The sequence below is a fragment of the Hymenobacter metallilatus genome (assembly GCF_003944705.1).
GTDB classification, from domain to species: Bacteria; Bacteroidota; Bacteroidia; order Cytophagales; family Hymenobacteraceae; genus Hymenobacter; species Hymenobacter metallilatus.
Window position 1 is genome coordinate 403,066 of sequence record NZ_RWIS01000001.1, and the last position, 55,302, is coordinate 458,367.

Here is a 55,302-nt window from a genome sequence, read left to right on the forward strand (position 1 = left end):
GAGCTTACCCACGAGCTGCGGCAGCTGTACGGTGCTTCCCATGTGGTAGCAGCCGACGTGCGCGTACCTAAAGATGCCGAAACGGCTCAGGCTGGCCCCTTCGAGCAGCTGGATGTGCTGGACAAAAACCGCCTGGAAGAAGTAATCCGCCAGTACAAGCCCCGGCAGGTGTATCACCTGGCGGCCTTGCTCTCGGCCACGGCCGAGAAAAATCCCAAGTTTGGCTGGCAGCTGAACATGGATGGGCTGTTTCACGTGCTGGATGCGGCCGTTGACCTGGGCGTACAGCAGGTATACTGGCCCAGCAGCATTGCCGTGTTCGGGCCCGACACCCCGCGCCAACACACGCCCCAGCTCACCGTTATGAATCCTAATACGGTGTATGGCATCAGCAAGCTGGCCGGGGAGCAGTGGTGCGAGTGGTACTTCCGCAAGCATGGCCTGGATGTGCGCAGCCTGCGCTACCCCGGCCTCATCGGCTACAAGAGCCTGCCCGGTGGTGGCACCACCGACTACGCCGTGGACATCTACCACAAAGCTGTAGCCGGGGAGAGCTATGAGTGCTTTCTGAAGGAAGACACCTACCTGCCCATGATGTACATGCCCGATGCGCTGAAGGCCACCCTGGACCTGATGCACGCCCCGGCCGACAACATCACGGTGCGCAGCAGCTACAACCTGGGGGCCATGAGCTTCTCCCCCGAAGAAATTACCCGCAGCATTCAGCGTCACTACCCCGATTTCCGGGTAAGCTACCAGCCCGACCAGCGCCAGCAGATTGCCGACTCCTGGCCCGCCAGCATCGACGACACCCAGGCCCGCCAGGACTGGAACTGGCAGCCCCAGTTCACGCTGGATAAAATGACCGACGACATGCTGCTCCACCTGAAGGAAGCCGTGGTACTGAAGTAGAACCGTAAGTTACTGAGCCGGGGCAGTATGTTCGGATTTGTAGTAGGACTGGCTGTAAACGCCGCCGTTGTGGCGGGGCTATATTGGTTCGGACGCACTATCATCCGGCGCTACTATGGTACTCTGCGGGCGGCCAACCCATTTCAGGCCGGCTGGGCGCAGCTGCTAGACCAATATGAAAGTTCGCACGGGGTGTTGCGTATGGTACCGTTTTCTGCCCGCATCGGGGGGATATGGTATAACGATATACTTCATATTGGCTTCGACGCGCAGGATGTGGTCATCCGCAACAACATGGGCTTTTCTTCGCTCGTCAGAATCCCGTACAGCCATATTGAGCTGCTCCAGCCGCCGGAGTCGTTTCAGGCTACGCGCTTGAGCGAAACCGAATACACACCAGGCTTATTTCAGGTTGGTATGGTTGAAGTTGGGTTAGATGCGTATTGGACAGCGCAATTCCTGCAACGTATAGCTGCTGCCTCGTCTACGTCCTGAATTAGTTGACTGTTTGAATTTTCACACGCCCCACCTCATCCGGTGGGGCGTTTTGGTTGCTGATAAAGCCGTAGCGCGAAGCGTTTACTTCATGTACATAAAGTAGCCTGGAGTATGGCTGCAGGTGAAACGCGAAGCAAAGGCACCCCGCCACTCTTGGGCGCGTATCGTTGTAGCGCCAGCTTCCGTAATACCCAGCAGCCTCCCCGGTAATACGCTGCACTAACTTCTTATGATTGTGAATCACACGCCCGCCGGCTGGCAGATTATCTACCAGCAGGCTCACGCCCTGCTGGCGGCCCAGCTCCTGCACCAGTGGCCCGCCTTGCTGCCCCCCGACTACTGGGTGGGCTTGCTGGCCGCCGCCGCCCAGCACGACGACGAGCAGGCCGACTGGACCGGCCACTACGGCCTGACGCCGGCGGGGGCCCCGGCCAACTTTACCATGAAAGAATTTTCTCTGGAGCAGGCTACCCGCCTCATGCGGGCCGCCCGCTTTCAGGGCCGCTGGCGCAGTTTGCTTACCAGTATGCACCTAAGTACCCTCTACGAAAGCCTGCGGGGCCAAAAGCCGGAAACCGATGCCTTCCTGGATGAGCAGCGGGCCAAGCAGAAAACCTGGCGGCGGGAGCTCAAGCTTACAAAATCAGCCGCCGACCAGGCCTACACCCTCCTGCACTGGTGCGACCGGCTCAGCCTCATTCTCTGCCGCCAGGAGTTACCCGAAATGGGCCGTGCCCTGGAAATTTACCACGGCCCCGACGGCCGCCGCTACGAGGTGCTGTGTTCCGCCGAGGGCGGGCCGGTGCACGTGCGACCCTGGCCCTTCCGCGAAGCCCGGTTTAAGGTGAGCGTAGAGGCTTCGGTGCTGCGCCAGCTGCAGTTTGCCACCGACGCCGAGCTGGCCGAGGCGCTGCGCGAAGCCCCTATTGAAACCCAGCAGTGGGAACTGGCAAAGGAGTAGCCCTAGCCACTCTGCTCTCAGCAGCAGGGCGCTGGGCGTACCCTATACTCTACAGCTTCTCAACCGGCCTGGGGTTTTGCATAAGGCCGGCGGGTACGTTGCTGAAGGCCGAAATATGGCCCAGCTTGCGCCCGTCTTTTCCGTCGGTGCGGTCGGTGGCCAGCATAATACCGTTGTACTGCTGGTAGCCCGTCCAGCGGCGCCGGAAAGCGGGCTGTGCATCAGTAGCCTTGGGGAAATAAGCCCACTCTTCCATCAGGTTGGTTTTCGGATTGATATAGACCTCGTATTTGTTATCGGGCGTTACGCCTACGTTCTTGAAGGTCATATTCAGCACCTCCGCGGGCGTGCCGTCCATGAGTTTGCCGGGGCCTTTGTAGGTGAGGGTTACGCCCGAGTCCTTGAGCTTAAAGGGCATGAGCAGCCACCAGGAGTTATTTACCCATACCGGATACATTCTGCCCAGCAGCTTCTGCCCTTCGGGCGTAGCCGAAATATCCCTGCCGCTGCGGTATGCTTTGCCCTGCTTGCTGCTCAGGTTGTACACGGCCACTGTACTGTCTTTCTGCCAGCGAAAGTCGTTGGTTTGCTTGTCCCAGAGCTGGTAGGAGCCATCCAGAAAATCCCAGCCCAGCAGGCGGGTCTGTTGCCAGGCCGGGTAGCCCCCCATGGCCTGCATCACCCGGTCGGCCAGCGCAATGGCCCGGGCATCGGACCCGGCTTGGTCGAAGCCCGCCGCAGCGGGATAGGAGCCCTTCCCGACTTTGGCCACCGGGTGTTTAGCCACCGTTTGGCAAAGCGCCAGCTCCGGCAAAGCCAGCAGAACAGTAATCAGAAATACACGCATCGGCAGAACAAAAAAAACGAAACGAAACCGCAAGACACCACCAGCCCCACAGGCTGGCTTGCTCTACGGAAAGCACGGAAAATTGATCAACTCCACCAAACGCCCGCTGGCTTCGCCCCGTACTACCGGCTACGCATCCCCTCTGTACCTGCTCCTTCATGGCTACGCACTATAAGTTTTCCGACGTCCTGAGCATCCTCAAAACCACGGCCAGCGAGTTCATGGTGAACAACTCCTTTCGCCACGCTGCGGCCCTCTCCTACTACACCATCTTCTCGCTGCCTCCGCTGCTTATCATCGTTATTACGGCGGCCAGCGCGGTGTTCGGCACTGAGGCCATTACCGGTGAGGTATTCACGCAGATGAAGGGCTTGGTAGGGACTGATGCGGCCAAATTCATGCAGGATAGCATCAATGAGTTCAACAAGCAGGAACGGAGTGGATTTGCCGCCGTTATCGGGGTCGGAACCCTGATTTTTGCTGCCACCACGTTTTTTGTAACGCTCCAGGAAAGTATCAACGACATCTGGAACCTGAAGGTGAAGCCCCGCAATGGCGTCTGGCAGTTTGTGCGCGACCGGCTCCTGTCCTTTGGGCTGATATTAAGCGTGGCCCTGTTGCTGCTTATCTCCTTTGTTATCAGCGCCCTGCTAAGTGTATTTACTGGCTACCTGCAGCGGCTCATGCCCGAAATAACGGTGGTTCTGCTTCGCCTCATCGATGTCAGCTTGTCCCTCTTCATTACCAGCCTGCTGTTTGCCCTCATCTACCGGTTTCTGCCCGATGCCGTTATTCGGTGGCGGGATGTGGGGGTGGGCGCATTTATCACGGCCGCCCTGTTCATGATTGGCAAGTATCTTATTGCCTTCTACATTGCGCAGGCCAATCCAGGCTCCACGTTTGGGGCAGCCGGCTCAGCCATTATTCTGCTGGTATGGGTAAACTATTCGGCACTCATCATCTTTTTCGGGGCCGAATTCACCCAGGAATTTGCCGATGCCTTTGGCCAGAAGGTACAGCCTAAAGCCCACGCCGTACGCATTGAAACCCGCGAAGTACCGGAAGGCGAAACCAAGGAGGAAATAACCACTGGCCGCCCCCGGGCCCAGGGTCGCTGGAGAAGCTAACTCCCAGCCTACCTATCACGCACAAGCGCCTGCTTCCTCTGGAGAAAACAGGCGCTTGTGCGTGCTGGGCAGACTGAAAGCTGCTAGAAAGCAATACCGAAGGTAGCTCCTGCCCGGATGCCAAAACCATCAAAAGGCCCCGGATCAAAATTATCCGACCCCGTGGAGGAGCTTTTCATCGTAACGGAGCCCCCATTGTACGAAGGGCCTAAAAACAGATCCAGCGCGAAACGCTCCTTGAAAATCCACTGACGGCCTACCACTATACCCCCGCCAAACGTGTTCAGAGAGGCTTCTTCGGTTTGAGTGGTCGTATAGGCATTACCATTGGAATCGTACGTAACATCCTCGTAGGTATCCTTGAGCGTCAGGTTTTGATAGCGCAGAAATGGCCCCACATAAAACCCTTCCGGAGCCGTTGAACGCTCCGACAGATAAAAGCGGTACTCTGGCGTAAGAGCAAAGCCGGATACTTTGGTGCTGTTGCCATCTATTTTCCAGCTGGTGAACAAGGCACCCAGTTGCAGGCTGCTATTGTCGGTCAGCTTATGCTCGTAAAAGAACGAGCCGGTTTTCACCAGAGGGCTAAAAATATTGACTTTCACTACGTTATTCTGCGCCAGGGCAGAAGTAGCGGAGGCAGCTACAAGCGTAGCAGCGAGTAGGATTTTTTTCATAGGGTATGAAGAGAGAAATATTGGGAGCAAAGGTATGAGCCAACGGGCGGGACAGTGGAGGCCTCACATGCTGGTTACAGAGTTGCTAGAAAGCAATACCGAAGGTAACGGCCCCCCGGATGCCGTAGTTATTGCCTTCGTAAAAGCCCAGGAAGCTATCCTTGTCCACGTTCGGGTCGTTGGATGTAACACCGGAAACCATGTAGGACGGCCCCAGCAGGGCGTCCAGGGAAAACCGCTGCTTGAAAATCCAATGGCGGCCAACAACTACCCCGCCGCCGAAGGCATTCAACGATGCGTCGGCGTTGCGGTAGGTGACAGTATTTGTAATAGGGTCGTAGCTGGAGTACTGTCCCGACTGGTTGAGGTGCTGGTAGCGCAGAAAGGGCGCCACGTAAAAGCCTTCCATGGCCGGATGCTTTTCCGACAGGTAGAACCGGTATTCCGGGATAATACCAAACCCCGACGTTTTACGCCCTTCGTAGGAGCTACCGAAATCATAGCCATCCTCCCGGTAGTTGGCCGTGAGCGAAATGCCCAGCTGAAAGCTGCTCGATTCCGTGAGCTTATGCTCGTAGGATAGGGCGGCCGTGTTTACAATGGGCTGAAAAATATCCAGCTTGAGCACATTGGACTGGGCCTGCACCCGGCCAAAGGCCAGCAGCGGGGCCGCTACCAGCAGAGTACGTGTAAGAAACGAAGGCATAGGGGAATGAGAACTAAAACGGATGATAAAAGCTGGGCGGCGAAAAGCAGCCAATAGCAAGAGTATAGAGCCGTTAAGATGGTTGCTAGGTCACCGCAAACTTCTATAAAATAGTTTGAATATCCAGTACACTATTAAAGATTGTTAGCCGGCCAGCCGCGCTGTTTGTTCGCACTGCCCAGCCACCTATCTTTAGGCTATGAAAAACTGGATTATTCGTGTTGTATTGTTGCTGAGTGTAAGTAGCACTGCTTTCCGGGGCCTGGCCCAAACTGCGGCAGCTGATAGTGTCTCGGAGCAGAAGATGGTGCAGCGTATTTCGGCCAGCATGTGTACGCAGCTGCAGCAGGAAAACAAGAAGAAGGCCCTGGCCAGCCTTACCAAGGAGGAGGCCACCCAGCTGTTCAGCAAGCTGCTGATGGCCAGCGCCGCCAACGAGCCCGAGCTACTGGCCCGCTTCACCCAAGACCCCACCAATGCCCGAGCTTATGGAGAGAAGCTGGGCCGGAAAATTGGCCTGCAAATGGGGCAGGAGTGTGAAGTCAGCCGGCCCCTGTTTGCGGCAATGAGCGGCCAGGGCAGCGCCCAGTTCAAACCCGCCGGCACCGATGAAACCAAGCTGGTGAATAGCCTGGCCACAGAATTCTGCGCCAGCATTACGCCCCGCCAGAAGGAGCTGAAAGCACTGCCCCAGGAAAAGCGGCTGAAAGTGGTATCGGAGCAGCTGGAAACCAGCTTCAAGGCCCACGCCAGCGAGATTGAGCAGGTCTATGGCCCTAACGCTATGAGCGACAGTGACAAACTGCGTAGCCTGGGCTCCAAGGTAGGCTACCAGTCGGCGCAGCAGTGCCCGGTTATTATGCAGGTACTCATGGACGCCAAGTAACCCCACAGTCCGTCATCACACGCGCCACGGCCCGCCACTCTGTATGAATGGCGGGCCGTGGCGCGTGTGGTGACGGCGCAAAACCCGGGCTAGGCTTCCTGGGGCTTTTCCTTAACGGCCAGCTGCCCGCAGGCCGCGTCAATGTCTTTACCCCGGGAGCGGCGCACATTGGTTTGCACCCCCCTATCGGCCAGATACTTATGAAAAGCCAGTAGCTTATCGTCAGCCGTGTTTACATAATCGGCGTTTTCGATGGGGTTGTACTCGATGAGGTTCACCTTGCACGGTATCCACTTCGAAATCTGGAACAGCTCTTCGGCATCCTGCAGCGTGTCGTTAAAGCTCTCGAACACGATGTACTCGTAAGTGACTTTGCGCCCTGTTACCTGGTGATAGTGCTTGAGCGCATCTTTCAGCGAAGCCAGGGAGTTGGCCTCGTTGATGGGCATAATTTCGTTGCGCTTGGCGTCGTTGGGGGCGTGCAGCGAAAGGGCCAGGTTGGCCTTCACCCCGTCGTCGGCCAGCTTTTTGATCATCTTGGCAATGCCGGCGGTGCTCACCGTAATGCGGCGCGGGGCCATGTTCAGGCCATCGGGGGCGGTGATGCGCTCAATGCTTTTCACCACGTTGGCATAATTGAGCAGCGGCTCACCCATGCCCATGTACACGATGTTGGTGAGCGGGGTGCCGTACTGGGCCTCACACTGCTCCCGGATGCGTACCACCTGGTCGTAGATTTCAGCCGCCTCCAGGTTGCGCTTACGCTCCATGTAGCCAGTGGCGCAGAACTTACAGGTAAGCGAGCAGCCCACCTGCGAGCTGATGCAAGCCGTCATGCGCGTGTCATGCGGGATGAGCACACCTTCCACGATGTTGCCATCGTACAGGCGGAAAGCCGACTTAATGGTCCCGTCGTTGCTGAGCTGCGAGTTCTGCACCTGTACGCCATTGATAACGAAGTGCCGGGCCAGCAGCTCGCGCGTACTCAGGCTGATGTTGTTCATTTCCTCGAAGGAGCCGGCCGTATTCTTCCACAGCCACTCCAGCACCTGCTTGGCGCGGAAGGGCTTTTCGCCGTGCTCTACCATAAAGGCCTTAAGCTCGTCGGGGCTGAGTTTACGGATGTCGCGCTTGGAAACTACGGGCAAATCAATCATCATACTGCAAAGATACAACACCAGCCGCCGAAGCCCTACGCTTCTGGCCAGGAACGTGCCTCAACCCGCTGATAATGAAAAAAGTGCCGATTGATGCACCGGTTTTCGTGCAATGGCCATTCAATGAGCTGGCTGTTACGGTGCCGCTGTTATCCTGAGCGCAGCGAAGGACCTTATCCTATTGAAGGGCAAACGCGGCAACGGAATAAGGTCCTTCGCTGCGCTCAGGATGACAGTTTTTTTCTCAACTTACCCTATCACCGCCACACTACTCCCCCCGCAGGTGGGCGGCGTACTCCTCCGGTAGCGGCAGGAGCTTGCGGGTAGTATAATCGAAGCAGAGCATACCGGTTTTGGCGCGGGCAATTTCGCGGCCGTGCTGATTGTGCACCCAGTACACCACATCGAAGCCGTATTTACTGAGGTCGGCGGCCCCCAGTTGGATGCGAAGCGTGTCGCCGTAAAACCCTTCGCCCTTGTACTCTATGGCCACATCGGCCATAATGTGACCCTGGCCGGTGGTGGGGTTGTACTCGGGGTAACCCAGGTGCTGCAGCAGCTGAACCCGGGCCTCGTGCAGCAGGCCCAGCAAGGCGTGGTTGCCCAGGTGGTTGCCGTAGTTAAGGTCGGTGATGCGCACGGGCATCTCCACAGTCAGCAGAAAGGTATCGGGTAGGGAAATCCGGATGCGAGCCATAGGCCGGCAAGGTACGCACGGGGGTGAAGTAGAGCCCCAACACCTCGGGTTTTAGCCCGGATTGCCGTATATTGGGCTACGGCATTCACTCCATTCTGGGTACTGGCTGCCGATTCCGGTTTTTTCGCTCCTGTCTATGATTTCGATGCCCCACGTGGAAGTGCGTGCTACCGCCGATGGTTCCAGCACCCTGTTCGTGCCTGCTCTCAATGAGCACTACCACAGCACCCACGGCGCGCTGCAGGAAGCCCGGCACGTATATCTGGCCGCCGGCCTGGAGCACGCGCTGGCGGCGGCCACAGAACCCGTGTGGGTGCTGGAAATAGGCTTTGGCACGGGCCTCAACGCCTTGCTTACCCTGGAGCGCGCCACCACCGCCGGGCAGCCGGTGTTTTACGATACCATCGAGAAGTACCCCTTGCCCTGGTCAGTGGTAGGGCAGCTGGGCACCGAAAACTACTTCCACCACCCTGAGCTACTTGACTATCAGCAGCAGCTGCACGCCTCTACCTGGGGGCGGCCGGTAGCCCTTACTCCCCAGTTTGTGCTGCTGAAGCTGGCGGGCGAGCTGCAAACCACTCTTCTGCCCAACGACACGTACCACGTCATCTACTTCGACGCCTTTGCTCCGGAAAAGCAGCCTGATATGTGGACCGACGAGGTATTCCGGCAGCTGTACGCGGCTACGGCTCCGGGTGGCTGCCTGGTGAGCTACTGCGCCAAGGGCTCGTTTAAGCGAAGCCTGCTGGCGGCCGGCTGGCTGGTGGAGAAAATCCCCGGCCCGCCCGGCAAGCGGGAAATGACCCGCGCCTGGAAACGAGGATAAGCGGGTTACCTATAACCATGTACCTGTATGCCCATCCGAAAGCCCATATCCGTCATAGCGTGCCCGAAGTGTAACTGGCAGCCCAGTGGTCAAGCGGAGTGGCAGTGCAGCTGCGGCCACATCTGGGACACGTTTGCCACGGCCGGCAAGTGCCCGGTTTGCCAGCAGCAGTGGCAGGATACGCAATGCCTGGGCTGTTTCTGTACTTCCGCCCATGCCGCGTGGTACCGTAACATAGCGGCAACGGATACCCTGTACGTATTCAACCCTAACTGAGCGAAACGGCATTTCCGCGCCTTCCTGCGTAAGTTGCTTCAGTTATGAGTCGCAAACTACTGGAAACTGAAGGGCCGGCCTGGGTGCAGCGGGGCATTATTACGGAGCAGCAGCGCGAGCAGCTGCTGGCCCTGTACCCCACCGATACCACTGCTATTGGCCTGTTGCCCCTGCTGGGCAGCCTGCTGGTGGGCCTGAGTGCGCTGAGCGTGGTAGCCGCCAACTGGCAGGGGCTGCCGGAGCTGGTGCGGCTGGGGTTGCTGCTGGGCGCTTTGTGCGCCGCCTATGCCGGGGGCGAGTATTTCCGGCGGCGAGGCAACCTGAGCCTGGGCATGGCGCTGGTGGCGCTGGGTCTTATCCTGTTCGGAGCCAGCATTGTACTCACCAGTCAGCTCTACCAGCTTATTGGTTACGACCTGACGGGGCTGCTGGCCTGGGCCGTAGCCGGTATGGGCCTGACGTGGCTCTACCGCAGCCGCCTGCTGTTTCTGCTTACGGCCGTTATCAGCGGTATTGTACAGGGTTATAACACCGGGCAGCTGGGCGCGTTCAGCTACCTCACGGCCCTGGGCACGGCGCTGGGCCTGGGCTACTACTGGTGGCGCCGGCCCGATGCCCTGCTGGGTGGGGTGCTGGCTACCGGGCTGCTGTGGCAGGCAGCCCTGCTCATCAACTTTTTGCACGTCAAAATTACCTGGTTCATTATTCCGGCCATGCTGGTGTACACGCTGGGCGACTGGCAGCCCGACCGGCCGGCGGGCCGGGCCCTGCAGGGGCCGCCGCTGGTGGCCGCGTTTTTGTTTACGCTGGGGCTGGCGCTGTTCGGGGAGTCCGATGTATATGCCGGGCAGCTGCGGGCTCCCTTGGTGCCCTATCTGGTGGCCTTGGCGGCCGTGGCCGTACTGTCGGGGGTGGGCAAGCAGCAACGGGGTCGCCTCGGCAGCCTCACCGATTGGCTGTTGCTGCTGCCAGGGTTCTACTTCACTGGGGGGCTCCCGCTGGCCGTAGCAACGCTGCTGGTACTGTATGCCTACTCGGGAGCCGTGCTGCTGCGGGCCCATCAGGAGCAGAACCAGGACCGGGTGACGCTGAGCACCGTGCTATTTATCCTGACCACGGCTGTGGCGTATTTCAAGCTGACCTGGGGTTTCATGGATAAGTCGTTGTTTTTCCTGCTAGGGGGGCTACTGCTGTTCGGGCTGAGCTGGCTGCTACGCCGCCGGGCTGCCCGCACGTTTTCCGGTTCTTCCACTCCTCGCCCATGACCATTGAAGCAACATCTGCCCCGGTCCGGCCCGCTATGGTGGAGCCCCGGCAGCGCCGCTGGCTGCAGTGGCTGGTAGCAGCGCAGGTGCTGTTTGTGCTGGGAGTAGCCGTGGCCGGCTATGCTACGGCCGCCCTGGGCCGTACTCTCTGGCTCAGTACCCAGCCCGTGGACCCGCGCGACCTGCTGTACGGCGACTACCTGAACCTGCGCTACCAGATTAATGAGCTACCGGGCGGGCTGTGGCGGGGCAGCACCCCGCCCCGGCGGCAGCAGGCAGCCTACGTGCTGCTGACTCCCCGCCCCAATGGCACCTTCGAAGCCATCGGCATTTTTCCGGAGCGCCCCGCCACCAGTGGGCAGCAGGCAGTACTACGGGGCTCGGTGCAGGCCATCTGGCGGCGGGGGCTACGCCTGCGCTACGGCCTGGAGCGGTATTACGTGCCCGAAACCATGAGCCGCAAGCTCAGCCGCCGGCAGCCCCTGCGGGTACAGATCAGCGTGGCGCCCTGGGGGCAGGCCCGTATCACCGGCCTCGATACCACGGCTCGGCGCTAGCCTCAACCGTACTGGCAGACACGTAGTTTTTCCGCGGGCTTATAGTATCTTGCCGCTAGTACCCCGCTCTGATCCTACTGCTTACTACCCTATTGCGTGTTGTTTTATTCACCTACCCCTTTACTGTATGAAAGTCACTCTGTCGTCCTTGTCCGAGGTATTGGCGGCTCAACGCCGTGCTTCCCACCCTGTCAACCCACGTAAGAAGGCCAGCCACCGCCCTGCTGCGGCTACTGCCGCTCCGCTGCCCGACAACACAACCGCTGTAAAATAACGCGCCGCCTGCTATTCCGGATAGCAGGCGGCGTTTACTATGCACCCTACGTCAAGGAGCAGGCAACAAAGCAGCATGATGATGTTACTGGACGGGCGCCAACAGTGCTTTATCGGTGGGGGTAAGATCAACCAGGGCATATTTTCTGGTGTCGGTGATGTTCATTTCATCCAGCGCATCCACCATGCTTTGGTAAGCTGCTTTATCAGAAGCCTTGATAAGCACAGTACCCGGAGTAGCCTGCCGGAAAGCCAGCAGAACGCGGCGCAGACCATCGACGGCAAATGAGGTAGTGTGTAGCTTGGCCGGCTCACTGGCGGTATTTACGCCGTAGAAGTAATGCACCTGATGCTTCTCTCCCAGTAGCACCGTCAGGGCTTTGGAGGCGGGCACCGGCGACGTATCGGGGCCTTTGGCTGGCATGGCCACTTCCATTACTGTGGGTTTGCTGAAGGTAGTAGTCAGCATGAAAAAGGTCAGCAGCAGAAAAGCCAGGTCTACCATCGGGGTCATATCGAGGCGGAAGGCATGTTTTTTGGCGCGGGGCTTGGTACCACGGGCGGCGGGGGCGGCAGTCTGGAGGTCGGCCATAACGGAACTGGGGTTAGGTGAATACGGTTGCATCCAGGCAACGCCCCAGGTACACGCCCTAGTGTAGTGCGCCGGCATTATCTAACCTGGGCCAACAGCTGCTTATCCGTGGCCGTCATATCTACCAGCCCGTAGCGGCGGGTATCCGTAATGCGCATTTCGTCCAGCACATCCACCATACCTCGATAGGAGGCCTCATCGGAGGTTTTGATAAGAACAAAGGGGCAGGACTCTTTGCGAAAAGCCAGCAGAACCTGCCGCAACCCCTCACTGCCAAGCGTGGTTTCGTGGAGCGGGTCGTTGGTGAAGGCAGGACTCATACCCCAGTAATAAAATACCCGGTTATTAGCTCCTACCAGCACGGTAAGCGCATTGCCGCAACACCTACTTACTAACTCGTCCGTTGGCTTTGGCTTTACGGGCATGGTCAGCTCCATGAGGGTAGGCTTGGCAGCGGTAGTAACCAGCATAAAAAACGTCACCAGCAAAAAACCAATGCCTGCCATGGGCGTCATATCGGGCTGCAAACTACGGCGAGTGGGGCCGGTACGGAAGGATAATTTCACCTGCTTTAGGGGGGTGTCAAGGCTAGCTGATGATACTCTATGATTTAATATATTAAAACCACCACACCTGCTCCGGCGTGAGGCAGGCGTGCAGCGGCACATCACCCGCCCAGGCATCCTGGATACGCGCAACCGGCGGCTCCAGACTCACGCCAATGCGCAGGATATCGGGCCGGCAATCGGCCAGAAACCGGTCGTAGAAGCCTTTGCCGTAGCCCACGCGCTGGCCGGTTTCATCGAAGGCCAACAGCGGAATCAGCACGGCATCCAGCTGCGCGGGCTGCACTTCGGCGGCACCCACCGGCTCCGGAATGCCCCAGCGGTTTGTTGCCAGCGCTGTTTCAGGCGTAAGGTGGAAGTGGCGGAGCGAGTGGCCATCGGGCTGAACCACGGGCACGGCCAGCTGCAGGAGTGGCTGCTGCGCCCACAGCCCCCGGATCAGGGGCCAGGTATCGGGCTCGTGCTGCTGCGGAATGGGCAGAAACAGGTGCAGCCACCGCCACGCCGGCACCGGCAGCCCTGCCTGTAACTGCGCCCACAGCGCGGCGCTGCGCCGGGCCACTTCGGCTTCGGGCAGGGCGCGGCGGCGGGCCAGGGCTTCGCGGCGGAGGTTGGCTTTGGTCATGGGCGGCAGGCCAGTGACGACTGGAAAGCTTTCATCGCTGCTGCGCTACTAGTGTCAATACCGAAGTAGTCCCACGGATACGGTGAATAATGTCCATTCAGCGCCGTTAGTGTGGAATTGCGCTTTTCCCGCTCACCTGCCAAGTGGTACAGGTACGCCAAATTATTGTTGGCATAGATGGATACCAACGTACCATCAACTGGCAGCGGCGGCTGAGCCAGCACCTCTTTCAGCAGCGACTCATACATCGGATGCCACCGTTGCAAAGCAGACGATTCATCTTCCAGATTAGCGTCACTGTACATTTCTACCAGAAACATCAGCCAAAGTGCGTAGCGCAGCGCCCCATCCTGCACCGACTGAATGTAGCCCACCAACTCTTCCTCACTACCCAGCCATTTGGGCGAGGACAGCTTGAAAACGTGGTGGTGGGCCCAGAATTTCCGCGCATCCACGGCAACGCTTTGGTGAAAGGCCGCCATAGCGCGGTCTGGTTCATTCAGGCCCATTTCCACGCGGATCAGTCGGGCGCGGGCTTCGCCCAGAAACGCCGGAGTTGCAAACGTGCCGCCCAGCAACACCCGCGCCAGCAGCAAGTAGTGTTCAAACCCTTCCATCTGAGACTTTGACACATCCTTAGCCAGCAGGCCGGAGCGGGCCTGCCAGGCCTGGTAGAGGTGCCAGGCACCCAGCACCAGCCGGGCAAACTCCTGCTCTTTCTGCTTGCCCAACGGCAGAATCTGCTTGTTGAACCGATCCGTCAGGCAGATGCCGTCCAGCAAGCGGGAAAGCTCGTCCGAGCTTAGCGCCCGGGCTAGCTGCTCTAGCTGCTCCCACTTCTCGTCCTTAACTAACGGAACAACCTGCCGGGCATTCAGCAGACCAAACGATAAATCACGCGCAGCACCGGCACCGGAGGAGGAAAAAAGGGAGAGTATTCGGGAAAACATGCTGAATCAGGATAGCAACGACTAAGGGCTAGGTAGTAAGTCAAATATACAGACTCCACCAATCTGCCTGTCGTTTTGGACCTGACGCTCGTAAACAGACAACCGTTAGTCCAACGCCGTCACATAAAAGCCTACTCGGGGCTGCATCCCGGCCAGGGCCGCCCCTAGGGAAGGTTTTTCCCAGTAATCCTGACTGGTTTTACGGAAGTACAGGTCGCCTTTACCGTAACCCAGGGCGCTGGAGAAGGCCAGGCTTTTACTTACCTGCTCCACCTCTCCGCCGCCAACCCACTCCAGCGTCAACAGAAAATCCTCGTCCACCACCAACTGGTCCGGGGTCAGGTCCACAGTGAGCGGGGCGTTGGGGCTGGTGCGGTCGGCGGTGTTCACCAGCAGATTTCGGTTCAGTAGCTTCTCCTCTGATGGGCGGCCATCGGGCCGCAGCCGGTACAGGTTTACCCGAAACCGCAAGGTATCGGACTGCTGGTACAGCACGTTGAAATGGGCCGTCAGCAGCTTGGTGGGTTTGTGTTTGATAGAAACGACCATACCCATTTCGGCTCCCAGATGCTCGGCTTTGAGCTTGGCAATGATAGAATGGGAGGTACTGGTACAACCTAGCGTGCGGCGGCGCTTGTACAGCCCTGGGGCCTGCACCCGCACACCGGTCAGCGGCACGGCCACGGCCGTCAGCACGCGGTTGGGCTGCGCCACCAGCTCGCGCAGCAGCACCCGTTGCGGCCGGTAGCCCAGGCTAGACAGGTACACCGTATCGGCCAGGTTGGCCGGCGTATACGCCAACTGGTAGCGGCCGTGCTCGTCGGTTACGGTGCCTACCGTTTTGCCCGGAATGCCCAGGTTGGCGTAGGGTACCGGGCCGGCCGCGGGGCTGGCAGTGATAGTGCCGGTCAGCGTCTGGCCGGTGGCCGCCAGGGGCAGCAGGCCCGCCAGCAGCCCACCAGCCACCTTCCGCAGCCAGGAAATAGAAAAACAGAAACGCCGGGTAGCCGCCATCAGGAATAAGGAGTGGGTGAAGAGTAGAACAACTCTCCCCCAGAGCCCTGCGGGTAGCCGATGGTTGCCTTCCCGGCTTATTTGAAACAGTTATGCTGCGCTTGCCGAAGCAGCTCTACCGAGGCTAATCAACAAGTTAGCATTGCGGTAGAGATGCTTCGGCAAGCGCAGCATGACGTTCTTTAGTGACTTTCCGACAAGCTGAAGCTGTTGCTGCTTACTCCTCTTCCAGCACGGTAAACTCCAGGGCCAGCGGGTCGAAGGCGTCCAGCAGCTGGTTAATGAACTGCGGGTTGTTGATGAGGATGCTTAGCACGTTGTCTTCCCGCTCCTGCAGGTGGCCGTTGGGCATCAGCTTGTCTTTGAGGGCCGTGAGTTGGGTATAGGCGGTTTCGTGCTTGGCTTCGGCGGCTTTGCTCAGGCGCTTTTCCAGGCCCTGCACAATGCCGGCCACCTTTTGCTGCTCAGCCGCCACCGTTTTTACCAGCGTGGGGTCGAGGCGCTGGGCTAGGTCGGCCATCTGCTGGAAGGCGGCAGCCAGCTGTTGCTGCTGCTGTTGCAGGCTCACTTCCTCCTGCCCCAGCGTAGCGCCCACCTGCTTTTTCAGCTCGGGCAGCGGCCGGAAGATGTCCAGCGAGGTGAGGCCCAGCTTACGCAGCTTGCCGGCGTTGGCCTTGCCCACATACTGGGCCGAGTTGCGGGGCAGCAGAATGGGAAACGGCACCTGGTTCTGCTCAAACACGCCTTTCAGCTGGAACCAGTAGGCCACCTCGGCCCCGCCCCCGATATAGCAGAGGTTGGGCAGCAGCAGCTCTTGGTACAGGGGCCGCAGCACTACGTTGGGGCTGAATTGCTCGGGGTGCTCCTGGGCCAGCGCCAGCAATTCCTGCTGGGTGTGGCAGCGGCCGGTATTGCGCACCGTAATCTGCACGCAGTCCTGGGCCGCGTCGTACTCCAGCCGCTCCCGCTTGCCGCCGTCGGTGAGGAAAAACAGGTTGAGGGGGCGCGAGTACACCTGGGGTTTGTAGCCGGCGGCTTCGAGGCGGGCGTTGGCCGCCTGCACGGCCTGGTTGGAGGCCTGGGCCTGAATTTCCTGCTCCAACACCGGCACCAACGCCTGCTTCAAAGCCGGCACGTCGGCATCCAGGCTCACCAACCCGTACTCGCCAAACAGCGCGTGGGTGAGGCGGCGGGTGGCTTCAGCCAACGTGCTCGACTGCTCGTACGCTTCGCGGAACAGCGCTGGCACGTCGGCGGGCAGCTGGTCGAGCAACTCCTCTTTCAGGCCCGCCAGCGGCAGCCGGCCCACGGGCCCGCCCTGGTCGGCGGCATTCCACTCGTACTTTTTGCCGAACAGGTTCAGGTGGTTGATTTCGGCGAAGTCGTGGTCTTCGGAGGCCATCCAGTACACCGGCACGAAATCGTACTGTGGGTACTGTGCCTTCAGCTGGCGGGCCAGCTTCACGGCCGTTACAATCTTGTAGATGAAGTACAGCGGGCCGGTGAGCAGGTTGAGCTGGTGGCCGGTGGTGATGGTAAACGTCGTATCCTTCGCCAGCAACTCCAGATTGGCCTGCACCGCCGGGTGCACCGTGGGCAGCGCGGCGTACTGCCGGCGCAGCTCGGCGGTGAGCCGCTGCCGGGCCGCGGGCGTGTACTGGGCCTGCTTCTCTTGTATCTGCTCCGCAAAGGCAGCCAGCGTGGGGAAGCGGTGGTAGAAGGGCTGCAGCGCCTCTGCCTGGCCCAAATAATCGGTGAGCAACGAGGAAAACGCGCCGGTTGCGGCGTACGAAAGTGTCGTGACGGACATACGAGAGGGGAAGTATCGGGCTATAACCGGCCAGCGGCCACAAAGTAACTGAGCTTTTTTAGTTGTCAGTTGCTTGTTGTCAGTTGTCAGCTGCTGATCAGGGTTTTAGTTGTTAGTTGCTCGTTATCAGTTGTCAGTTGCTGACTGTGGGTCAGGCCACAAAAAGCAGTAGCTCCCGACGCTCAGCGCATCGGGAGCTACTGGGAAAGTTTATTGCCAATCAGCTATCCGGTCATTCAACCTAACAACCGACAACGAGCAACTAACAACTAAAGCCCTACACCAGCTTGCCGTACAGGTCGAAGTCGGAGGCCTCCGTAATCTGTACCTGGGCGAAGTCGCCGAGGCGCACGTAGGTGTCCTTGGTGGCGGGCACCAGCACCTCGTTGTCCACCTCAGGCGAGTCGTACTGGGTGCGGCCCACGAAGTAGCCGCTTTCCTTGCGGTCAAAAAGCACCTTGTGGGTCTGGCCCACGCGCTCCTCGTTCAACTCCATCGAAATGCCCTGCTGCAACTCCATAATCTGGTCGGCACGGTCCTGCTTCACCTCGGCCGGCACGTCGTCGGGCAGGGTGAAGGAGTGGGTGTTGTCCTCGTGCGAGTAGGTGAAGATGCCCAGGCGGTCGAAGCGGGTTTCCTCCACGAAGCGGTAGAGGTCCTCGAAATCCTGCTGGGTTTCGCCGGGGTGGCCGGCAATGAGCGTGGTGCGCAGGGCAATGCCCGGCACGCGCTGGCGGATGGTATCCACCAGTTCCACCGTGCGGCGCTTGCTGATGCCGCGGCGCATGGTTTTCAGCATGTTATCCGAAATATGCTGCAAAGGCATATCCAGGTACTTGCAGATGTTGTCCCGCTCGTTCATTACGTCCAGCGCGTCCATCGGGAACTGCGAGGGGTAGGCGTACTGCAGCCGGATCCAGTCGATGCCGTTTACGTCGGAGAGGTGGCGCATCAGGTCGGCCAGCTTCCGCTCACCGTAGTGCTGCAGGCCGTAGTAGGTCAGGTCCTGGGCAATCAGAATCAGCTCCTTGGTGCCCATGGAGGCCAGGCGCTTGGCTTCCTTCACCAGGTCCTCAATAGGGCGGTCCATGTGCTTGCCGCGCATCAGCGGGATGGCGCAGAACGAGCAGGGGCGGTTGCAGCCCTCGGCAATTTTGAAGTAGGCATAGTGCTTGGGCGTGGTCAGCAGCCGCTCACCCACCAGCTCGTGCATGTAGTCGGCCTCCAGCGTTTTCATCAGCTGGGGCAGCTCCAGGGTACCAAAAAAGGCATCTACCTGCGGAATTTCCACCTCCAGGTCGTCCTTGTAGCGTTGGGAGAGGCAACCCGTCACATACAGTTTCTCGAGGCGGCCAGCCTCCTTTTCGTCGGCGTAGCGCAGAATGGTGTCGATGCTTTCCTGCTTGGCGTTGTCGATAAAGCCGCAGGTGTTGATGATGACGATGTTGGCGTCGCTCTTGTCGGCCTCGTGCGTCACCTCAAACTGGTTGGCCCGAAGCTGCCCCATCATCACCTCCGAATCGACGAGGTTTTTGGAGCAGCCGAGGGTAATAACGTTGACTTTATTGGCCTGCTGGCTTCTTACTTTCATAGGGAGTAGCACGAAGCTCGGCTTCGCGTATCGGTGAACGGCCGGCCGGGCAATTTCTTAGCACTGAGAAACTTGCCCATTACCGCCCGCGACGAAAAATCGGACCGCAAAGGTACGAAGCCCGCAACGCCTTTTCCTACTGCAGAAGTTTCTTTGATCAACAATTGAGCAACACTGCCATCAGAAATTCAGGCTAGAGCTAGGGCTAGTTCCCCTCCTTGGAAAGGAGGGGCTAGGGGTGGTTGACAGTCATTGAACATCATCTAGCTCTAGTTCTAAAACCGTTCTTACATCCATCAACCACCCCTAGCCCCTCCTTTCCAAGGAGGGGAATTAGTTTATAGCTCTAGTTCAGGGCTTGGAGTAACTACCGACCCAGCAGAAACTGTAAAGGCCAGTCGAGGCGCTGATTCCAGGCTTTTTCGCTGTGGTTAGCGCCGGGCACGTAGCGCGTCTGCCAGGAGGCGGGCGTGTAGCCCCGGGTCTGCACCACGGCATCTACCTGCTGCTGAATGGCTGGGTACAGTGCATCCAGAGTCTGGTCGCCGCAGTCGAAATAAAGCTTGTGCGTGCGTGGGTCCGGCAGATTAGTGCGCAGGTAGCGCAGGAAGGCGGCTGGCATGGGGTTATTGCGCAGGGTGAACGTGCCAGGCCAGTGCGTGGACAGGCAGGCCGCCCCACCAAACACCTGCGGATACTCGCACAAGGCATACATTGAAATCAGGCCGCCCATGCTGCTACCAGCCACAAGCGTATGCCGCCGGTCGGTATACACATGATATTTCTTGTCGATGAAGGGCTTGAGCTCCGTTACCAGAAACTGCAGGTAGGCATCGGAGTTGGGCTGGAACGCATCGGTGCTGCGGCCGGCCTGGCGGAGCTGCTGCTGCACGGTGTCGCGCTCCGCGGTGGTCAGCTGCTCGAAAGGCTTCTGAGGGAAATAGTTGGCGTGGCGGCGCGGACCGGCGTTCCACATGCCCACTACTATCACATCCTGCAGCTTCCCGGCCTGTTGCAGGCGGGTCACCACATCATCCACGTTCCAGGCCTGGTGGTTCCAGGTGGTAGTGCTGTCGAACAGCATCTGCCCATCGTGCATGTACAGCACCGAAAAGCGCCGTTTTCCGTCGTAGCTGGCCGGCAGCCACACATCCACGTTGCGTGGCTCCACCAGCTTGGAGGCGAAGCTTTCGATGTGCTCAATGAGGCCGGCTACCGGCTTTTGCTGCGTTGATTGGGCCTGCGCTGAGGAACTGAGCAGCAGGCACAGCAGGAAGAGGATAGCAGAAAGACGCATAGCGGTGGAGCATTATGGGCTATAAAGCTACTCAGGAAGGATGTAGAACGTCATGCATAGTCCGAGGTGAAGTATGACACAGTCTGAAGAACCGGTAGAAAACAATCATTCCGAGTGGAGCGAGGAATCCGACTGTACCGTCTAATGATACAGTCGGATTCCTCGCTCCACTCGGAATGACAAATGAAGCAAAGGCTACTTCTTGAACAGCGAATTCACAAACGTGGTCCGGTCGAATAGCTGCAAGTCGGTCATTTTTTCGCCCACACCGATATAGCGCACGGGCACCTGGAGCTGATCGGAAATACCGATAACCACGCCACCTTTAGCCGTACCATCGAGCTTGGTAATGGCCAGGGCCGAAACCTCAGTGGCTTTGGTAAACTCCTTGGCCTGCAAAAACGCATTCTGGCCGGTGCTGCCATCCAGCACCAGCAATACCTCATGGGGCGCGTCGGGAATCACCTTCTGCATCACGCGCTTGATTTTGCTCAGCTCGTTCATCAGGTTCACCTTGTTGTGCAGGCGGCCGGCCGTGTCGATAATCACCACGTCGGCTCCCATTTCCACACCTTTCTGCACCGCATCGTAGGCCACGGAGGCCGGGTCGGTGTTCATACCGTGTGAAATAACCGGCACACCCACGCGCTGCCCCCAGATGATGAGCTGGTCCACGGCGGCGGCCCGGAACGTGTCGGCCGCACCCAGCACCACCTTTTTGCCCGCGCTATGAAACCGGTGCGCCAGCTTGCCGATGGTGGTCGTTTTGCCTACACCGTTCACGCCCACCACCATAATCACGAAGGGCGAGCCGGTATTGTCGGGTCGGTCGAGGATGGCACGGGAGCCAGTGGCGCCACTGTTACGGTCCAGCAAATCAGCAATTTCCTCCCGCAGGATGCGGTCCAGCTCCGAGGTACTCACGTATTTGTCGCGGGCCACACGCTTCTCGATGCGGTCAATGACCTTTACCGTGGTATCAATGCCCACATCGGCGTGCACCAGCATGGTTTCCAGGTCGTCGAGCACGGCCTCGTCCACGGTGGCTTTGCCCACCACGGCCTTGCTGAGCTGGTCGAAGAAGCTGGTTTTGGTTTTCTGCAACCCCTCATCGAGGGCCTGCTGCTGCTCCTTGCTTTCCTTATCCTTCTTGAAAAAATCGAAAAGTCCCATGCGGAGAGTAGCGCGAAGCTCCAGCTTCGCGCATCGTTACTGACGATGAACGATGACGTTGGCTTCGCTCTGAGAGCGGAGCCATTAACGGCACGCGAAGCTGGAGCTTCGCGCTAAAACGCAAAAAAGTCCCACACTGGCGGGACTTCTTCACGTATTCAGAATTGCCACAAAGGCCGGAGCTTATTTAACGCCGGTGGCGATATAGTCCTGCACTTTGTCAACGGGCACCATTTCCTCGCGGAAGGTATAGGCACCAGTTTTATCCGATTTCACGGCACGAATAACCTTTGCCCAGTCCTTGCCGGTAGCGGTTTTCAGGGTTGCTACTACTTTCTTAGCCATTGCTCAGATTACTTGATTTCCTTGTGAACGGTCATCTTCTTGAGCACATTGTTGAATTTCTTCAACTCGATACGCTCAGGCGTGTTCTTACGGTTCTTGGTGGTGATGTAGCGCGAGGTGCCCGGCTGCCCCGAGTTCTTATGCTCAGTGCATTCAAGGATTACCTGCACCCGGTTGCCTTTCTTAGCCATCTCGACGGGGTTTTTGGAATGAGGACTGCAAAGGTACAAGGCTTTTTTGAAAAGTCAAATACCTGATTGGTTGTCCGTTGTTTGTTTTTCGTTTTTCGAAGTTGGTTTAGACCCCAAATCTTCCTGCGGAAGGCGCTGGCTACACACGGATATGTTCCTAAGAAAGAAGCCCACTCCACGGGGAACACCCTCCTTACCTGAGGTCCGGCAACCGGAAATCATCCAGGGCACTGGGCCGTTGCATCATCGACTCAATTTCAGCCACGGTGCGTGGAGCTTCCCGCGAGAGGTTCTCGTAGCCGGTGGGCGTAATGAGCACATCATCCTCAATCCGGACGCCGATATTCCACCACTTCTGGTCGCAGGCGCTGCCTTCCGGAATGTAAATTCCGGGCTCGACGGTAATAACGTTGCCGGCCTGTAAGGGTCCATACGTACCCCGGTCGTGCACATCCAGCCCCAGATAGTGGCTGGTGCCGTGCGGAAAGTAGGTGCGTACGTCCTCCGGCTTCTGAATAATACCCAGTTTCAGCAAACCATCGGCAATTACTTTCTGGGCGGCTTTGTGCGGAGCCTGAAACTCGGCTCCGGGCTTACAGGCGGCAAATCCGGCCTCCTGCGCCGCGAGTACCAGCTCGTAAATCTGGCGTTGGGCCGGGCTGAACTTACCGCTGGGCGGAATGGTACGGGTCACGTCGGCGGTGTACCCATGGTACTCGGCTCCGCAGTCCATCAGCAGCAAATCGTTTTTTACCTGGGGCTTGTCGTTGGCAATGTAGTGCAGCACGCAGGCGTTGTTGCCGGCCCCCACGATGCTGGGGTACCCTTCAAACTCGGCCCCGTATTTCTTGTACACGTACTCGTGCAGGCCCTGCAGCTCCATCTCGCCCATGGCCGGCGTAGCGGCTTTCATTACCTCCTGCTGGCCCACCGTGCTGATGCGAATGGCCCGGCGCAGGTGTTGCAGCTCCTCAGGGGTTTTCACAGCCCGCAGGTTATCCAGCGCGTCGTTGAGGGTACCACTGTCGAAGCGCATAGCCGGACGCTCGGCTACGGCCTTCTGGCGCTCGGCATCGGTGGTGGCCCGGAGGTAGTTCTGCACGTACACGTCCTGGGCCACTTCCGGCATCTGCTTGCTCAGGTTTTCCAGGTAGGGCCGAAGGTTTGCCGCATTGGCCACCCCGTAGCGCTGAATGGTTTTGTGCAGCCCCGACTGCTCGGCGCTGAAGCTGGCCGGCACGGCGGCCTGCTGCCGAAAGGAAGCAACCAAATTAAACAAGTCGGACTCGTCGCGGGGGTCGTCGCGCACGTCGGTGGGCAGCTCGGTGAAGAGCACGGAGCGAAACTCTGCCCACTTAATGCCAGCCCCGGCAAATGCCTTATTATCGGCGGTGAACTGCAGCTTTAGCTCCTGCTGGGTACCCGCGGCGCCGAGGCGGCGGCCCGTCCATTGCTCCGCTTTTGGGTCGCGGGGCTGCACGAACAGCGCTTCGGTAACACCAGCTTGCCCCTGAATGGTTTGCGGTTCCTTGAACAGGACCAGCACTGCTTCCGGCTCTTCGTAGCCGGTCAGGTAATAAAAGTCGGGACTTTGATGATAGACGTAATCCACATCGTTGGCGCGGTTGCGCACGGGAGCCGCAAACAGGACAGCCACGGAGCCAGCCGGCATAGCCTGCCGAACCAATTCGCGCCGCTGCTTATGAAAAGCGGGGTCCAGGAAATCGGGGGGGCGGTTGGGGCCGGCCGCCCGTTGCGCCTGTACGGCAGGAGCGGCAGCGAGCAGCGTGGCGGCTACCAAGAGGCAGCGGCCGGCGGAGGAGAAAACAGCGAAAGGCATAGCAGCACAAAGACCACCCCCCAGCGGCACACGTTGCGCGCCCGGGGCCGGAAACTCTCCTAAAGTATTTAGAATCGGGCGGAGTACAGTACCAGATACAACAACGCGAAGCTTCCGCCGCGGCACCCCTGCAAGCAGAACGGGCGCGGCGGCGGAAGCTTCGCGAAAAAACGACTAATTCCTCTTGACTGGAGAAACTAGTATACGATGAAGCCCTGCTCCTTGGCCTTCTTCAGGACCGACATGATGCCGTTCTTGTTGATGGTGCGGATGGTGCTGGTAGCCACTTTCAACGTAACCCAGGCGTCTTGCTCAGGAATGTAGAAACGCTTCTTCTGCAGGTTCGGGTAGAACTTGCGCTTGGTTTTGTTGTTGGCGTGCGAAACGTTGTTGCCTACGCGGGTACGCTTGCCAGTAAGGTCACAAACACGGGCCATGATATCAGAAAGTTGAGTGTTACAAAGCAGAAAAACGGGGCCGCAAATATCGGAAAAGATATTAGGATATCAAACCGCCCCGCTGGAAAATAGCGGGTTACCTAAAAACTTGTCCGCATGGCCGGTTCACGCCAGGCCGGACTCGTTGCTTTCCGGGGGGCTGACTTTCTTTTTCCAGGGACAGTGCCGGCAGCCGCTGCCGCAGCAATACCCGCGCCGCCGATGGTACTGCTCGGTAAAGACCATATACCCGTCGGGAGTGTAGTAGTAGTCGCCGGGAAGAAGAGGCTGAGGAAGGGGGCGCGGCACGGGTGGCAGGCTGGATGAGGCGGCAAGTTACGCAAGCCCCCGGGCACAACCTGAGCCGCCAGCCCCTATCTTGCCTATTCCCGGTTAAGCTGTTCTTGTATGCGTGTATTGTGGATCCTGCTGCTCATCACCAGTCTGAGCTCGGCCGGGGGAGTTGCTCAGCAACTCCCCGCGCCCCCAATGGAGCTGGTGCGGCAGGTAGCTCAGGCTTCCACCCCGCTCCCCGCGCTACCCCTTAAAGAGGCGCACCGCACTCTGGGAACGGCACGGCGGCAGTTTCAGGGCCGCCGGCCGACCGGGGCCCAGTTGTACGTGGTGGCTCAGGGCCTGAACGAAGCCGCTACCCCGGAGCTACTGGTGGTACGGGTGCTTACCTGGCAGGGGCCTCAGCTGACCGGCCTGATTGTGCGCGTACCTGAAACCCATCCGCCGGCCCCCATCGAGCTGGAGGAAAGTGCCGTGCAGGATTGGCTGCTACTGCACTCCGATGGCCGGGAGGAAGGCAACTACCTGGGCAAATTCTGGGACCTGGAGCAGCGCCTCACCGAGCAGGGCGAATAGCAGGATGGCTCTCTTTGGTTGGGAAGGGCCGCTTGGCCCAATGGCCAGCTGCTTCAACTATGCTCCCCTACCTATTTTTCCATTTTCGAAAGTGCTTCAGTACGCGCCGCTGGGGCCGTGCCTGTTATCCAACCTTCTACTCCTCTTTACAATGCTGTATAGTGCCTTTTGCCGGTTCCTGGGTCTCGCAGGGCTGTTGCTGTGCGCTGAAATGACACTGGCCCAACAGCCCCGGAATGAGGCTCCCCTGGCTCCCAATGCGCCTACCGACCGTCCGTTGACCATTACGGGCACTTCGGCCGAGGCGGCTCTGCGCGACTTCGACAAGCTGCTGGCTCCGGCCGTAAAACAGGCCCGCAAAACCCTGCCCCGCGCCAGGCAACGCTTCACCAAAGGGCTTCCGGCCGGTCAGGCCTTTTTTCTCACCACCCGTATTTTCGACCCCAGCGGGGCCTACGAGCAGGTATTTGTGCGGGTGCAGGAGTGGGAGGGCACCACGGTGAAGGGCATTATCAGCAACGACCTGGACGTGGTACGCTCCTTTCGGCCGGGCCAGCTGATTTCTTTTCCGGAATCGGCGGTGCTGGACTGGACGATAACCACGCCCGATGGTAAAGAGGAAGGCAACTTTGTGGGTAAGCTCCTGGATGCCCGGCAACGGTAGCCTCGGCGCGCCTGCCCGGTTTTGCGTAGTTTTGGGAATACCCACCCACATTTTCCGTCTTGCTTATGTCGATGCCTGCCCACCTCCCTGCTCCCGACACCTTCACCCGCACCCGCAGCCAGGACCTGATGGCCCTGGAAGACCAGTATGGCGCCCACAACTACCACCCGCTGCCCGTAGTACTGAGCCGGGGGGAGGGTGTGCACCTCTGGGACGTGGAAGGCAAGCGGTACTACGATTTCCTGTCGGCTTACTCGGCCGTGAACCAGGGCCACTGCCACCCCCGCATTATTGGCGCGCTTACCGAGCAGGCCCAGAAGCTCACGCTTACCAGCCGGGCATTTTTCAACGACCAGCTGGGTCTGGCCGAAAAACAGCTGTGCGAGCTGTTCAACTACGATAAGGCCCTGCTGATGAACTCAGGGGCTGAGGCCGTGGAAACTGCCCTGAAGCTGGCCCGCAAGTGGGGGTACCAGGAAAAAGGCATAGCTCCCAACCAAGCCCGTATTCTGGTGGCCGAGCACAACTTCCATGGTCGCACTACCGGCATCATCTCCTTCAGCACCGACGGTGACTCCACCGGTGGATTCGGGCCGTACATGCCCGGCTACCAGGTAGTGCCCTACAACGACTTGGCGGCGCTGGAAGAAGCTCTGCAGGACCCGCACGTGTGTGGGTTCCTGGTGGAGCCCATCCAGGGCGAGGCCGGGGTAATGGTGCCTTCGGAGGGGTACCTGGCCCGGGCAGCCGCTTTATGCAAGGCCCGCAACGTGCTATTCATTGCCGATGAAATCCAGACCGGCCTGGGCCGTACCGGGGAGCTGCTGGCCGTGTGCTACGAGGGAGTACACGCCGATATTCTGATTCTGGGCAAGGCCTTGAGCGGGGGGGTGCTGCCGGTATCGGCCGTACTGGCCCGCAACGACATTATGCTTACTATTCAGCCGGGGCAGCACGGCTCTACGTTCGGGGGCAACCCGCTGGCCTCGGTGGTGCTGCGGGCCGCCCTGGATGTACTGCTCGACGAGAAGCTAACGGCCAACGCCAAAGCCCTGGGGGAGGTGTTCCGGGAGCGGATGCGCCGGGTGCAGCAGCACCGCCCCGACGTGGTGGAACTGGTGCGCGGTAAAGGCTTGCTCAATGCCGTCATCATCAAGCCTCACCCCGATGGCCGCACGGCCTGGGACGTGTGCGTTACCCTGATGGAGCGGGGTGTGCTGGCCAAACCTACCCACGGCGACATCATCCGGTTTGCCCCTCCGCTGGTAATTACCGAGGAGCAGCTGCACGAGGCCTGCGACATTATTGAGCAGGTAATCAGGGAATTTTAAGCTGACCTCCTGGTAGTGTTCAGCTAAACGGCTCACCCCACAGGGGTGAGCCGTTTGCCGTTGCAGCCGGCCCGTTCGCCGAGGCGCCATGTTCTCCGCCGACAATTTTATTTCACTGGCAGCCTATGCCCCTTTGTTGGCCGAAGAAGCCAGCCACCAACCCAGGGCCACCGTACCTTTGGACTGTTATCTTCTCACAATCTACTGGTTATGCCCGCACTCCGGCTCCTGTTATTCTGTGGTTTTACGGCTCTGATGGCCAGCTGCCAAACTACCCGGGCCGCTCTGGTAACCCGTACATTCGGGGCCGTTTCGCCCTTCCCCGCCGATTCGGCCAGCACGGTACTACTCCTGCACGACTCGCAGGGGCCTCAGGCCACCCGCGTAACCATGACGGCTACGGAGGCGGCCTCGTTCCGCCAGCAGTAACCATACGCCGCTTTCAATTTTACCGCTCCCCTCTTTGTTGCCGGTGCCGCCGCGCTTTCACTATTTTGATGTGAGACGCGGCGGTTTTTTATGCCTACAACCGACGGGCGGCTCCAGTGAGGTGTTGATGAGCCGGGCAGTTTGTTTCTACCTTGGAGCATGCAAACGACTACCCGAGCGGGCTGCATGCTGGCGCTGCTGTTACTCGGCAGCTGCCGCAGCGAGCAGGCACGCTTTTCCTTCCGGTCAGAGCCAACAGCATCCGTTGCTGTTGCTTCTCCAGCAGTTACCCCGCCCCACCTCACGCCCCTTGCGGCTGGCTTGCCTAGCACTACCCCGCATAAAGCGGCCCCGCAAGCCCGCCCCACCACGGCCAGCCCAGTGCTCAAACGGGTTTTGGCAGCCGGCAACATCCTGCTCCCGTCCATATCCCAGCCTCACCCGGAAGCGGCAGTCGTGAAACGGCCCCGGGCACCGCTGCGCCACGACACCCTGCATATTGTGCTGGGGGGCCTGCTTGTGGTGGGCGGCGTAGTGGCTGGCTTGGCACTGGGGGGCTGGCTGGGCCTGGGCGTAGGGGCGCTGGTGGTACTGCTGGGCTATTATTTCGTGGTGCTGGGCATTGGCGGCAAGCACGCCTGGCTGGAGATTTTCCAGGAGTTCTTCAATATGTAAGCCAATGGCCCGACCGTGGATAGGGAGCTTGTTGCTGGTGGTTGGCCTGCTGGCCGGGTGCCGCGGCGCGCAGGGCGTATTTTTATTCCGGCCGCTCCAGCCGGCTTATAGTGCCGGGCCAGCAAGCCTGCCCGAACCCGGGCCTAATGGGTTAGTGCTACCGCCCGCCCAACTGCCGGCCAGCTCGGTAGCCAGCCGGCCGGCAGCACTACCGGCTCCGGGGCCCACCGGCACAGTTACCCGCTTGCGCCGCGCCAAAGTCGCCGTGCTGGCCCGCCGCCCGCTTTCGGCCCGCGCTGCCCTACCTCCGAGCAGCCGACAACCAGTCCCTCATCTTAGTAGTCTGACCCGGGACCGGAAGCACCCCTACCCATTCCGCCGGCTACGCGCCGGCTCGGCGCTGCCTGATGCCTCTGCCAGCGTTGGGCAAGGCCGGCCCGTATCCGATACAGCGTATTTTCTGACGGGACTAGGCTTGGTTGTTGGGGGCTTGCTGCTGGGCTTTTCCATTGGTGGATGGCTTGGGCTACTTCTTGGGCTGGCACTGGGCGTACCCGGCTACCTCCTGCTTGGGCGGGGCTATGCCGGCGGCTGGCAGGCCGTAGCACGGCCCCGGCTACCTGGCCGCCTCCGATGGACTAGCGGTTTGCAGAGTGTGCTGCTGGCTCTGGCGGGGGTGGGCGTACTAGGGGCCGGCATGGCGCTAGGCGCAGGGCTGGTGGCTCTGGTAGGAGTGCTGGGAATTGTGCTGGGGGCCAGTGGGCTCATACGTTGCCGGCCAGTGCCTCAATAGCTTCCCCCGGTAACCTTACCTTTGCCCAGGCTGTTCTATCCCGTCTACCAACTGACCCCAACGATGCCCAACGTACCCACGCACCGCCCGCGCCGCAACCGAAAGTCTCAGGTTATCCGCGACATGGTGCAGGAAACGCACCTTGCGACTCCCGATTTTATTTACCCGATTTTCATTACGGAAGGCCAGAACCAGCAGGTCGAGATTAAGTCGATGCCGGGTATCCACCGGTTTTCGGCCGACCGGGTTATCGATGAAATTGGCCGTTGCGTAGAGCTGGGCATCCGGAGTTTCGCCCCGTTTCCGCAGGTGAATGAGGCGCTGAAAGACCGGCTGGCCCGGGAATCGGCCAACATGGAGAGTCTTTACCTGAAAACAGTGGCCAGCATCAAGCGGCAGTTTCCGGAAGTAGTGCTGATGACCGACGTGGCCATGGACCCCTACTCCTCCGACGGGCACGACGGCATTGTGGATGCTGAATCGGGCGAAATTCTGAACGATGCCAGCCTGGAAGTGCTGGGGCAGATGGCCCTGGCCCAGGCCCGCGCCGGTGCCGATATTATTGGTCCCTCAGACATGATGGATGGGCGCGTGGCCTGGATCCGGGAAGTGCTGGATAGCAACGGCTTCTCGGGCGTGAGCATCATGAGCTACACGGCCAAATACGCCTCCGCCTTCTATGGCCCCTTCCGCGACGCGCTGGATTCGGCTCCCAAAAAAGGCGACAAAAAAAGCTACCAGATGAATCCCGCTAACCGCCGGGAAGCCCTGCGCGAGCTGGCCCTCGATGAGCAGGAAGGCGCCGATATGGTGATGATTAAGCCGGCCCTGAGCTACCTCGACATAATTCGGGAGGTGCGCAACCATACCCAGCTGCCCGTAACGGCCTACAACGTATCGGGGGAGTATGCCATGGTGAAGGCCGCCGCCCAGCAGGGCTGGCTCGATGGGGAAAAGACCATGATGGAGGTGCTCACCAGCATTAAGCGGGCTGGGGCCGACGCCATCCTGACTTACTTCGCCAAGGAAGCTGCTCAGGTGCTGCGGCGAGGCTAGGCCTGCGGCCCAAGGTATAAGCTCCCGGTCCCGGCAAGGGTTTCGCCGGGAGCTTGTCTGTTTACTTCCTCTTATTTGCTTTTCTTTCGATGATTCGTTTGGCAACCCTAGCCGACCTGCCGGCTGTTCTGGATGTGGTGCGCCGGGTGGTGCCCCAGATGCAGGCCACCGGCAACTGGCAGTGGACCGCGGACTACCCCAACGAAGCCGTATTCCGGCAGGATATAGCGCAGGGCCATTTGTGGGTGGCGGAGCACCAGGGGCGGGTAGCCGCCGTGGCCGCTCTCACCCATAACCACCAAGACCCCGAATATGCCCAGGCCGACTGGGACGTGACCGAGCCGGCCCTGGTAACGCACCGCCTAGCCGTAGACCCCGCCGCCCAGGGTCAGGGGCTGGCAGCAGCCCTGCTGGGGCAGGCCGAGCAACTGGCCCGGCAGCAGGACCTGCGCGTACTGCGCGTGGATACCAACTCCGAAAACCAGGCTACCCAACGGCTGTTTCCTAAGCTGGGCTACCGGTTTGCCGGCGAAATTACTCTGGCTTTCCGGCCGGGGCTACGGTTCTTCTGCTACGAAAAGCGCCTCACCTAATTGACTTTACGGGTAGCCAGTAACATCCTCCTGCACTACCGAGGCGGAGCGAATGGCCACCGGCCCAGGCGTCGGCTCCAGAGCAGAAACACTACCGTACCCAGGCCCATCATCAGGAGAGCAACTACCTGAAACGGCACGAACACCGTGGTACCCAGCAGAGCTACCTTGATACCCTCCTGAATGCTGGCAAACACCCACAGCCACACCGCTACGGCCACCAGTACCGGCAGCGGGTACAGTGGCATCCGGAAGGGCAAACCTGCCGCCCCCCGCCGCCGCCGCAGCAGCACTACGCCTACCGCCTGGCCCACAAACTGCACCAGAATGCGCATGGCCAGAATGGCGCTGATAACCTCGCCCAGCTTGAACAGCAGACTAAATACAAACCCCACGCCCCCCAGCAGCAGCAAGGATACGTGCGGAAAGTGCTTGGTAGGATGCGTGCGGGCAAATACCGGCAGAAACTCGCCGTCGGCGGCGGCAGCGTAGGGGATGCGCGAGTAGCCCAACAGCACCGCAAACAGGGAAGCAAACGCCACCCATAGCACCAGCGCCGTGGCCGCCTTGGCTGCCAGCGGCCCATACAGGCGCTCCACGAAGGTACTGACGATAAACTCGGACCGGGCCGCCTCCTGCCAGGGAATAACGGCCCCCACGCTCCAGTTAAGCAGCAGATACAACGCCATAATACCCACGATGCTCAGGAAAATGCTGCGCGGAATCAGCTTATGCGGCTCCCGGACTTCGCCCCCCAAATGACACACATTGTAGTAGCCCAGGTAGCTGTAAATGGTTTTAACGGTGGCCTGCCCCATGGCTACCGACAGCAGCACCCCCGGCAGCTGCCCTACCCCGCCCGCCGGCAGCCAGCTTACTGGCTGGGTGGCGTGCGTGAGTCCTCCGAAAATCAGCCAGGCCATCAGGGCCAGCACGCCCAGGCAGAGCAGCACCCCCAGCCGCCCCACCTCCTCGATGCGGCGGTAGAGCAGGGCAATGAGCAGCAGCACCACGGTTCCCGAAACCAGTTTAGGCTGCCACCACTGGGGTAGCGGCACCAAATAGCCAACGTACTGCGCGAAGCCAATGGCCCCGGAGGCCACCACCAGCGGGGCCTGCACCAGCGTCTGCCATACGTACAGAAACGACACCAGCCGGCCCCAGGTATGCTCGCCGTAGGCCAGCTTGAGGAAGCGGTAGGAGCCACCTGCTTCCGGGTAGGTGGCCCCCAGCTCACTCCAGATTAAGCCGTCTACCAGGCTCAGGGCCGCGCCCACCACCCAGGCCAGCAGAAAGTTCGGCCCCATAAACCCCATCACCAGCGGCAGCGTCACGAAGGGCCCGATGCCTACCATGTCAATCATGTTGAGGGCCGTGGCCTGCACCAGACCTAAGCGGCGGCGCAGGGGAGCAGTATCGGGGGCAGGCGGGGGCGAGGAGGAGAGGTTGGGCATGCAGACAAGGCGGGGCAAGTGGTGGTGGTAAAGGCCGCAACGGGGCAGATTGTTTGGGACGGGCGTGGCCGTACAGCCGCTGCTTTCTAACTTCGGGCCACCCTCTGCGTAGGAGAGGTGCATTTTTTATTACTGTGTATGGCCAACCCTAACTCTTCTAAAACTGCCTTGTTCGGGGGTATTGCCGCCAACGTGGGCATTGCCATCAGCAAGTTTGTGGCGGCCTACTTCACCAGCAGCTCCGCCATGCTGTCGGAGGGCATTCACTCCCTGGTCGACAGCGGCAACGGAATACTGCTGTTGTATGGCCTGCGGCAGAGCCAGAAACCAGCCGACCGGCGCCACCCCTTTGGCCGCAGCAAGGAGCAGTATTTCTGGGGGCTGATTGTGGCCGTGCTGATTTTCGCCATCGGCGGCGGCATGTCGTTCTACGAGGGCATCAAGCACATTGAACACCCCGAGCCCCTCACCGACCCGCTCTGGAACTACGTGGTGCTGGGCGTGGCTATTCTGTTTGAGGGCTGGGCCTTCTGGCTGGCGGCCCGGGCCCTTACCCAGAGCAGCGGCCCCGGCAGCGGCTTCTGGCAGCAGCTGCGCACCAGCAAAGACCCGGCAGTGTTTGCCTCGGTGCTCGAAAATCTGGCGGCCCTACTGGGGCTGGTTCTGGCGTTGCTAGGCGTGTATTTCGGCCACGCCTTCGCTAACCCCTACCTCGATGGAGCCGCTTCCGTAGCCATTGGTTTGCTCCTGATGCTGGTAGCCGTGTTTCTGGTGAGCCGCACCCGCAGTCTGCTGGTAGGCACCGGAGTTGATGATGCCACCCTGGACCAGGTGCTGGAAATAGTAGGCCGGCAGCCGGCCGTAGAAACCAGCCGCCCCCCGCTCACCATGTACCTGGGTCCTGCCGATGTGGTATTGGCCCTGGACGTGGATTTTCATGACCATCTGTCGGCAGGAGAGGTAGAGGTGGCCGTGCGGGAGCTGCAACACGCCATTCGGGCTGTGTTTCCGGAGTTTAAGCGCATCTTCATCGAGGCCAAAAGCCTCACGGAGAAAAGCCACGATGCGGCCTCCTCTACCCCGCAAATCAGCCCCCAGATTTAGGCCCCGGCACGACTATTTCCAACCCCGCCGCGCATTTGCCGGTACAACGAGCACTCGGTTAGGTCCTGTCCGGCCCTGAGTTTCCGTTCACCAACCCGCGTGCTATGCCTCATAACCTACTTGCTGACTCTCCCTTCCGTTCGTTCTGGATGGCGGGCTTCGAATGCACCGACCAGCAAAATGCCTTCGGCCACCGCGTTGATTTTCTGACGCTTACCGGACATCTGCAACTGCTCGACGCCGACTACCAAGCCATCCAGCAATTCGGCATGAGCACCGTGCGCGAGGGTATCCGCTGGAGTCAGGTGGAGAAAACGCCCTACCACTACGACTGGAGCACGGTACTGGTACTGCTGGAGGCCGGCCGCCGCCATGGCGTACAGCAAGTGTGGGACTTATGCCACTTTGGCTACCCCGACGACCTGACGCCCCTGCACCCGCTGTTCGCCCGCCGGTTTGCGCACCTGTGCCGGGCTTTTGTGGAGTTCTACCGCCAGCACTGCCCCGAGGAGGTACTGATTGTAACCCCCATCAACGAGGTGAGCTTTATGAGCTGGCTGGGCGGCGACGTGCGCGGCACTTCCCCCTACTGCGTGGGCCAGGGCTGGGAGGTAAAGCGGGGGCTGATGCGGGCCTACATTGAGGGCGTAGCCGCCCTGCGTGAAGCCGACCCTGGCATCCGCATCCTCACCACCGAGCCGCTGATTCATGTGGTGCCCCGCGTGGGAGCCGGCCCGGCCGAACTGCGCCGGGTGCGGGAGTTCGACCTCAACCAGTTCCAGAGCGTGGATATGCTGGCCGGCCGGCTGTGCCCCGAGCTGGGCGGCCGCCCCGAGTACCTGGATCTGCTGGGCTTCAACTACTACTATGACAACCAGTGGCAGCAGGAGCCGCACGTAACCCTGCGCTGGGCCAACGACGACCAGGACCCCCGGTTCTGGCCCCTGAGCGCCTTGCTGGAGCGGGCCCACCGCCGCTACAACCGGCCCGTGGTGCTCACCGAAACCAGCCACCCCGGCGAAGACCGGGCCCCCTGGCTGCGCATGATAGCCGAGGAAGCCACCCGCACCTTACGGGCCGGGGTGCCGCTGCTGGGCGTGTGCCTCTACCCCATTATCGACCGGCCCGACTGGGACCACCTCACGCCCTGGCACCGGGCTGGCCTTTGGGATGCTGACCTCACGCACCCCACACCCGGCCTGACGCGCCTGCTGCACCAGCCTTCCGCCGACGCGCTGCTGGCAGCCCAGCAGCGGGTAGCTGAGGCCTTGCCCCAACCGGTCGAGCTATTACTCTCCACTCCCTGATTTGTCCTGCATGTCTACTCCTTCCGCTGCCGAGCTGCTCCAGCTGTTCCGCCAGGCCTTTGCCGACGTTACCCTTTCGCCCACCGAGGCCCGGCAGCTGCGCGACCAGCTCACGGCTTTTCAGCGGCAGCACGGCAACGTGGAAAGCCTGCGCCAGCAGCTGTTTGAGCTGGCGAAGGAGCGGTTCAACACCTTCAAGGACAAAGCGGTAATTGAGTGGCTGGAAGCGGCCAGTGCCTTGCTACCTGCCCCTCCTGCCACCGTAACGGCCAGCCAGCTCCCGGCCAGCCAGGCCGCCGTGTATTTCAGTCCGGGCCAGGAATGCGTGGCGGCCATCCGGGGCTTCATTGGCGAAGCCCGCCGCACCCTGGACGTGTGCGTGTTTACCGTGGCCGATGACCGCCTGACGGAGGCGCTGCTGCTGGCCCATCGGCGTGGCGTGCGGGTGCGCCTGCTCACGGATGATGAGAAGCTGTTCGACCGGGGCTCCGACGTGCGGGAGCTGCAGGCGGCCGGGGTTGCGGTGCGCACCGACCAATCGACCAACCACATGCACCACAAGTTTGCCGTAGCCGACAACCGGACCGTACTGACGGGCAGCTACAACTGGACCCGCTCGGCGGCCGAGTTCAACCTCGAAAACTTCCTGATTACCCCCGACCCCGCCGTGGTGCAGCCCTACGTCGCCGAGTTTGCCCGACTCTGGGAGCAGCTGCCGGAATTCCGGGGGTGATGCCGCGTGGAAGTGCCAGGTTAGTGAGCCCCGAAAGCACGTGTACCCCGAAGCTGTGCTTCAGTCTGCGCGAGAAGGGAATTAGCTTCTTACGCAGGCCGAAACACAGCTTCGGGGTACAGGTTCAAGGACGGCCGTGGCCGAATGCTAGGCCGGTGCTGGCTACTTGCCGGTAGCCGCGCCTACTTCGGGCGCATCGGCAGTGGGCCGCCGGATGGAAATCAGCTGGCGGGTGTTGGTGATGCCCACCGTGAGGCTGAGGTAGTAGTCGCCGGCGGGCAGGCCGGTGAAGTCCAGGGTTTGGTGGTGGGCACCAGCCGCCTGCTTGCGGTAGTCGGATACGCGCACGGCGGCGCCATTCTGGTTGTAGAGCACCCAGCCCAGCGGCCGGGCCTCGCTGAGGTTGTACGACATCTGCATTACCCCATTGGAAGGGTTGGGGTACACGCTCATGTTGTTGGCCCCCACCCCGGGTACTGCCGGTGCTCCGGCCAGTATTGGCTCTTCGGCAGGCTTTACGGGCACCAGCTTCCACTGCTGGTTGGTGGCAGCCGTGTATTTGAGCTGTTGCAGACCACCCTGCAGGGAGTCGCCGTAGGTCAGCACCTTTTTGCGTACATGCTTGGGCGTGAGCTTGTAATATCCTTCGCCCGCATCCTCAATCTTCCAGCGCTGGTTGTAGCCGCTGTAGTAGGTCCAGACGCTGAGCGGGGCTCCGTTGGAAGTGGAGCTGCCCAGCACCTCCAGCACCTTGTTGCTACCCGGCGACACCAGGCGGTACAAACCCTCTCCGGCCGGTTCTATCCGCCACTGCGCATCTTCCTTCACGCCGGCGGCGGCAGCGGCCAGCTGTTCGGCGCGGGTAGCCGGCCGGCCCTGATCTACCTTTAGCGGCCGACCCGTAGAGCGCACCGTGAGCATATACAATCCCGAAAGGTCAGCGGGTGGAGTGGCTTCGGCTACTTCTTTGGCTGGTTTCGGCGGTTTTACCGGTTTAGGAGCTTTTTCGGGCGGAGCAGCTTTGGCTACTTTAGCTGGGGCTGGCGCGGCAGGTTTGGCGGCTGGTTTGGCCGGAGTAGCTGGTTTGGTGGCTGGAGCTGGCTTTGTGGCAGCTACCGGCTTGGTTGCCGCTGGTTTGGCGGCAGCTGTGGGCGTAGGCACAGCTTTGGGCTTGGCCACGGGCGGCGGACCGGCGGGGTCAGGCGTCATGGGGGAGCCTAGTGGGTACAGGTTTCCCGAAGGTATTACCTGAGGAGCCTGCCCGGGTGCCACCCATTGCAGCTGAATACCGGCGTTGCCATCGGCATCATTGTATTCCAGCTTGATGGTTGTTTTCTCGCCGGCAGCCAACGTTACGGTTGCATCATCAAGGCTGCTTTGCTTTTTCCCATCCCAGGTGTCCAGCACCTTTTTGCCGTTCACCCACAGCCGCACCTCATCGGAGGTAACGGCCACAAAACGGTAGCGGCCGGTGGTAGGAGCCGCCAGCAGCCCTTCCCAACGTACCGAAAAGTTATCGGCGGGCAACTCCGGGGCGGGCGAAGCCGCCCCCCATTTAAAGTCGATTAGCGCATCCTGCCGCTTGAGCACCGGGGCTCCGGCCAGGGAGCCGTTGTTGAAATACGAAGCCGTGAGGCCCGTGCCCCAGCCTTGTACCGGTAGGCTATGCGCTGCCGCTGGCAGAGGCCAGAGCGGGAAGACCGGAGCCGCCGCCTGTAATCCGTTGGTTAAACCCAGGCCCAGAGCAGAACAAAAAAGTAAATACCGCACAGTAAAGAAGGCGTTGAATGAGGAGAACTACGACCCCGCAGGGGACATGAAACCGCACAAAAAACTAGAAACAGATTTATATTTTTCCGGTTCCAGCCTGACCAATATACGCCTTTTTTCAGCGCTACCGACACCTGACGACCCGTAACGGGTAGGTACACAGTCCTTAAAAGGTGGCTCAGCGGGCATTTGGCGACATTCTTTATTTTTGGATTTCTCTACGTAGCCATCCACTCCCGCATGTCTGAGGCCACCGCCATTTTACCAACCCCACTGGGTGCGCTGGAGCTGCGCGGCACCGAGGCAGGCCTACGCAGCATCCGGTTTATGCAGGAGCCGGCCACTGCCGATACCCAGGCCCCGGGAACTCCTCTGGGCCAGGTGGCAGGATGTCTACGGGAGGCCCATCGGCAGCTGCAGGCTTACTTCGGGCGGGAGCTGCAGGAGTTTACCCTTGCCACCGACATCATTTCGGGTACCGGGTTTCAACAATTAGTCTGGACGGCCTTACCGCTGGTGAGCTATGGTCACACGGCTTCCTATCTGGATATTGCCCGGCAGCTGGGCAGCCCCGGTGCAGTACGGGCCGTGGGGGCCGCCAACGGTCAGAACCCGCTGGCCATTATCTGGCCCTGTCACCGCATTATCGGGGCCAACGGGCAACTAACGGGCTACGCCGGTGGCCTCTCGCGCAAACGGTGGCTGCTGGATTTTGAGCGGCCCAGTCTGCAAACCAGTTTGTTTTAGCGGAACAAGCGGCGCGGGTTGCACCGAAAGGTTGGCTACGCGGGAAGGGTGTGCCCCCGAGCACCGCACCCACTTTCCCCGGCCTAATACCTGTACTCTGGTAAAAGTCAGTCGGCCCGCGCTACCAACGGCCTATTGGGTAGGCGGGTGGGCTCCCACAAATGTCCGCAGCTGCTGGTACACTATATTGTGCTGCCAGTACAGCTGTAGCACCATCGGAATGTGCGTTTTGCCGGGCAGCACCGTGTATCGGGGCGAGTGGCCCAGCTCCCGGAGGTGCTGCTGAAACCGGTAGCTGCTGCTGCTGATGGATGGGTACGTGTTTCCGCCAACCAGCAGCAGCATGGGTGGGGTGTGGCTGGTGAGATGATACAGAGCCGATACCTGTTTCCAACCCGCCGGATTCCGGCCAAACGGCACCAGGTACTGCTCGTCGTGGGGGTATTGCATCCGGCGCAGGTAATCCGCCATGTCCAGGCCAGCCGGATCGTCCAGAATAGCGCCCCGGATGGGGTTGCGCGCCAGGCCCCAGCGCCGAAACAGAGCATCGTCGGCGGCCAGCAAAGCCGCCAGCCCGCCCCCCGCCGAGTGACCCATCACAAAAATCTGCTGCGGGTTGCCCCCGTACGCCTGAATGTGGGCGACCGTCCAGACAACCGCCCTGGCGCAGTCGTCGGCCATCTGCGGCACCTGCACTTGCGGGGCCAGCCGGTAATTGAGCACAACTGCCACCACGCCCTGCTTGGCCAGCCGCCGCCCGATAAAGGAGTAAAAATCCTTGTTGCCACTATCCCAGCTCCCTCCGTGAATGAATACCACTACCGGGTACGGAGCGGCCGTTTGCTGCCGGGGTGCATACACATCCAGGTGGTGGCCGGCTGCCTGGTACGCCGTGTCTGTGGCGGCTACGTAGGCAATATCAGCCGCACGGCGACTGGGCCGCGCCCCGGCATATTCGGCCCCTGCCACCAGTACTACCAGCGCCCCGACCAGTGCGGACAGTATCCGCAACCACCCTATCTGCATAATGCTTCTGAACACCCGCCGAAAAAGCCACATACGGCCATCCGGCAGCGCCGGATTGTGCCCGGGAGCTGGCGGGCGGCCGCGGCGGTACCAAGCGGCCCGCAGGTTGGGTTCCCTTTTTATCTTTGATGGCTGGCCTTGCCTCAATTTTTGCCTCATTCGTTCGTTACGCAGCCATGAAATTCTCCTTTCTGCTAGCCACAGCTTGTATTCTCTGGGCAGCGGCTCCTGTACAGGCCCAACGCAAAACCAAACCCGTGACTGCCGCTAATCCGGTAACGGTACAGCGGCTGCAGCCCCAGTTTGGCGGCCTCACCCCCGCCCAGGCCGAGCAGGCGCTGGGCACACCCTTCCTGACCAGACTGGCTGGCAGCTTCGCCTCCCGGGCGGAGGCCAGCCGGTTTTTCAGCACCAAAGGCTACGAGTACCTGGCCGAAAACCAGCCGGACACGGCCGCCTACCGCTTCAACCTGGCCTGGGTACTGGACCCCAGCAACGCCGATGCTTTTCATGGCCTGGGCATTATTGCCAGTGATAAGGCCCCCGAGCAGTCTATTGCCCTGCTCACCCAGGGCGTGGCGCTGGCGCCTACCAACTCCTACCTGGTCAGCGACCTGGGCGCCAGCTACCTGATCCGCTACCGGCAATCCAACAAGAAAAAGGACCTGGCTACCGGCACGGAACTGCTGGAAAAGGCCACCACCCAGGATGCCGCCAATGCCACGGCCTGGCAGCAGCTGGCCCGCGCTTATTACTTCCAGGAAAAATACCCCCAGGCCTGGGAAGCAGTGCACAAAGGCCAGAATATCAGCCTCACTTCCATGGATTTTGAACTGGTTTCCGACCTGAAGGAAAAGCTTCCTGACCCGGCCGGCACCATAAAATAATACCTTGGCCTGCCTTCGGGCAACGTAGCGGCACACGGCCGCGTATGCCGGGGCTTCCTCACCTCTTGATTTTACTGCGTGACTTTCCGTTCTCTTCTGCCTGCCATTCTGCTTGTTTCGGTTGCTGCTCAGCAGGCCAGGGCCCAAGGTACCGGCCCCGAGCGCCGCCGCCGCCACTACGATGGGCAGGCGCGGGCCTATTACCGGGGGCCATTGCGCTTTACAATGGGCGGTGGCGTGGGCTACTACAACGGCGACCTGACCAGCCGCCCGGGCGACCAGTTTATCGGGCCGAGCTTTACGGGGGGGCTGCAGTACCAGCTGCATCCGCACTGGCAGCTGGGGGGCGAGGCCTCGTACATCCGGCTGGGGGCTAAAGACTACCTGCCGGAGCGGGGGCTGGCCTTCCAGGGTCACAACGTGGCGGGCATTGTGTTTGCGCGCTGGGAGCCGCTGCACGATGAGGGGGCCTACGCTGCTCCCCGCCGGCCGGCGGCCCTTATCAAGCCTTACCTGAAAGCGGGAGCCGGGTGGCTGCTTTACAGCCCTAAAGCCTTCCGGGGTACCGAGCGACCCAGCGGCAATACCTCCACCAACTACCTCTCCGCGGAACGCAACGACTACCCGGCCCTGGCGCTTACGCTGCCGGTGGGCGTGGGCTTCACGGTGCGTCTCACGCCCAAGCTGGGAGCTTCGCTGGAGGGCTCCTACTCATTCACCACCACCGACCAGCTGGACGACATCAGCCCGGTATCCGGACGCTCGGTTTCCTCGCTGAATGATGGCTACGGCCAACTGGAGCTAAAATTGGAATACGCTCCCTGGGGCCGCTAATGCAGGTTTGACGTAATACCGCCACCTAGCGGGCAAGTTACCCGGAGCCCGGCCCAAAAGGCCGGGCTTTTTTGTGACCCAAAGGCGGCTAAGCTGGCACAAAAAAGGGCCCGCCAATGTGGCGGGCCCTTTTGGGAAACGAGCAGCAGGCAGACCGGCTACTCTTTCACGAAACGCTCGTGGAAGGACTTCTGCCCGTCACTGACCGTGAGCAGGTAGATGCCTTTTGCCAGACCAGCCACGTTCAGCTGGCCATTCTCGAAGCGGGCTCCGGCTACGCGGGCGCCGCGCAGGTCAGTTACCGTGGCCGACACCACTTCTGCCTTGCTGGCCAGGGCCACGTTCAGCACGTCGGCAGCAGGGTTCGGGAACAGGGTTAATGCTTTCTCGGCAACTACTGGGGCCGCAAGACCGGCCGAAGCAGCCGATACGCCCGACGTGAGGGCTGCACCACCCGAAATAGTAACGGTGTAATCCTCGGTTTCGCCGTAGCTGTAGCTGTTGCAGCTAGTAGTAGCCGAAGCGTCGCTCATGACTACGCGCAGGCGGGTAGAGCCGTTTTTAGCCGTGGTGGGCACCGTGAAGGAGCCGCTGAGCGTGGCACTGCTGGCCGAGGAGGTAGATACTACCAACTCGCCGGCATCCGTGAATACGCCGTTCTGGTTGTAGTCGATGTATACTTTCCAGTACTCGGTGTAGGCCGTGGAAGCGTAGCCAGCCGAGAAGCTGATGGTTTGGGCCGTACCCGCAGTGAGAGAGGTAGAAGTGGCCGTGCCATTGTAGTAGCCGGCATCCGAGGTAGAGGTACGGGCAATGGTGCCCAGCTTCACATAGTCGATCCACTCGTAGGCCACGCTGGTGCCTTTAGAAGCGCAGTAGGTAACCGTACCGCCACCACCACCGCCGGCAGCAGCACCTACCCCTACGGCGTACCAAGCGTTGGTAACAGCCGTTACCTGGGCCGAGGTAGCGCCGTACAAATCGGTGGCAGCCGAAATGGCGGCCGTCCGGGCGTTGGCGTAGGTAGAGGAAGCCGTGAGGTACACGCTTTCGGTGCGGTAGGCAATTTTAGCGGCCGCATCAATACCAATACCGGTTACGGAATAGGCGCTGCCAATGTCGTTGGTGCCCGAGCCGCCCTGGCTCAGCAGATAGAACCAGAAGTTGAGTACCCCCGAGTTGGTGTGTACGCCGCCGTAGTCGTTGGCAGAAGTGGGCGAGGTGGTCGTAGCCTTCCAGTAGGTACCCTTGTAGGTATCGGGCTGGCTGTAGGTATTGGGGTTGCTCATGGAGCGCAGGGCCCCACCGGCTTTCATGATTTCTTCGCCAATCAGCCAGGTGCTTTTACCCGTTAGGCCATACTGGCCCACGGCGCGGGCTTCTACGCAGGCTCCCCAGATGTCGGAGAAGCCTTCGTTCATAGCTCCCGATTCGTTCTGGTAGGTCAGGTTGGCGGTTTTTTCGCACACGGCGTGGCCAATTTCGTGGCCACACACGTCCATGGCCGTCAGGGGCTTAAAGGTGCTGGCCCCGTCGCCGTAGGTCATCACCGAGCCGTTCCAGAAGGCATTTTCGTAGCCAGCGCCACCGGGCACATCATCAAAGTGTACGTAGCTCTTGATTTTGGCGCCGGCGTTGTCGTAGGAGTTGCGGCCGTGCACGGCGCTCCAGTAATCGTAGGTAGCCTGGGCCCCGAAGTGAGCGTCGCCGGCCACGTTGTCGTAGTTGGCGTTGTTGTACTCGGCCGCTGTCCAGCTGTTATCGGCATCCACGAAGTCGACGGAAGCGGTGTAGCTGTTGCTCTTTTTGGCGTTATAGGTTTCAATACCCAGGCCGCGGGTGTATTCGCGCAGGCGGTAGCCACCGGTGGTTGTTTCGTTGGCCAGGGAGCGGGTACCGCTGTAGGCAGTGGCAAAAGATGCCGTAGCCCCCGCGTGCTTGATGATGTTATCCTGCAGAATAACCTCGCCCGAGTGAGCATCCACGTAGATGAAAGCGCGGCTCAGGGGCGCTTTGGCGTACACATTGAACTTCCAGGCCAGCGTGGGCTTACCGGCCACCAGCGGGTTCTGACTGCGCTGGTTGCGCACTACTACCAGCTCGCCCTGAGGCTTGTAGGTAGCAGCCGGGTTATTCTCCTGTTGTTTCAGACTGGCCTCCTCCTGAGCATCCTGCCACATGTAGGTTTTGGCCCCTACAAACGACATGGCTTGCTCCAGAGCCGCTTTGGCATTCAGGGAAGGCGTGGTATTGAGGCCGCGTACCTTTTCAAACTGGCCGCTGATGCTTTCTACCTGCCCCCGGCGGGCGTGCACCGAGTACGTGGCGTGTTCTACTTTAATGCCTTTGTAGTACTGCTGGTACTTCTCATGCACGAAACCTACCTGGTCGGCTTCGGCTTTCGTCGCCACCATGTGGTCGTCGGGGGTGAGTTGTAGCTGCTCACGCAGGATGGCCTGGGCGCTGCTCAAAGGGTAGCCATTGCCGGCCCGGAATTGCACCATGTAGGGCGTGCCGTTGTCGTTGAGGTCCTGGGCCTGCACCCGGGAATAGTCCTGAGCCCAGGCAGACGAGCTTAGGCCACCAAGCAGCAACAGCGTTGCCGCAGCGTATTTGTTGATCATACGGTAAGGTTGTGGGGAGTGAAAGTGAACTGTACCTAAATGGGCTTCTTTCCATTCAGGAATGAATGTGGGTTCTAAATTAATCACTTTTTAATATCTGGCTTATTTTTTTGCAATAATTATTACAACATGAGCATTCATTGATAATATTTATAAAATAACCCCCAAATCAGACAAAATTGCAAAAATGTATAAACCAGCCCTTTACCTTCTTTATGCGGCTTATGCAGCCGTACGGGGTCCTTGCTGTCAACTGTCACCGAACAAAATTTTAAACATTCCAAGATTCGCTTCATGAAATCTTCATTATCCCACTTCCAGGCACGTTGGTCACTGCAAGGGCAGGTGGCGCTGGTAACCGGTGCTTCTAAAGGAATTGGGGCGGCCGTAGCCGCCGAGCTGCTACTACTGGGTGCTACCGTGGTGGCCGTAGCCCGCACGGCCCCGGAGCTGGAGCAGCAGGTGGCACAGTGGCAGGCGCAAGGGCTGGCGGCCCACGCCCTTGCGGCCGACGTAAGCACCACGGCCGGGCGGGCCCATGTGCTGGCCGAAGTAAGCCGCCGCTGGCCCCAACTGCATGTTCTGGTGAACAACGTGGGCACCAACATCCGCAAACCTACCGTGGAGTACACCCCGGACGAGTACCGGCACTTATTAGCCACCAACCTGGAATCGGCCTGGGAACTGAGCCGGATGGTGCAGCCGCTGCTGGTAGCGGCGGGGGGCGGCAGTATCGTGAACGTCTCCTCGGTGGCGGGCCTCACGCACGTGCGCACGGGGGCCATCTACGGCATGACGAAGGCCGCCCTGGTGCAGCTCACGCGCAACCTGGCCGTGGAATGGGCCGGGCTGGGCATCCGGGTGAACTGCGTGGCGCCCTGGTATATCCGGACGCCGCTGGCGGCCGGGGTATTGCAGAACGACGCCTACTTGCAAAATGTGCTGAGCCGGACGCCGCTGGGGCGCATTGGGGAGCCCGAGGAAGTGGGCGCGGCCGTGGCATTTCTGTGCCTGCCGGCCGCCGCCTACATCACCGGCCAAACCCTGGCCGTGGATGGCGGCTTCTCGGTGAATGGGTTTTGAAGGCAGGCAGCAAGGCCGTCGGCCGCGTCGCGCGGCCAACGGCCTTGCTGCTTATTCTATCATCTCTCGCCTCTCATTTCTCCCCTACCAGTTGCCGCAAAGCGGCTTCGTAGCGGGCGTAGGCGGCCGGGCCGCCGGCTTCCAGGTACAGGAAAGGCTCAATGAGTTCCAGCTCCATCAGTAGCAGTTCGCCGTTCTGGTCGAGGCCATCGACGCGGGCGTAGAGGCAGCCGGGGGCAAACTGTGCAACAATGGCATCGGCGGCGCGGCGCAGGTGGCTGGGTGCTGGCTGGGGCTCGATGCCGCCGCCCAGGTAGTGCTGCACCCGGAAGTCGCCCGCTTTGGGCGTTTTCAGTACGCAGTGGCTGTACTGGCCCCCGAAATACAGCAACGACCATTCGCCTTCCTCCTGAATCCGGGGCAGAAAGGGCTGGGCCAGAAAATCCTCGTGTTGCAGCAGCTCCGTGAGGTAGGGCTGGCGCTGGACGGCTTCCGACGGCGTGAGGATGAACGTGTTTTTGGCCCCGCCGCTTACGGCTGGCTTTATTACCAGCCGGTCCGGGCCCATATCGGAGAGCAGGGCAGCAGCGTCCACAGCCTGGCCGCGGGGCAGCAGGCGGGTGGGCACGATGCGCACACCGGCCTGCTCCATTTCCAGCAGGTATTTCTTGTCGGCGTTCCAGCGGATGGTAGCAGCGGGGTTAAGCATCCGCACGCCCAGCTGCTGCATCCGGTCCAGCCACTGGTAGAACTCCGCCACCCGGTCGAAATAGTCCCAGGGCGACTTTACCACCACCACATCGTAGCGTAGCCAGTCTACGGCCGGGTTGCTCCACACCCGGGGTTCTACGGAATGGCCCTGCTCGCGCAGGTAGCGGGTGAGCAGGCTATCCTCGTCATCTACATTGGGGGCGGCATATTGCGCCAGACTTTCGCAGGTAACGAGGGCTATATTCATCACGGATGTAAACGGATTCATTGGATTTCACGGATTCGGGCGCATTCACAGGGTGCCCGAATTGGCTACTAGACGACAAAGGGCTGCCGAAGTTGCGCCTGACGGCCGTTGGCCGGGCGTGAAATGGAGCATCATAAATCCGCGAAATCCGATGAATCCGTTTGGACTTGAGCAGCTCTATCCTGGGTTCGATTGCCTCTTGCAATCCGCGAAATCCGATGAATCCGTCTAAATCCGTGGTTCTATTTTTTAGCAGCGGCGAGGTAATCGGTGGCCAGCGTAACCAGGGTGCGCACACCCAAGGTCAGGCCGCTTTCATCCACGAAGAAGCCAGCGGTATGGTGAGGGGCCGTGTCGGCGGGGTTCTTGCCTTTGGGCATCCCGCCCACAAACACGAACACACCGGGCACTTTCTCCTGGTAAAAAGCAAAGTCTTCGGCCCCGGTCACGGCTTTTTGTACGCTCACGTTGGCTGGTCCGGCGGCCCGGCTCAGGCTGGGCACCATCTGCTCGGTCAGGCGGGGGTCGTTGTAGGTAATGGGAGCATAGTTGACGATGTCCACCTCGGCGGTAGCCCCGGCGCTTTCGGCAATATTGGTGGCGGTACGGCGCACGGCGGCCCATACCTTCTGCTGCATTTCCTGGTTGAGGCAGCGGATGGTGCCCGTCAGCTCTACCTGTTCCGGAATGATGTTGTTGCGCACACCCCCGTGCACCATGCCCACCGTCAGCACCACGGCATCCTCCGTCAGCTGGGCCTGGCGGCTCACAATGGTTTGCAGCCCCATAATTACTTGGGCAGCCGTTACCACGGGGTCGACGGCCAGCCAGGGGTAAGCGCCGTGGGCCGATTTACCTTTCACTTTGATGGTAAACACATCCGAGGAGGCCATTTCGCCGCCGGGCCGGTAGCTGAGCTTGCCTACTTCCGTCTGGGCCTGAATGTGCAGGCCGAAAATGGCATCCACTTTCGGGTTCTGGAGTACGCCTTCCTTCACCATCAGGCGGGCCCCGCCTTCCTGGCCCGGCAAGGAGCCTTCTTCGGCCGGTTGAAAGATAAATTTGACCGTGCCGGCCAAGTCCTGGCGCATCTGTACCAGCACTTCGGCCGCACCCAGCAGCATGGCTACGTGGGTATCGTGGCCGCAGGCGTGCATTACGCCCACCTCCTGGCCGTTGTACTGGGCGTGGGCCTTGGAGGCGAAGGGCAAGCCGTTGCTTTCCGTTACGGGCAGGCCATCCATATCGGCGCGCAACGCCACCACGGGGCCAGGCTTGCCACCTTTCAGCAGGGCCACCACGCCGGTGCGGGCCACGCCGGTTTGCACCTCCAGGCCCAGCTTACGCAGATGCTCGGCCACCAGCGCCGCCGTGCGGGTTTCCTGGTTACCCAGCTCGGGGTGCTCATGAATATCACGCCGCCAAGCTACCACTTTGGCTTCCTGTTGCTGAGAAAGTTTGGCAATGCGCTCCGTGAGGGCGGCATTTTGGGCGAAGCCAGTGGTGGTAGCAACAGCCGTAGCGGCCAGAGCCAGTAAGTAGCGGGAAGTCATATAAACGGAAAAGCAAGCGGGTTGAAAGAAGGCCGCCCGTACCATGCCGGGCGGCCGTGGCCCAAGGTAAGCCGCAACCGGCGGGAACAAAAGCCTCACTCCTTACCTGCTAGTGGCGGTGGCTCCCGTTTTCCGGTGCTTCTTTGCGCGGCTATTCAATTTTCGAGCTATGAATCCTCCCCCACCAACTTGGCCGCAGGTCTGGCAGCAACCGTATTTCCGGTGGCGCCTGGGTCTGGTGCTGCTGCTGCTGCTGTTACTGGCCAGCCAGCTGCCGCGCTACTTTGCCTGGGTGCAGGCCCGCCCCGGCCATGTACTCCCCGACCCGCTGCTGGCCACCCTGCCCGCTCACGATGTATCGGGGGCAGCCTTTGCGGTGATTTACCTTGGTATTGGGCTGGGAGTAGTTACGCTGCTGCCCCGGCCGCTGCGGTTATTGAGGGCCCTGGCGGCGTATCTGCTGCTGCACCTGCTGCGGTGCGCAACGCTCTGGCTGCTGCCCCTGGAGCCGCCCCCGGGCCTGGTGCTCCTCCACGACCCGCTGGTGGACCGCCTCATCTACGCCGCCCCTGCTCCCATTACCAAAGACCTGTTTTTCTCCGGCCACACGGCCACCCTATTGCTGCTGGCCCTGGCCGTGCCGCCGGGCTGGCACCGCCAGGTATTGCTGCTGGGCACGGTGCTTATTGGGGTTTTGGTGCTGGTGCAACATGCGCACTACACCTACGACGTACTGGCCGCCCCCCTGTTTGCCGCCCTGGCCTGGTGGGGAAGTAAGTGGGTGACGAAGGGATGAGGTGAAACGCTGAACGTAGCGTAGAGATACCGCCTCTGCACGAGGGGCTACTTATTACCAGGTAACTGTCAACTCATCACTGCAGATGCCTCTGGTAGATACCGGCGGCAATACGTTCCGTCAGGCCCTTGGGTACCAGGCTGGTAAGCGCCGTCGATACTTTATTGAGGGCTCCCGGAATGATTTCGGCTTCGCCGGCCAGCAGGCCGGCTATACCTGCCTGCGCCACCTGCTCGGGCGTCATGGCTACCTTGTTGGAGGTAGCCTGCAACTCGGCATTCATGCCGGCGCGGAGGGCAAACTCGGTAGTGGTTGCCCCGGGGCTCAGGCAGCTGACGGATGTGAGCGTATCGCGCAGCTCGTAGCGCAGGCCCCGGCTGAAACTCAGCATAAATGCTTTGCTGGCGGCGTACAGCGTGAGCGTTGGCACGGCTTGGTAGGCGGCCGTGCTGGCCACGTTGAGAATGTAGGCTCCGGGCTGGCGCTGCAGCATGGGCAGCAGGATATGCGTCAGGGTGACGGGTAGCTGCATGTTGAGCTGCAGCATGTTGAGCTGCTGCTCTATGCCCAACTCTTCAAACCGCCCCCAGAGGCCGTAGCCGGCATTGTTCACCAATACTGTTAGCTCGCTGGTTTGCCCCAGCACCCAAGTGGCCAGCAACCCCGCGGCCGAGGGCCCGGCCAAGTCCAGGGGCAGCACCCGGGCCTCGCGGCCCAGCTGGCGCACCTCTGCCGCCACCCGCTCCAGCTGCTCAGCGGAGCGCGCCGTAAGCAGCACATTGAAGCCCCGGCGGGCCAGCTCCAGGGCCAGCGCCCGCCCAATTCCGCGTGACGCGCCCGTTATCAGTGCTGTTTTCATGTAATAGTGCTTAGTACCCAGTGCTTAGTGCTTAGTGCTTAGTGCTTAATAGAACAACCTAAGCACTAGGCACCAAGCACCAGGCACTATTTTACCAGGTGCAAAAACCGCAGGTAGAAGGGCGTGGGGCTGTTTTCGTGCTTGGGCTCGTACTTACCGGCAATGATGGGTACGTACATCACGCGGCGGCGCGAAACCTCGCCTACCAGCGGCGACTGGGCTACCCGGTGCCACATGCGGCCGTCGTGCACGGTCAGGTCGCCGGGCTCAGTTTCCACGGCTATTTCGTGCTCATCGGGGCCCACGTCTTTGTAATACTTCTTGCGGAAGAGAATGTCGCGCAGCCCCTGGCGGTGGGTACCCGGTATCAGGCGCAGGCCGCCATTGGTGGCGGGCGTGCCATCCAGGTGCACGCCTACATTTAGCATCGGCCCAATCTTTTTGCCGTAGAACACGTCCCGCAGCGAATCGGTGTGCCAGCCCATCTGCGAGAATTCGGAGCCAGCCACGTTCACGTAGTGGTTGATAACGAGGCCGTCCTTCTCATTCTCTCCTACCCGGCCACCGGGCGCTTCCAGCAGCGGAAACAAGGCCCGGAAGCGGGGGTCCTGCAGAAACTCGTGCAGCACCGGGCTGTAGTGAGAAGCAAAGGCAAAGCGCTGCACAATGGGCGAGCCATCGACATCTTTGCCATATTTGATGGGTACTCCGTTCACTTTTTTTACCTCCTCGGTCAGCCACTGGCGCTGCACCTCCTCGGAGGCCCGGAGCAGGTTCCGTACGGTATCAGGGGAGATAAACGCCCGGAAGTGCAGAAAGCCATGCTGGCGAAAAAAGTCCAGCTGTTCGGGCGTCAGGCTTTCGCCCAGGGTAAAGCGTGGATAGTGTGGTTGTGATGACATACGTAAAGGCGGTTAGAAAACACGCCCGTTCAGGCAAAGGCAAAGATAGTAGGTACAAACGGGCACCCGTTGTTTTTGCGGATGTGGCCAACAGAATGCGGCACCAGCCGCAAGGTGGCTTCCTGCCGGTGAAGAATGAGTGAATCAACCGGTCGGCGGGCATTTGGTTTGCGCCATTGTCCGTATCTTTAGCAAGTATAGCCGCTGCTTTCCAACCACCGTTGCGCATGAAACGACTTCTGCTTCAGTTGCTGCTGCTACTGGCCGGCGCAGCATCCGTGGCACAAGCCCAAACTGCCTCTTCCCGCCTGGTGCCGTTCCGCCAAGGCACCCGCTGGGGCTACGCCGACCGTAGCCGCCGCCTGGTGCTGCCCGCCCGGTTTGATGAGGCCGGCCCGTTTCAGGAGGAAATTGCCTGGGTGCGTCAGGGCCAGTTGTATGGCTACATTGATGGCGGCGGCAACCCCGTAACCCCCGTGCAATACACCCGCGCCGGCAATTTTCGCCAGGGCCGGGCCACCGTGGAGCTGAGCGGCGAAACCTTTGCCATTGGCCCCAGTGGCCACCGCCTCACCGAGCCCGCCCCCGCTGAGCCCGAGGAGGAACCCCTGGAGCAGGGCGACGTGGTGCGTAAAGATGGCAAAGTAGGCTTCCGCTTCACGGTGGGCTCGGCCTCGGTGCCGGCCATTTACGACGAAATCCGGGACAACTATAACGGGCTGCTGTTTGTGCGCCAGGCCGGCAAGTGGGGCGTGCTTAATGCCAAAGGCAAGCTGGTGCAGCCCTTGCAGTATGATGCCATCCGCCTCACCGGTAACCTGGTGTACCCGGTGGTGCAGCAAAACGGCCTGTTTGGCTACCTCGATGCCGAGGGCAACCGCCTCACCGAGGTGCGCTACCTCCAGGCTGAGCCCTTCCTGCAGGATGTGGCCCGGGTGCAAACTCCCGACGGCCAAACCGGCTACCTCGACAGCTCCGGCCGCGAATTCTGGACCGACGAGCAGTAACCTCACCCCCGGTTCATGCCGCTAGATGCGCGGAATCCTCCGGGAGAGGGGTGCGTTCTGGAACAACCAGCGTCAAGAGCACGGGGTCACCCGTATATTCACTATCTTATGCTTCTTATGCTACCCTTACCTATCCTTAACATTCGCCTACAAGCCTGCGCCGAAGACTGGCAGCAGATGACACCCACCGAGCAGGGCCACTACTGCGGCAGCTGCCGTCGCACCGTGCTGGACTTCACCCAGGCCACCCAATCGGACCTGGAAGCCGCTTTCCTACATTCCCCCGATGGCCGGGTATGCGGGCGGTTCCGGGCTGAGCAATTGGCCCCGGCGCAACCGGCGCCCCTGCCGCGTCGCGTGGCGTTGCGGCCCCGGCTGCGGCGGTTTCTGGTGGCCCTGCTGCTGGTGTGCGGGCTCGGGCTGTCGGCGCGGGAGGCGGTGGGGCAGGTGCGGAAGGTTGCACAAACCACTTCCACGAATAAGCCAGCCCAAGCATGTCTACAGCAACTGCCGGGCGAAACGGAGGAAATACCAGACAAATCTACTCTCGCGTCTACTGAATCAGCAGCCTCTGCACCTTTGCCATTTTTGGGCTCCGTGAAGCAGATGCCTGTTTTCAAAGGCGGTATGGAGGCATTAATGAAATTCATTGCCGCTAATTTTCATCGGCCCGCAGAGGCTCCGGCTACGCTTGCGGGCAAAGTATTTGTTCGGTTTCAGATTACTGAAACCGGAGCCGTGCGCGACGTGCAGGTGGCGAAGGGGCTGCATCCAGCGCTGGACGCGGAAGCCGTGCGAGTGGTAAAGCTGCTGGATGGCAAGTTCACGCCCGGCCAGCAGAATAAGCGGCCGGTAGCTGTGGGCTATACCATTCCGTTCACGTTCCAGAGCACATCAACCACGCTGCCAGTTTCCCGCAAGCGCAAATGAATAGAGTTTTACTACTATTGCCCGTCGTGTTTGCCGGCCTTGTTTCTTACCGCGCTACGGCCCAAGCCATTCCGGCAAAGAATAATTCGTCCTTGCCAACAGACATCGTTCCAGATGACCCATTGAAGCATTGCTCCGGCTGCCGGTATCCAGTGTACAAGGATGGTGGCGTTGAGGGCATGCTGTGGGCCATTGGCAAAAACGTGCGTTTCCCCGAGCACCTGCAGAAAGACGGGAAGGTCTTCGTTCAATTCACTATCAACGAACAAGGTCAGGTACGTAACGCCGTGGTAAAACAGGGCTTCCGGCCTGATGCTGATTCGGCCGCCGTGCGGGCCGTGCGGTTGCTGGGTGAGTTTACGCCGGCGCTGGATGCGCAGGGCCGGCCCATTGCGGTACGGCAGACGGTGCCGGTAACGTTTAGCCTGCAATGAATATCATGCCTATCCTACTGCCCATCCTCAACGTGCGCCTGCAAGCCTGCGCCGAAGACTGGCAGCAGATGAGCCCCACAGAGCAGGGCCGCTACTGCGGCAGTTGCCACCGCACCGTGCTGGACTTCACGCAAGGTACCGAGGCCGACCTTGCCCAAGCATACGCTACCTCTCCCGACGGCCGGGTGTGCGGCCGGTTCCGGGCCGACCAGCTTAACCCCGCCAGCCGGTTGCGCGCCGGGTTGCGCCCCCGGCAGCGGCTGTTTTTGGCAGCGGTGGTATTGGTGCTTTTGCAGGGTTTTTCGGCGCGGCAGGCCTGGGCCCAGTTGCAGGCGGCGCACGTGTGCCCGCCCACCTCGTCTAACTTCTTGGGTATGCATGAATCCGGAATACCGACCGGCGGCATGACCTATAAACAAGGCTCTCAGGCCGATTTTGAGCAATTGGTAAGTGCCCGACTACAGTGGCCAAGCACGGCGCAGGGCCGCCCCCTGAAATCGTGGCGACGAACGGTACGGGTCCTGTGCATGGTTGATACCGCCGGACAGGTGGTTGCCAGCCAGCTGCTGAGGGCTCACTCGTGGTCGGGGCAGCAACCGTTCCTGACAGAACTGAACCGGATACTAGCGCAATTGCCGCAGCCATTTGTAGCGCCCAACCACTACGGCCGCCCCATTGCGGCCCAAACGGTCATGCAATTTACCTTCCGAAAAACGGCTTCATCCCATTAAACACAGCTGTATGTATCGGCCACTTACTGTATTGGGCGCGTTATGTGCGAGTCTGGCCAGCAGGTCCGCCACGGCCCAAGTAACCGCAGACACGACCGGATTACACAGTAAGCCGCTAAATCCAGTGGCCGTTTCTTTGGATGAGGACGGGTTATCAGGCGTTATTACCTTCGAAACATACCGGGCTATTGGCAAGGGTGGGCCGGTTACAATGTGCGAGGTAATGCCGGCGTACATCAAGCGGAATAAGAAGGATAGCCTGCAACGCTTCATCCTGGAGAATACCCGTTGGGCCGACCCAACCGGCAAAATGTGTATCGACGGGCGGGTATTCGTGTCATTCACTGTAGGCCCAGACGGACAAGTGTACCGAACAAAAGTGCTAAAGGGAATGCACCCGCTCTTTGATGCCGAAGCGTTGCGCGTTGTGCAGCTGCTGTCTGGTCATTTCTCATCGGCTATTTGCGGCGGTGTGGCTCTTGCTCATGAGATGGTAGTACCAGTTTCGTTTTTCCTGAACTCAATCAATGACTAAAAGCCAGTTAGTATTCCTCTCTATCCGAAAACCTTCCTATTTTCCCCTCCCGTAGTATCCTCACTCAACCTCTCCCGCCCTATGATTTTCACGCCCAGCCCCATGCTGCTCAAGCTGCTCTACACCCGCGGCAGCCTGCACAACACGCCCGAGGGCGTGGCTTTCAGCATTAAAAACCGCCTCGACACCGTGCGCATTACCCGCGTGGAGGCCGTGGTGCTGGACGGCAACCGCATTGGCGTGGAGCAGATTGCCCTGGATTTGGGCGGCGGCGACGTGCGGCCGGCCACCACCTTCAACGCCGATGCGGCTGGCTTCACGCTGCCAGTAGGACAGTCGGCCACGTTTCACCTGCATACCGGGCACCTTCCGGAGGGTTTGCACACGGTGCAGGTGCAGTTTTCAGCCGACCCCTTCGGCGACTTGTCGGTGGAAGTGGAAGACTCCATCACTAACCTGCCGGCCCAGGGCCACAAAATTCCGCGCTCCGAGCAGGACGATTACGCCGACGACGCCATCCGGGCGCGGCAGCGGTTCGCCGAGGAGTTTTCGGGTCAGCAGTTCCAGCACCTCAAGCACTACTCCTTCGACGCCCACGACTTGCAGGGCAACTGCGAGCATTTTACCGGCGTGGCCCAGATTCCGGTGGGGCTGGCTGGGCCGCTGCGCGTGAACGGGGAGCACGCCCAGGGCGACTTCCTGATTCCGCTGGCCACCACCGAGGGCACCCTGGTAGCCAGCTACAACCGGGGCATTCAGCTGCTCAACCTCTGCGGCGGGGCCAAATGCACCGTCATCGGCGACGCCATGCAGCGGGCCCCGGTGTTCGTGTTCGATGATGCCCGCGGGGCCCGGGATTTTGGCCGGTGGGTGGAGGAGGAAATCAGCCGAATCCGGCCCGAGGCGGAAAGCACCTCCCGGGTGGCCAAGCTGCAATACATTGATACCTACCTGGCTAACAAATTCGCCTACCTGCGCTTCAACTTCAGCACCGGCGACGCGGCGGGCCAGAATATGGTGGGCCGGGCCACGTTTGCGGCCTGCTCCTGGATTCTGGAGAATTACAAGGGCGCGCCCATTCGCCACTTCTACCTCGAAAGCAACTTCGCCACCGACAAGAAAGCCTCCCAAATCAACGTGATGCGCACCCGGGGCAAGCGCGTGGTAGCCGAGGCCGTTATCAAGCGCGACATTTTGCAGCAGCGGATGCGCGTGACGCCCGAGCAGCTAGCCTACCACGGGCAGGTCAGCAACGTGGGCGCGTTCATCTCGGGGGCCAACAACAACGGCGCCCACTCGGCCAATGGCATTACGGCCATGTTCATTGCCACCGGCCAGGACGTGGCCAACGTCTCCGAATCCTCGGCCGGGGTGCTTTATTCCGAAATCACGCCCGAAGGCGACTTGTATATCAGCATTACCATTCCCTCGCTCATTGTAGCTACCCACGGCGGCGGCACCGGCCTGGCCACCCAGAACGAGTTTCTCCGAATGCTGGGCTGCGTGGGCCGCGGTACCGTCAACAAATTCGCCGAAATAGTGGCCGGCGTGGTGCTGGCCGGCGAGCTGAGCCTGGGTGCCGCCATCAGCTCATCCGATTGGGTAAGCTCCCACGAGCAATACGGCCGGAACCGGTAACTTTGTAGCATGATGGCGGCCTTCCCGTCGCCTGACAGCCATTACACTGATTTCTTATCTATTTCATGTTTCCTACATTCTCACGTCGTGCTATTCTACGGGTTACTGCAGTAACAATGGGGGTGATTTTTGTGGCGGCATACGCAAGCTACGGTCAGTCAGCAGGGGCCGCCATGTCGGGTGGCAGCGGAGCGGGTACACAAAACCCGCTAGTGCAACTAAACCGCCTGCAACGGGAAATTGATAGAACCTCCCCTACTAACCGGTCAGGCCTGGATAAACTTACAATTCCACCCCAACTATTGTATTACGCTGGCGGTTGGACTGCGGGCACGGTTTCTCCAACGGCCTCGGCACCGGCTTTACCAGAGCAAGCCATGCGGTACAATGTAGTGCTGCAGCGGTTGGAAATCCAGGACGCGCACCAGACCACTGGCTTCCGGGTACTTACGCCCGATGCGTTGTCGGGATTTACCGTTGTGGGCCCCGATCATTACACGCACCAATTTGCCACCAAACCGTACTCTGATACAGGCCGCCCACGTCAGCAAGCATTCTTTGAGGTGTTGGTTTCAGGCACCGTAGAGCTATTGGTTCTCCACGAATTCTATATCCAGCCAGCCGAGTTTATTGCTACCTACAACATAGAAAGCAAGCCGGAAGAATACCGGCGTATTACCCGTTTATTTGCCGGTGGCTCCGCCAAAGAGGCCGTATATGAACTGACCCTTACCAAGGCAGCAGTATTGAAGTTATTCGACAAAGAAACCCGGGCTGAAATAACTGCATACGCCACAGCGAATCATCTTACCTACACTGATGTCAACGATGTGGTGAAGCTAGTGACGTACTACAATAGCTCACATCCAGTAAACAGCAAGCC

Annotated in this window: 59 protein-coding genes (2 of these 59 cut by a window edge); 32 read left to right on the forward strand and 27 right to left on the reverse strand. The window is 60.3% G+C overall.

Annotated features, from left to right (window positions below):
- The 3 genes from EI290_RS01595 to EI290_RS01605 form a co-directional block, all read left to right on the forward strand.
- A protein-coding gene (locus tag EI290_RS01595) for an NAD-dependent epimerase/dehydratase family protein (RefSeq protein WP_125425954.1) crosses the window boundary here: on the forward strand, positions 1–912 show its 3' portion. The gene continues 81 nt to the left of window position 1, outside the view; 912 of the gene's 993 nt are visible here — the last part of the coding sequence; its start codon lies off the left edge, out of view; the stop codon is at positions 910–912.
- A gap of 27 nt (positions 913–939) precedes the next feature.
- Positions 940–1,407 (forward strand): hypothetical protein, encoded by a 468-nt coding sequence (locus tag EI290_RS01600; protein WP_125425957.1) that lies wholly within the window; start codon positions 940–942, stop codon positions 1,405–1,407.
- Between the two features lie 238 nt (positions 1,408–1,645).
- The gene (locus tag EI290_RS01605; RefSeq protein WP_185816794.1) at positions 1,646–2,371 is read left to right on the forward strand and encodes a DUF3891 family protein; all 726 of its coding nucleotides are present in this window, start codon (positions 1,646–1,648) and stop codon (positions 2,369–2,371) included.
- A gap of 49 nt (positions 2,372–2,420) precedes the next feature.
- On the opposite strand, the gene EI290_RS01610 is transcribed toward EI290_RS01605, so the two are convergent.
- Positions 2,421–3,218: a DUF6503 family protein gene (locus tag EI290_RS01610; RefSeq protein WP_125425963.1), complete on the reverse strand. Its 798-nt coding sequence runs from the start codon at positions 3,216–3,218 to the stop codon at positions 2,421–2,423.
- Positions 3,219–3,376: 158 nt separating this feature from the next.
- Here EI290_RS01610 and EI290_RS01615 point away from each other — a divergent pair, with 158 nt between their 5' ends.
- Complete coding sequence (locus tag EI290_RS01615) at positions 3,377–4,345, forward strand: YihY/virulence factor BrkB family protein (RefSeq protein WP_125425966.1); 969 nt, start codon at positions 3,377–3,379, stop codon at positions 4,343–4,345.
- 83 nt (positions 4,346–4,428) lie between these two features.
- Here the strand turns inward: EI290_RS01615 and EI290_RS01620 are convergent, their stop codons facing one another.
- Both EI290_RS01620 and EI290_RS01625 read right to left on the reverse strand, forming a co-directional pair.
- Complete coding sequence (locus EI290_RS01620) at positions 4,429–5,022, reverse strand: DUF3575 domain-containing protein (protein WP_125425969.1); 594 nt, start codon at positions 5,020–5,022, stop codon at positions 4,429–4,431.
- A gap of 85 nt (positions 5,023–5,107) precedes the next feature.
- Positions 5,108–5,728, reverse strand: a complete 621-nt coding sequence (locus EI290_RS01625) for a DUF3575 domain-containing protein (RefSeq protein WP_125425972.1) — start codon at positions 5,726–5,728, stop codon at positions 5,108–5,110.
- A gap of 199 nt (positions 5,729–5,927) precedes the next feature.
- Between EI290_RS01625 and EI290_RS01630 the strand changes: the two genes are divergently transcribed.
- On the forward strand, positions 5,928–6,614 hold the full coding sequence (locus EI290_RS01630; protein WP_125425975.1) for a hypothetical protein: 687 nt from the start codon (positions 5,928–5,930) through the stop codon (positions 6,612–6,614).
- Between the two features lie 89 nt (positions 6,615–6,703).
- Here the strand turns inward: EI290_RS01630 and rlmN are convergent, their stop codons facing one another.
- A complete protein-coding gene (gene rlmN / locus EI290_RS01635; RefSeq protein WP_394343522.1) occupies positions 6,704–7,771 on the reverse strand; it encodes a 23S rRNA (adenine(2503)-C(2))-methyltransferase RlmN in 1,068 nt (355 codons plus the stop codon).
- A 268-nt stretch (positions 7,772–8,039) separates the two neighbouring features.
- Positions 8,040–8,468: a thioesterase family protein gene (locus EI290_RS01640; RefSeq protein WP_125425981.1), complete on the reverse strand. Its 429-nt coding sequence runs from the start codon at positions 8,466–8,468 to the stop codon at positions 8,040–8,042.
- Between the two features lie 136 nt (positions 8,469–8,604).
- On the opposite strand from EI290_RS01640, the gene mnmD reads away from it, so the two are divergent.
- The 4 genes from mnmD to EI290_RS22290 all read left to right on the forward strand — a co-directional run bounded on the left by mnmD (position 8,605) and on the right by EI290_RS22290 (position 11,666).
- Positions 8,605–9,294, forward strand: a complete 690-nt coding sequence (gene mnmD, locus EI290_RS01645; RefSeq protein WP_246008818.1) for a tRNA (5-methylaminomethyl-2-thiouridine)(34)-methyltransferase MnmD — start codon at positions 8,605–8,607, stop codon at positions 9,292–9,294.
- 320 nt (positions 9,295–9,614) lie between these two features.
- The gene (locus EI290_RS01650) at positions 9,615–10,835 is read left to right on the forward strand and encodes a DUF2157 domain-containing protein (RefSeq protein ID WP_125425984.1); all 1,221 of its coding nucleotides are present in this window, start codon (positions 9,615–9,617) and stop codon (positions 10,833–10,835) included.
- Entirely contained in the window at positions 10,832–11,392 is a 561-nt protein-coding gene (locus EI290_RS01655; protein ID WP_125425987.1) for a GDYXXLXY domain-containing protein, read from the forward strand. The genes EI290_RS01650 and EI290_RS01655 overlap by 4 nt, the downstream gene beginning before the upstream one ends.
- A 127-nt stretch (positions 11,393–11,519) precedes the next feature.
- Entirely contained in the window at positions 11,520–11,666 is a 147-nt protein-coding gene (locus tag EI290_RS22290) for a hypothetical protein (RefSeq protein WP_185816795.1), read from the forward strand.
- Between the two features lie 84 nt (positions 11,667–11,750).
- Here EI290_RS22290 and EI290_RS01660 read toward each other — a convergent pair whose 3' ends face one another.
- From EI290_RS01660 to EI290_RS01725, 14 genes are all read right to left on the reverse strand, one after another.
- On the reverse strand, positions 11,751–12,257 hold the full coding sequence (locus EI290_RS01660; protein WP_125425990.1) for an ExbD/TolR family protein: 507 nt from the start codon (positions 12,255–12,257) through the stop codon (positions 11,751–11,753).
- Between the two features lie 77 nt (positions 12,258–12,334).
- On the reverse strand, positions 12,335–12,823 hold the full coding sequence (locus EI290_RS01665) for an ExbD/TolR family protein (protein WP_185816796.1): 489 nt from the start codon (positions 12,821–12,823) through the stop codon (positions 12,335–12,337).
- 52 nt (positions 12,824–12,875) lie between these two features.
- Positions 12,876–13,448: a 5-formyltetrahydrofolate cyclo-ligase gene (locus tag EI290_RS01670; protein WP_125425995.1), complete on the reverse strand. Its 573-nt coding sequence runs from the start codon at positions 13,446–13,448 to the stop codon at positions 12,876–12,878.
- Positions 13,445–14,398 carry a hypothetical protein gene (locus EI290_RS01675; RefSeq protein ID WP_125425998.1) on the reverse strand — a complete coding sequence of 318 codons (954 nt, stop codon included), beginning with the start codon at positions 14,396–14,398 and terminating at the stop codon, positions 13,445–13,447. Before EI290_RS01675 ends, EI290_RS01670 begins: the two co-directional genes overlap by 4 nt.
- 105 nt (positions 14,399–14,503) lie before the next feature.
- Positions 14,504–15,412, reverse strand: coding sequence for a carboxypeptidase-like regulatory domain-containing protein (locus EI290_RS01680; RefSeq protein WP_125426001.1), 909 nt, complete (start codon positions 15,410–15,412; stop codon positions 14,504–14,506).
- A 217-nt stretch (positions 15,413–15,629) separates the two neighbouring features.
- Positions 15,630–17,222, reverse strand: a complete 1,593-nt coding sequence (gene bshC, locus EI290_RS01685) for a bacillithiol biosynthesis cysteine-adding enzyme BshC (protein ID WP_125426004.1) — start codon at positions 17,220–17,222, stop codon at positions 15,630–15,632.
- Between the two features lie 277 nt (positions 17,223–17,499).
- A complete protein-coding gene (rimO, locus tag EI290_RS01690) occupies positions 17,500–18,813 on the reverse strand; it encodes a 30S ribosomal protein S12 methylthiotransferase RimO (protein ID WP_125426007.1) in 1,314 nt (437 codons plus the stop codon).
- Positions 18,814–19,180: 367 nt separating this feature from the next.
- Positions 19,181–20,110, reverse strand: a complete 930-nt coding sequence (locus tag EI290_RS01695; protein ID WP_125426010.1) for an alpha/beta hydrolase — start codon at positions 20,108–20,110, stop codon at positions 19,181–19,183.
- Positions 20,111–20,305: 195 nt separating this feature from the next.
- On the reverse strand, positions 20,306–21,283 hold the full coding sequence (ftsY, locus tag EI290_RS01700) for a signal recognition particle-docking protein FtsY (RefSeq protein ID WP_125426014.1): 978 nt from the start codon (positions 21,281–21,283) through the stop codon (positions 20,306–20,308).
- A 183-nt stretch (positions 21,284–21,466) separates the two neighbouring features.
- Positions 21,467–21,628, reverse strand: a complete 162-nt coding sequence (locus EI290_RS01705) for a DUF4295 domain-containing protein (protein ID WP_125417325.1) — start codon at positions 21,626–21,628, stop codon at positions 21,467–21,469.
- A gap of 8 nt (positions 21,629–21,636) precedes the next feature.
- Positions 21,637–21,819 carry a 50S ribosomal protein L33 gene (gene rpmG, locus EI290_RS01710; RefSeq protein ID WP_022825071.1) on the reverse strand — a complete coding sequence of 61 codons (183 nt, stop codon included), beginning with the start codon at positions 21,817–21,819 and terminating at the stop codon, positions 21,637–21,639.
- 193 nt (positions 21,820–22,012) lie between these two features.
- The gene (locus tag EI290_RS01715; protein WP_125426017.1) at positions 22,013–23,659 is read right to left on the reverse strand and encodes an aminopeptidase P family protein; all 1,647 of its coding nucleotides are present in this window, start codon (positions 23,657–23,659) and stop codon (positions 22,013–22,015) included.
- A gap of 197 nt (positions 23,660–23,856) precedes the next feature.
- Entirely contained in the window at positions 23,857–24,096 is a 240-nt protein-coding gene (gene rpmB / locus EI290_RS01720) for a 50S ribosomal protein L28 (RefSeq protein ID WP_044003635.1), read from the reverse strand.
- 126 nt (positions 24,097–24,222) lie between these two features.
- The gene (locus tag EI290_RS01725; RefSeq protein WP_317127448.1) at positions 24,223–24,405 is read right to left on the reverse strand and encodes a DUF5522 domain-containing protein; all 183 of its coding nucleotides are present in this window, start codon (positions 24,403–24,405) and stop codon (positions 24,223–24,225) included.
- Positions 24,406–24,504: 99 nt separating this feature from the next.
- Between EI290_RS01725 and EI290_RS01730 the strand changes: the two genes are divergently transcribed.
- The 8 genes from EI290_RS01730 to EI290_RS01765 all read left to right on the forward strand — a co-directional run bounded on the left by EI290_RS01730 (position 24,505) and on the right by EI290_RS01765 (position 30,507).
- Positions 24,505–24,966, forward strand: a complete 462-nt coding sequence (locus tag EI290_RS01730; RefSeq protein WP_125426020.1) for a hypothetical protein — start codon at positions 24,505–24,507, stop codon at positions 24,964–24,966.
- A gap of 211 nt (positions 24,967–25,177) precedes the next feature.
- Positions 25,178–25,630 (forward strand): DUF2314 domain-containing protein, encoded by a 453-nt coding sequence (locus EI290_RS22295; RefSeq protein WP_185816797.1) that lies wholly within the window; start codon positions 25,178–25,180, stop codon positions 25,628–25,630.
- 65 nt (positions 25,631–25,695) lie between these two features.
- The gene (gene rocD / locus EI290_RS01740) at positions 25,696–26,961 is read left to right on the forward strand and encodes an ornithine--oxo-acid transaminase (protein ID WP_394343520.1); all 1,266 of its coding nucleotides are present in this window, start codon (positions 25,696–25,698) and stop codon (positions 26,959–26,961) included.
- A gap of 210 nt (positions 26,962–27,171) precedes the next feature.
- Complete coding sequence (locus tag EI290_RS01745; protein WP_125426026.1) at positions 27,172–27,390, forward strand: hypothetical protein; 219 nt, start codon at positions 27,172–27,174, stop codon at positions 27,388–27,390.
- 159 nt (positions 27,391–27,549) lie between these two features.
- Positions 27,550–28,065, forward strand: coding sequence for a hypothetical protein (locus EI290_RS01750; protein ID WP_125426029.1), 516 nt, complete (start codon positions 27,550–27,552; stop codon positions 28,063–28,065).
- Between the two features lie 4 nt (positions 28,066–28,069).
- On the forward strand, positions 28,070–28,858 hold the full coding sequence (locus tag EI290_RS01755) for a hypothetical protein (RefSeq protein ID WP_125426032.1): 789 nt from the start codon (positions 28,070–28,072) through the stop codon (positions 28,856–28,858).
- Positions 28,859–28,921: 63 nt separating this feature from the next.
- Positions 28,922–29,914, forward strand: a complete 993-nt coding sequence (hemB, locus tag EI290_RS01760; protein WP_125426035.1) for a porphobilinogen synthase — start codon at positions 28,922–28,924, stop codon at positions 29,912–29,914.
- 89 nt (positions 29,915–30,003) lie between these two features.
- Entirely contained in the window at positions 30,004–30,507 is a 504-nt protein-coding gene (locus EI290_RS01765; protein WP_125426038.1) for a GNAT family N-acetyltransferase, read from the forward strand.
- Positions 30,508–30,542: 35 nt separating this feature from the next.
- Here EI290_RS01765 and EI290_RS01770 read toward each other — a convergent pair whose 3' ends face one another.
- Positions 30,543–31,961 carry an APC family permease gene (locus EI290_RS01770; protein ID WP_125426041.1) on the reverse strand — a complete coding sequence of 473 codons (1,419 nt, stop codon included), beginning with the start codon at positions 31,959–31,961 and terminating at the stop codon, positions 30,543–30,545.
- Between the two features lie 216 nt (positions 31,962–32,177).
- Here EI290_RS01770 and EI290_RS01775 point away from each other — a divergent pair, with 216 nt between their 5' ends.
- The 3 genes from EI290_RS01775 (at position 32,178) to EI290_RS01785 (ending at position 35,105) form a co-directional block, all read left to right on the forward strand.
- Entirely contained in the window at positions 32,178–33,065 is an 888-nt protein-coding gene (locus EI290_RS01775) for a cation diffusion facilitator family transporter (RefSeq protein WP_394343521.1), read from the forward strand.
- A gap of 104 nt (positions 33,066–33,169) precedes the next feature.
- Positions 33,170–34,372 (forward strand): amine oxidase, encoded by a 1,203-nt coding sequence (locus tag EI290_RS01780; RefSeq protein ID WP_125426044.1) that lies wholly within the window; start codon positions 33,170–33,172, stop codon positions 34,370–34,372.
- 10 nt (positions 34,373–34,382) lie between these two features.
- Entirely contained in the window at positions 34,383–35,105 is a 723-nt protein-coding gene (locus EI290_RS01785; protein WP_125426047.1) for a phospholipase D-like domain-containing protein, read from the forward strand.
- 162 nt (positions 35,106–35,267) lie between these two features.
- Here the strand turns inward: EI290_RS01785 and EI290_RS01790 are convergent, their stop codons facing one another.
- On the reverse strand, positions 35,268–36,875 hold the full coding sequence (locus EI290_RS01790; protein WP_125426050.1) for an RICIN domain-containing protein: 1,608 nt from the start codon (positions 36,873–36,875) through the stop codon (positions 35,268–35,270).
- Positions 36,876–37,115: 240 nt separating this feature from the next.
- Here EI290_RS01790 and EI290_RS01795 point away from each other — a divergent pair, with 240 nt between their 5' ends.
- Positions 37,116–37,622, forward strand: a complete 507-nt coding sequence (locus tag EI290_RS01795; RefSeq protein WP_125426053.1) for a methylated-DNA--[protein]-cysteine S-methyltransferase — start codon at positions 37,116–37,118, stop codon at positions 37,620–37,622.
- A gap of 132 nt (positions 37,623–37,754) precedes the next feature.
- On the opposite strand, the gene EI290_RS01800 is transcribed toward EI290_RS01795, so the two are convergent.
- On the reverse strand, positions 37,755–38,681 hold the full coding sequence (locus tag EI290_RS01800) for an alpha/beta hydrolase (protein ID WP_246008819.1): 927 nt from the start codon (positions 38,679–38,681) through the stop codon (positions 37,755–37,757).
- 143 nt (positions 38,682–38,824) lie between these two features.
- Here EI290_RS01800 and EI290_RS01805 point away from each other — a divergent pair, with 143 nt between their 5' ends.
- Both EI290_RS01805 and EI290_RS01810 read left to right on the forward strand, forming a co-directional pair.
- Positions 38,825–39,535 carry a tetratricopeptide repeat protein gene (locus tag EI290_RS01805; RefSeq protein WP_125426056.1) on the forward strand — a complete coding sequence of 237 codons (711 nt, stop codon included), beginning with the start codon at positions 38,825–38,827 and terminating at the stop codon, positions 39,533–39,535.
- 78 nt (positions 39,536–39,613) lie between these two features.
- Positions 39,614–40,369, forward strand: a complete 756-nt coding sequence (locus EI290_RS01810; protein ID WP_125426059.1) for an outer membrane protein — start codon at positions 39,614–39,616, stop codon at positions 40,367–40,369.
- Positions 40,370–40,527: 158 nt separating this feature from the next.
- Here the strand turns inward: EI290_RS01810 and EI290_RS01815 are convergent, their stop codons facing one another.
- Positions 40,528–42,993: a M4 family metallopeptidase gene (locus EI290_RS01815; RefSeq protein ID WP_125426062.1), complete on the reverse strand. Its 2,466-nt coding sequence runs from the start codon at positions 42,991–42,993 to the stop codon at positions 40,528–40,530.
- 294 nt (positions 42,994–43,287) lie between these two features.
- Here EI290_RS01815 and EI290_RS01820 point away from each other — a divergent pair, with 294 nt between their 5' ends.
- Complete coding sequence (locus tag EI290_RS01820; RefSeq protein WP_125426065.1) at positions 43,288–44,076, forward strand: SDR family oxidoreductase; 789 nt, start codon at positions 43,288–43,290, stop codon at positions 44,074–44,076.
- Positions 44,077–44,149: 73 nt separating this feature from the next.
- Here the strand turns inward: EI290_RS01820 and EI290_RS01825 are convergent, their stop codons facing one another.
- Both EI290_RS01825 and EI290_RS01830 read right to left on the reverse strand, forming a co-directional pair.
- Positions 44,150–45,034, reverse strand: coding sequence for an ATP-grasp domain-containing protein (locus tag EI290_RS01825; protein ID WP_125426068.1), 885 nt, complete (start codon positions 45,032–45,034; stop codon positions 44,150–44,152).
- A 242-nt stretch (positions 45,035–45,276) separates the two neighbouring features.
- Entirely contained in the window at positions 45,277–46,587 is a 1,311-nt protein-coding gene (locus EI290_RS01830; RefSeq protein ID WP_125426071.1) for an amidohydrolase, read from the reverse strand.
- Between the two features lie 169 nt (positions 46,588–46,756).
- On the opposite strand from EI290_RS01830, the gene EI290_RS01835 reads away from it, so the two are divergent.
- A complete protein-coding gene (locus EI290_RS01835; RefSeq protein WP_125426075.1) occupies positions 46,757–47,383 on the forward strand; it encodes a phosphatase PAP2-related protein in 627 nt (208 codons plus the stop codon).
- 76 nt (positions 47,384–47,459) lie between these two features.
- On the opposite strand, the gene EI290_RS01840 is transcribed toward EI290_RS01835, so the two are convergent.
- On the reverse strand, positions 47,460–48,242 hold the full coding sequence (locus EI290_RS01840) for an SDR family NAD(P)-dependent oxidoreductase (protein WP_125426078.1): 783 nt from the start codon (positions 48,240–48,242) through the stop codon (positions 47,460–47,462).
- An 86-nt stretch (positions 48,243–48,328) separates the two neighbouring features.
- Entirely contained in the window at positions 48,329–49,144 is an 816-nt protein-coding gene (locus tag EI290_RS01845) for a phytanoyl-CoA dioxygenase family protein (RefSeq protein WP_125426081.1), read from the reverse strand.
- 227 nt (positions 49,145–49,371) lie between these two features.
- Here EI290_RS01845 and EI290_RS01850 point away from each other — a divergent pair, with 227 nt between their 5' ends.
- From EI290_RS01850 to EI290_RS01880, 7 genes are all read left to right on the forward strand, one after another.
- Positions 49,372–50,151, forward strand: coding sequence for a WG repeat-containing protein (locus EI290_RS01850; RefSeq protein WP_125426084.1), 780 nt, complete (start codon positions 49,372–49,374; stop codon positions 50,149–50,151).
- 117 nt (positions 50,152–50,268) lie between these two features.
- Positions 50,269–51,081 carry an energy transducer TonB gene (locus EI290_RS01855; protein WP_125426087.1) on the forward strand — a complete coding sequence of 271 codons (813 nt, stop codon included), beginning with the start codon at positions 50,269–50,271 and terminating at the stop codon, positions 51,079–51,081.
- A gap of 122 nt (positions 51,082–51,203) precedes the next feature.
- On the forward strand, positions 51,204–51,515 hold the full coding sequence (locus tag EI290_RS01860; RefSeq protein WP_185816799.1) for a TonB family protein: 312 nt from the start codon (positions 51,204–51,206) through the stop codon (positions 51,513–51,515).
- A 5-nt stretch (positions 51,516–51,520) separates the two neighbouring features.
- Positions 51,521–52,246: a hypothetical protein gene (locus EI290_RS01865; protein WP_125426093.1), complete on the forward strand. Its 726-nt coding sequence runs from the start codon at positions 51,521–51,523 to the stop codon at positions 52,244–52,246.
- A gap of 124 nt (positions 52,247–52,370) precedes the next feature.
- Complete coding sequence (locus EI290_RS01870) at positions 52,371–52,781, forward strand: energy transducer TonB (protein ID WP_185816800.1); 411 nt, start codon at positions 52,371–52,373, stop codon at positions 52,779–52,781.
- 81 nt (positions 52,782–52,862) lie between these two features.
- Complete coding sequence (locus EI290_RS01875) at positions 52,863–54,419, forward strand: hydroxymethylglutaryl-CoA reductase (RefSeq protein ID WP_185816801.1); 1,557 nt, start codon at positions 52,863–52,865, stop codon at positions 54,417–54,419.
- 65 nt (positions 54,420–54,484) lie between these two features.
- Positions 54,485–55,302, forward strand: partial view of a hypothetical protein gene (locus tag EI290_RS01880; RefSeq protein ID WP_125426099.1) — the 5' portion only. 4 nt of this gene lie beyond the right edge of the window; the window shows 818 of its 822 coding nt (coding positions 1–818); its start codon is at positions 54,485–54,487; the stop codon falls past the right edge of the window.

Excerpts from the sequence above, each read along its gene's own strand:
- EI290_RS01730 (WP_125426020.1), top strand. The coding sequence starts at position 24,505 with ATGCGTGTATTGTGGATCCTGCTGCTCATCACCAGTCTGAGCTCGGCC.
- EI290_RS01780 (WP_125426044.1), top strand. The coding sequence starts at position 33,170 with ATGCCTCATAACCTACTTGCTGACTCTCCCTTCCGTTCGTTCTGGATG.
- EI290_RS01840 (WP_125426078.1), bottom strand. The coding sequence starts at position 48,242 with ATGAAAACAGCACTGATAACGGGCGCGTCACGCGGAATTGGGCGGGCG.
- EI290_RS01670 (WP_125425995.1), bottom strand. The coding sequence starts at position 13,448 with ATGACCAAAGCCAACCTCCGCCGCGAAGCCCTGGCCCGCCGCCGCGCC.
- EI290_RS01750 (WP_125426029.1), top strand. The coding sequence starts at position 27,550 with ATGCAAACGACTACCCGAGCGGGCTGCATGCTGGCGCTGCTGTTACTC.
- EI290_RS01850 (WP_125426084.1), top strand. The coding sequence starts at position 49,372 with ATGAAACGACTTCTGCTTCAGTTGCTGCTGCTACTGGCCGGCGCAGCA.
- EI290_RS01650 (WP_125425984.1), top strand. The coding sequence starts at position 9,615 with ATGAGTCGCAAACTACTGGAAACTGAAGGGCCGGCCTGGGTGCAGCGG.
- EI290_RS01845 (WP_125426081.1), bottom strand. The coding sequence starts at position 49,144 with ATGTCATCACAACCACACTATCCACGCTTTACCCTGGGCGAAAGCCTG.
- EI290_RS01785 (WP_125426047.1), top strand. The coding sequence starts at position 34,383 with ATGTCTACTCCTTCCGCTGCCGAGCTGCTCCAGCTGTTCCGCCAGGCC.
- EI290_RS01600 (WP_125425957.1), top strand. The coding sequence starts at position 940 with ATGTTCGGATTTGTAGTAGGACTGGCTGTAAACGCCGCCGTTGTGGCG.
- EI290_RS01655 (WP_125425987.1), top strand. The coding sequence starts at position 10,832 with ATGACCATTGAAGCAACATCTGCCCCGGTCCGGCCCGCTATGGTGGAG.
- mnmD (WP_246008818.1), top strand. The coding sequence starts at position 8,605 with ATGATTTCGATGCCCCACGTGGAAGTGCGTGCTACCGCCGATGGTTCC.
- rocD (WP_394343520.1), top strand. The coding sequence starts at position 25,696 with ATGTCGATGCCTGCCCACCTCCCTGCTCCCGACACCTTCACCCGCACC.
- EI290_RS01715 (WP_125426017.1), bottom strand. The coding sequence starts at position 23,659 with ATGCCTTTCGCTGTTTTCTCCTCCGCCGGCCGCTGCCTCTTGGTAGCC.
- EI290_RS01695 (WP_125426010.1), bottom strand. The coding sequence starts at position 20,110 with ATGCGTCTTTCTGCTATCCTCTTCCTGCTGTGCCTGCTGCTCAGTTCC.
- rpmB (WP_044003635.1), bottom strand. The coding sequence starts at position 24,096 with ATGGCCCGTGTTTGTGACCTTACTGGCAAGCGTACCCGCGTAGGCAAC.
- rlmN (WP_394343522.1), bottom strand. The coding sequence starts at position 7,771 with ATGATTGATTTGCCCGTAGTTTCCAAGCGCGACATCCGTAAACTCAGC.
- EI290_RS01805 (WP_125426056.1), top strand. The coding sequence starts at position 38,825 with ATGAAATTCTCCTTTCTGCTAGCCACAGCTTGTATTCTCTGGGCAGCG.
- EI290_RS01660 (WP_125425990.1), bottom strand. The coding sequence starts at position 12,257 with ATGGCCGACCTCCAGACTGCCGCCCCCGCCGCCCGTGGTACCAAGCCC.
- EI290_RS01855 (WP_125426087.1), top strand. The coding sequence starts at position 50,269 with ATGCTACCCTTACCTATCCTTAACATTCGCCTACAAGCCTGCGCCGAA.
- EI290_RS01640 (WP_125425981.1), bottom strand. The coding sequence starts at position 8,468 with ATGGCTCGCATCCGGATTTCCCTACCCGATACCTTTCTGCTGACTGTG.
- EI290_RS01795 (WP_125426053.1), top strand. The coding sequence starts at position 37,116 with ATGTCTGAGGCCACCGCCATTTTACCAACCCCACTGGGTGCGCTGGAG.
- EI290_RS01610 (WP_125425963.1), bottom strand. The coding sequence starts at position 3,218 with ATGCGTGTATTTCTGATTACTGTTCTGCTGGCTTTGCCGGAGCTGGCG.
- ftsY (WP_125426014.1), bottom strand. The coding sequence starts at position 21,283 with ATGGGACTTTTCGATTTTTTCAAGAAGGATAAGGAAAGCAAGGAGCAG.
- EI290_RS01620 (WP_125425969.1), bottom strand. The coding sequence starts at position 5,022 with ATGAAAAAAATCCTACTCGCTGCTACGCTTGTAGCTGCCTCCGCTACT.
- EI290_RS01875 (WP_185816801.1), top strand. The coding sequence starts at position 52,863 with ATGATTTTCACGCCCAGCCCCATGCTGCTCAAGCTGCTCTACACCCGC.
- EI290_RS01705 (WP_125417325.1), bottom strand. The coding sequence starts at position 21,628 with ATGGCTAAGAAAGTAGTAGCAACCCTGAAAACCGCTACCGGCAAGGAC.
- EI290_RS01615 (WP_125425966.1), top strand. The coding sequence starts at position 3,377 with ATGGCTACGCACTATAAGTTTTCCGACGTCCTGAGCATCCTCAAAACC.
- EI290_RS01825 (WP_125426068.1), bottom strand. The coding sequence starts at position 45,034 with ATGAATATAGCCCTCGTTACCTGCGAAAGTCTGGCGCAATATGCCGCC.
- EI290_RS01820 (WP_125426065.1), top strand. The coding sequence starts at position 43,288 with ATGAAATCTTCATTATCCCACTTCCAGGCACGTTGGTCACTGCAAGGG.
- rimO (WP_125426007.1), bottom strand. The coding sequence starts at position 18,813 with ATGAAAGTAAGAAGCCAGCAGGCCAATAAAGTCAACGTTATTACCCTC.
- EI290_RS01770 (WP_125426041.1), bottom strand. The coding sequence starts at position 31,961 with ATGCCCAACCTCTCCTCCTCGCCCCCGCCTGCCCCCGATACTGCTCCC.
- EI290_RS01625 (WP_125425972.1), bottom strand. The coding sequence starts at position 5,728 with ATGCCTTCGTTTCTTACACGTACTCTGCTGGTAGCGGCCCCGCTGCTG.
- bshC (WP_125426004.1), bottom strand. The coding sequence starts at position 17,222 with ATGTCCGTCACGACACTTTCGTACGCCGCAACCGGCGCGTTTTCCTCG.
- EI290_RS01830 (WP_125426071.1), bottom strand. The coding sequence starts at position 46,587 with ATGACTTCCCGCTACTTACTGGCTCTGGCCGCTACGGCTGTTGCTACC.
- hemB (WP_125426035.1), top strand. The coding sequence starts at position 28,922 with ATGCCCAACGTACCCACGCACCGCCCGCGCCGCAACCGAAAGTCTCAG.
- EI290_RS22295 (WP_185816797.1), top strand. The coding sequence starts at position 25,178 with ATGACACTGGCCCAACAGCCCCGGAATGAGGCTCCCCTGGCTCCCAAT.
- EI290_RS01800 (WP_246008819.1), bottom strand. The coding sequence starts at position 38,681 with ATGTGGCTTTTTCGGCGGGTGTTCAGAAGCATTATGCAGATAGGGTGG.
- EI290_RS01675 (WP_125425998.1), bottom strand. The coding sequence starts at position 14,398 with ATGTTTTCCCGAATACTCTCCCTTTTTTCCTCCTCCGGTGCCGGTGCT.
- EI290_RS01865 (WP_125426093.1), top strand. The coding sequence starts at position 51,521 with ATGCCTATCCTACTGCCCATCCTCAACGTGCGCCTGCAAGCCTGCGCC.
- EI290_RS22290 (WP_185816795.1), top strand. The coding sequence starts at position 11,520 with ATGAAAGTCACTCTGTCGTCCTTGTCCGAGGTATTGGCGGCTCAACGC.
- EI290_RS01765 (WP_125426038.1), top strand. The coding sequence starts at position 30,004 with ATGATTCGTTTGGCAACCCTAGCCGACCTGCCGGCTGTTCTGGATGTG.
- EI290_RS01680 (WP_125426001.1), bottom strand. The coding sequence starts at position 15,412 with ATGGCGGCTACCCGGCGTTTCTGTTTTTCTATTTCCTGGCTGCGGAAG.
- EI290_RS01755 (WP_125426032.1), top strand. The coding sequence starts at position 28,070 with ATGGCCCGACCGTGGATAGGGAGCTTGTTGCTGGTGGTTGGCCTGCTG.
- EI290_RS01745 (WP_125426026.1), top strand. The coding sequence starts at position 27,172 with ATGCCCGCACTCCGGCTCCTGTTATTCTGTGGTTTTACGGCTCTGATG.
- EI290_RS01815 (WP_125426062.1), bottom strand. The coding sequence starts at position 42,993 with ATGATCAACAAATACGCTGCGGCAACGCTGTTGCTGCTTGGTGGCCTA.
- EI290_RS01835 (WP_125426075.1), top strand. The coding sequence starts at position 46,757 with ATGAATCCTCCCCCACCAACTTGGCCGCAGGTCTGGCAGCAACCGTAT.
- rpmG (WP_022825071.1), bottom strand. The coding sequence starts at position 21,819 with ATGGCTAAGAAAGGCAACCGGGTGCAGGTAATCCTTGAATGCACTGAG.
- EI290_RS01630 (WP_125425975.1), top strand. The coding sequence starts at position 5,928 with ATGAAAAACTGGATTATTCGTGTTGTATTGTTGCTGAGTGTAAGTAGC.